Genomic DNA, 56587 nt, shown 5'->3' on the forward strand with positions numbered 1-56587 from the left:
TCTCGGTGACGCGCCTTTTCGCTCTCGCCCTGATGAAGATGACGAGCGGTGAACTGGACCAGGATGCGGCCGCCTTCGACATGGGGAAGGACGTCCAGCAGTACCTCTGGCGGATCGGTGGGAAGACCGCTGCGCTCATTGCGAATGCCACGGAGGGCGGCGCCGTCCTCGGCGGGCTCGATGAAAAGACGGTGGAAGCCCTTCGCACCTACGGCTACAGCCTGGGCATGGCCTTCCAGATTGTCGACGATATCCTCGACTACACGGGTGATGAAGAATTGATGGGCAAGCCTGTCGGCAGCGACCTTCTCGAGGGGACCGTGACCCTCCCCGGCCTGCTATTCCTGGAGCGATACCCCCGGAACAACCCGATCAAGCGGTTCTTCACCGCCCGGCGCGAACGCCACCTGCGACTGCAGGAAGCGATCGGAGCGATCCTTGCATCAGACGTCATCGAAGCTTCGATGGACATCGCCCGGGACTACATCCGACGGGCGAACGCCGCCCTCGATGTGCTTCCCGCCTCGGACGCGAAGGATTGCCTGGCGGACCTCGGCGAGTACGTCTTGAACCGGAGAAGCTAGCCGGACTTAGCTGCCGAGGTGATCGGGTGCGTGGGTAGGACTACCCTTTCGCACCACGCGCCCGGTATCCACCATCTCGGTCACGGCGCTGGGCGCGACAGGGTTCCGGTAGGCATCCACAAGGTCGCCTTTGGCGGCTGCGGCGCGCATGTCGCGGAGATCGGCCTTCTCGCCCTTGGAGCGGCGGCGCTTGGGCTCGGGCTTGTTGATCTCCGGGTGCTCGTTCGGGCGGGCGCTGGTGACGAGCTTCGTTACCTTCTGTCCGAGGTGGTAGAACTTGCCATCGTCCGGGATGCGGCGCGGGTAGCCGTCGCGATAAGTGAATGCCGCGAATGAGGTGGGCATGATGCGGGCGGCATCCTTGAAGCACTGCGGGCAAGGCACCGGCTCAGTCGCCTCGCGGATGGGCCGGAGCTCTTCGAAAATCCCGTTGCAGGGCTGGCAAAAGTACTCGTACAGGGGCATCTGGTTCGTCCCGTTCAGTTCGGTGGAGTGCCGGTTATTGTACATCTCCCGGAGATTCGTGGACGGGCGGCCGTAAAGGGACGGCTAACGCCTCGACGTAGCGCCCTGAATTCGTCTCGCGTTCGAGAACTGAGCGGATCGCCTCGCCGAGGACGCGCTGCAGCTCGGCTTCGAGTTCCGCCTCCAGGCGAAGGCCGGCGAACTGCCCCATGGTCGCATTGGCGGCGAACCGCATTGCCTTGATGGCACGGACGCTGATGAGCCGCCCGGAGCCGCCGCGACTCCTGCATCCACCACAAACCAGGCCACCGGAAGCAACCGAGAAGAGCGTGTCTTCCTCGGCGATCGGACCGTCGCAGATCGCGCAGTGAGAGAGCCGGATTTCGTAGCCGGTGTTGGCCAGTACCCGCAGTTCGAAGTAGCGCGCCACGGTGGGAGACGCTCCCGCGTCGAGCGCTTCGAGCAGGTCGACGAGCAGGTCGTACAGCTCGGACTGTGCGGCACGGTCGGCGGTGAAGCGGTCCACGAGTTCGCAGCAGTAGATCGCGAGCGTGAGGCGGTCGAGGTCGTCGCGGACAGCCAGGTAGGCGGCGATGGTTTCCGCCTGGGTGAAGACGTCGAGGTTGCGGCCGTGGGCGAGGTGCATCTGGCTGCGGGTCAGGGGTTCGAGGTGGCCGCGCATGCGGCTCTTGGGTTTGCGCACCGCGCGCGCTATCGCGTCGAACTTCCCCTCGGTGGGACTGAACACGGTGAAGATGGAATCAGCCTCGCCGAGGTTCCTCCGGCGGAGTATCACGCCTTCGGTGTTGTAGCTTCGCGGGCGGGTGCTCATGACCTAGAGCTCGCGCCTGCCTTCGAGGGCGCGCGCGAGCGTGACGTCGTCGGTATATTCGAGATCCGCACCGCTGGGGAGGCCGCGCGCCAGCCGGGTGACACGGACTCCGGCGGGGCTGAGCAAACGCTGGATGTACATGGCCGTGGCCTCGCCTTCGAGGCTGGGGTTCGTCGCCATGATGACTTCCTGGATCTCGCCGGCCTGGAGCCGGACAACCAGCTCCCGAACGTGGATGTCCTCGGGGCCAACGCCGTCGATCGGGTTGAGGATGCCATGGAGCACATGGTACTGGCCCTTGTACCCGCCGGAGCGCTCGATCGCGAGCACATCCAGCGGTTGTTCCACCACGCAGACTACGGCTTTGTCGCGGCGGTCATCGGAGCAGTATGCGCAGGGATCGGCTTCGGTGATGTTCAGACAGACGGAACAGAGGCGGATCCGGCGTTTCACATCCGTGACGGCCTCGGTCAGCGCTAGCGCTTCCTGTTCGCTCGTGCGGAGGATGTGGTAAGCGAGACGTTGCGCGGACTTCGGGCCGATGCCGGGGAGACGATGAAACGCCTCGATGAGCCGCTGGATGGGCTCGGGGGTGGATGGAGCCTCGGCCACGCCCGTGCCCTAGCCGAGACCCGGGATGCCGAGCCCGCCGGTTATCGCGCCAAATGACTTCGACTGCATCTCGGAAGCCTTCTCCGAAGCGTCCGTTATCGCCGCCATGATGAGGTCCTGGAGCATCTCCACGTCGTCCGGGTCGACGACATCGGGGGAGAGGGTGATGCCCGTGATCTTCTGTTCCCCGGACATGATGACGCGGACTGCGCCGCCACCCGCTGACCCTTCGATGTTGGTGGCTGCGAGTTCGGCCTGCGCCTTCGCGAGCATCTCCTGGGCCTGCGCGAGGGCGTTGGGGCTGGCGCCGCCACCCATGGAACTGCGCCCGGGCAGGCCGCCGCCGCTGCCGCCGCGCCGGAGGTACCGGTTGTTGCCGCTGCTCTTCGCCATTTACTGGTCCTTCCCAACTGGTGTGGCGCCTATCGCTCGCGCCGCTTCGGCGAGGTGGCCCTTCGGTGTTTCGCGCTTGGGCTGAGACGAGCCGTCGATCAGCGTCACCGTGAGGGTGACGGGATGACCAAGGATGGCCGCGGCTTGCTCTTCGACCATCGCCCGGCAGGCTGTATCGACCTTCTCCATTGGCATCTTGCGCTGGAAGCCGAGTTCGAGCACATCGCCATCCATCTGGATGACATCGCAGGTGTTGTTCAGCCACATCGCAAGCGTCGGATTGATCATCTTGCAGTGGTCGTACAGGTCGCGCAGGAAGCGCTCCTGGGGGCTGAAGGGGGTGTTCCCGGGGATTGTGGCCGGTTGCGGCGCCGCCGTCCGCGGTGGCCTGGTACCCGCGGGCACGGTTCCCGGCACCGCCGGCAGCGCCGCCGCTGCCGGGGCGAGCCCGCCACCGAGGATGGCCGTCGCACAGGCGACTTCGAGCGGGATCGGGCTGGCCGGATCGAGCCGGAAATCAGCGCGCGCCAGCTCAGCCATCGCTCCGGTCAGCTTGCGCACGCCGTTGGCGGCGATGGCTTCCTCAACGAGGCCCGCGTGAGGGTGTTCTGGCCTCGCCGCTTTCTTGAGGACATCCGGGAGGATGTCACGGATGAGATCGATCGTCGCGCGGGTGAACCGGGCGATATCCACGCCGTCGTCGGCCACCGAGCGAGCGATTTCGAGCGCGGCGCCGAGGTCGTCTTCGAGGATGGCACGGACGAGTCCGGCCGTCCGTGCGTCATGGACCTGGCCCATCGCCGCGAGCACGTCATCCACCGACGGCTGATTCCCGTAGCGGGCGGCCACCTGTTCCATCATGGTGATCGCGTCCCGGAGACCGCCGCGGGACTGCACGGCAATGGCGGCGAGGCCTTCCTTCGGGAACTCGAAGCCTTCTTCGCGCGCGATGTAGTCGAGGCGTGCGACGCTGGCCTCGTTGTTGATGCGGTGGAAGTCGTGCCGCTGGCAGCGCGAGATGATCGTCGCGGGCATCTTGTGCAACTCAGTCGTCGCGAGGATGAAGACGGCGTGCGGCGGTGGCTCTTCAAGCGTCTTCAGGAGGGCATTGAAGGCGCCATCCGTCAGCATGTGGACTTCATCGAGGAGATAGACCTTGCGCTTCAGGTCCGAAGGGGCGAACGCGATCTTCTCGCGCAGTTCGCGGATGTCCTCGATACCGCGGTTGCTGGCGGCGTCCATCTCGATGAGGTCGAGCGCGGAACCGTTGAGGATGGCCTTGCAGGCGGCGCACTGGTTGCAGGGCTCGCCTTCGGTCAGGTTCGCGCAGTTGAGGGCACGGGCGAGGATGCGCGCTGTTGTCGTCTTCCCGGTCCCTCGCGGCCCGCTAAAGAGATACGCGTGAGCCACCTGGCCGGTGGCAAGGGCGTTGCGCAGCGTCCGCACGATGTGATCCTGCCCGGCGACCTCATCGAAGCCGCGTGGGCGCCATTTCCCGTAAAGCACTCGCACCCCGGAACCAGAACGAATACCGCAAGTATAGAACAGATGTGCCGAGGGAGGCAGTGAATCAGTGCTGGTGGACCAGCTTCAGGTCGCCGAGGTAGTGCTCCTCGCGCGTGCGCATACGCGCCTCATCTTCGGCGTTGGTTACATGGTCGTAGCCGCAGAGGTGGAGAATCCCGTGAGTTAGCAGATGCGCCAGCTCGGACGCGAGCGGATGGCCGGCGGCTTCCGCCTGGCGCGTGGCCGTCGGAAGCGAAATCGCGATATCACCGAGTAGGTTCTCCTCGGAGAGTCCCTGGACGAAGTCGTCGGCTTCATCGGGAAACGAGAGCACATCGGTCGGCTCATCGATGCCCAGGAACTGGAGATTCATCGCCCTGATTTCCTCATCGTCGATGATCAGGATTGCCAGCGCCGTCCCGGGTTCAACGCTTTCGCCGGCCATCACGCGGGCGGCGAGGTGATGGAGCGCTTCGACATCCAGGCCGGCAGCGTCGATGGCGACTTCGATGGAAATCTCGTAAGGGAGCTCGTCGTACACGCCGGTCAGCTTACCGTGCGCAGGGCATCGACCGCCGACTCAGCCGCGGAGATCAGCGGTGTCGGGATGAGCCCGAAGACCAGCACTCCAAGCGTCGCCGCGCCGAGAGCGACCGCGATCGAAGGGGACGTGGAAATCGTCTTCTCGTCTTCGGCCTCGCCGAGGAACATCTGGCGCGCAACCGAAAGGTAGTAGAAGCCGGAGACGACGCTGTTGAGTACGCCGATCACGACGAGCCAGAGGAGGTCGGCACGGACGCCCGCGTTGAAGATGTAGATCTTCGCCCAGAACCCCGCTGTTGGTGGGATTCCCGTGAGCGACACCAGGCAGAAGGCGAGCCCGACGGTGAGGAGCGGCGAGCGCTTCCACATCCCGGCGTAATCGCGGATCTGGTCGCTGCCGATCTTCTGCGAAATGGCGATGATCGCGACAAACGCGCCGAGGTTCGTGAAGGCGTAGGAAGCGGTGAAAAGCAAGATGCCGCTGCCGCCGAGGTCGAAGCGCTCGCCCGGGACGGAAATCGCGGCAAGGCCGATGAGGAAGGTGCCGGCCTGGGCGACCGACGAATACCCGAGCATGCGCTTGATGTCGGTCTGCACCACCGCCATCAGGTTCCCGAGCGTCATCGAGACGGCGGCGATGATGGCGAAGATCATCGACCAGTCGTCGCTCAGGAAGTCGGCGCCGAGGCCTTCGAAGAAGATGCGCGTAACGACGGCGAAGGCCGCCGCTTTCGAGCCGACGGAGAGGAAGGCAGCCACCGGCGTGGGCGCCCCCTGGTAGACGTCGGGCACCCACATCTGGAAGGGGACTACGGCCATCTTGAAGCCGAAGCCTGCGATGAGGAGGACCATGGCGAGCACGAGCAGGGCACGGTACTGTTCGCCATTTGCCTGCAGGCTCGCCGATATCTCGCTCAGCATAGTCGTGCCGGTCACGCCGTAGAGCAGGGCCATGCCGTAGAGCAGCATCGCGGAAGCAATCGCACCGAGGAGGAGGTACTTCAACCCGGCCTCGCTCGATCGCTTGTCCTTGCCCCAGCCCGCCAGGATGTACTGGGGGATGGAGGACAGTTCGAGGGCGAGGAAGATCGTGATCAAGTCGCGCGCGGCGGAAAGGAACATGAGTCCTGCGCAGGTGGTGAGCAGCAGTGCGTAGTACTCGCCCTGGCCGCGGCCTTCGCGGTTCACCCAGTCGATCGACGCGAGGACGACCGTGGCGCCAATGCCGGCGAAGAGAAAGTAGAAAAAGACTGCGTACTCATCCAGCGAGAGCGTGCCGCCGAACACGTCCTTCTGCGGGAAGCTATCCCGGCTTACCCAGGAGAGTGTCCAGAGCGCGGAGAGCGTGAGGCCGAGCAGGGCGATGAACGGGAGGTGGCGGCGGTGCCCGGGCATGAGGCCGTCGACGAGCAGCACAATACCCGCGGTCGCGAGGACCGAGAACTGGGGACCTACGAGGTCGATTCCGTTCACGATTCCACCCTTAGCATGATCGAGTCAATCGCTGGCTCGAGCATATCCATCATGATCGCCGGGTAGACCCCCAGCAGGATAACGAGCGCAACGAGGCCGACAACGACGGTGTGTTCCCACCAGTGGTGGGCGTCGGTGACGCCGTCCCAGTCGTGTTTCACGGGACCGAAGACAACTCGCTGCAGCGTCCAGAGCACATATCCAGCGGAGAGTACGACGCCGAGGATCGATGCGAGCACCGCCCACTCGAACTTCTCGAATGCGCCGAGGAAGACCGTCACTTCGGCGATGAAGCCGGCCATAGCGGGCAGGCCAAGGCTCCCGAACCCGGCGAAAACCAGTCCGGTCGTAATCAGTGGCATCTGCCGGGCGAGACCGCCGAGGCGGGCGATTTCGCGGGTGTGCGTGCGTTCGTACATCAACCCGACCATCACGAACATGAGCCCCGTGATAAGGCCGTGGGCGAGCATCTGGTAGGCCGCGCCCGTAAGTCCGGTATCGCCGAGCGCACCGATGCCAAGGAGGACGAGCCCCATATGGCTAACGGAAGAGTAGGCGATGAGTCGCTTCACATCTGTCTGGCGGAGGGTGATGAACGCCCCGTAAAGCACGCTGAAGGCGCCAATAGCGGCGAACCAAACATCCCATTCGGCGGCCTGGTCGGGCAGCATCGTCACGCACATGCGGATGAGGCCGTATCCGCCCATCTTCAGCAGGACCCCCGCGAGCATGACTGAGACGGCCGTGGGAGCGTCGCCGTGGGCATCCGGCAGCCAGGTATGGAGGGGCACGATCGGGAGCTTCACGGCAAACCCGATGAAGAGGAAGAAGAAGACCCAGCCGAGGGGAATGAGCGGGTCGGCGATGCGGCCCTCCTCACTCAACAGGCGTATATCGAAGGTGTCACCAGCGAAGGCGAGGGTCAGGATGCCGACGAGCATGAAAGCCGAGCCGGCGATCGTGTAGAGGACGAACTTGGTAGCGGAATACTCTTTGCGGCCCGATCCCCAGACGGCGATGAGCAAGAACATCGGGAAGAGTTCGAGTTCCCAGAAGAGGAAGAACAGGAGGAAATCGAGCGAAACGAAGACGCCCACCACCGAACTGACCAGCAGCATGAGGCAGGCGAAGTAGGCGCGCGGCCGCTTCGTGATGCTGAACGAGACGAGGACCGAGGCGACGGAAAGACAGGTTGTCAGCAAGACCAGTGGCATGCTGAGCCCGTCTACGCCGAGCGCGTAGCGAAGTTCGAACTGGTCGATGGTGACCCACTTCTTGTCGACCACCATCTGGTAGCCCGAGGCGTTGAGGTCGAAGGCGAAGAACATCTGGACCGAAAGCGCGAGCATGGCGACCGTCGCGGTGAGGGCAAGCCACTTCGCGTTTTGTTCCATCGACCGGGGGAGCACCATGATGGCAGCGGCCGCCGCCGCGGGTAGGAAGACGAGGATAGTCAGTTCCATGGCGCCCTCCTACAGCGGGTTCGCCGCGTAAACCGCGACGACGATGACGAGGATTCCGGCCACGATACCAAGGCCGTAGCCCTGCACCTGCCCGGTTTGGATGACTCTTAGCCGCGAACTGGCCTCCCGGGCCAGGCGGCCGGACCCGTTGACGATCCCGTCGACCACGTACTTGTCGTTGGCCTGCAGGAGGCGGTTCCAGCCACCCTGCATGATGCGGGTCACGAAGAGGTCTTCGTAGAGCCGGTCGAGGTAGTACTTGTTTTCGAAGATGATTGCGAAGGGCGCGAAGGTCGCGCGGATCGACTCCGAGGTGACCCACTTCTTCATGTAGATGGCGTACGCGGCGCCGATGCCGGCAAGGGCGACGACGGACGAACTGATGGCGATGCCAATTTCGAAGGTGCTATGGCCTTCGTGGGGAAGCTCGGGGAGCGCAGCTTCGATGAAGTCCTTGAACATGTGGTCGTATGCGAGCCAGCCAGCGGCCACTGCCGGGATGGCGAGCAGCACCAGCGGTAGCGTCATCACCCACGGGGACTCGTGCGGGTGGCCCGGGTCGCCGTGGAAGTGGGAGTCCTCGTCGTGGTGGTCGACCGGCTCGCCGCCTTTGTACGTCCCGAAGAAGGTGAGGAAGATGGCCCGGAACATGTAGAACGCCGTCATGAAGGCGACGCAGAGGCCGATCACCCAGAGCGCCCGGTTCTCGCGCCAGGCATCCAGCAGGATTTCGTCCTTGGACCAGAAGCCTGCCAGCGGGAAGATGCCGGCGAGGCTGAGTGAGCCGATCAGGAACGTCCAGAAGGTGATGGGCATGAACTCCTTCAGGCCGCCCATCTTCCGCATGTCGAAAGTGTTCGTGCTGTGATTGACGGAACCGCTGCCGAGGAAGAGGAGTGCCTTGAAGAAGGCGTGCGTGAACAGGTGGAAGATGGCCGCGACATACCCGAGGAGGCCGAGAGCCATCATCATGTAGCCGAGCTGGCTGACGGTTGAATAGGCCATCACGCGTTTGAAGTCGGTCTGTACGAGAGCGATGGTCGCCGCGACGATGGCGGTGATGGCGCCGATCCAGGCGACGACGTCGCGGGCATCTCCGGAAGCCTCGAAGACGGGGAAGAAGCGGGCGACCAGGTAGACGCCCGCCGCGACCATGGTGGCCGCATGAATGAGAGCGGAGACGGGAGTCGGGCCTTCCATGGCATCGGGAAGCCAGACGTGCAACGGGAACTGTGCGGACTTGCCCGCGGCGCCGGCGAAGATGCCCAGGGCGAAGAGGGTGACGACCGTCGTTGTCGGGACGTTACCTTCGAGGTGACCGCCGGCCCAGTGCTGGATCTCGGCGATGTCGAAGGCTGCTTCGGGGACTTCCCGGAAGACCAGCAAGAGCGCCGCGAGCAAGCCGAGGTCGCCAATACGAGTGACGATGAACGCCTTCTTGGCGGCGGCGGCAGCGCTCGGCTTGTGGAACCAGAAGCCGATGAGCAGGTAGGAACAAAGGCCGACCAGCTCCCAGAAGATGAAGATCTGGAAGAGGTTGTCCGCGAGGACGAGCCCGAGCATGGAGAAGGTGAACAGGCACATGTGCGCGAAGTAGCGGCCTTCGCCGTGGTCGCCATCCATGTACCCCGTCGAATAAAGCTGGACGAGGAGTGAAACGGTGGTGACGACGACCAGCATGACCGCCGTCAGGCCATCGACGCGGACGCCGAGGTTCACTGTCAGTGACCCGGCGGTGAACCACTCATGGGTGTACTGGCGGATCCCACCATCGGCGTCCATGACATTGAAGAGGGTGTAGTAGCTGAGGAGACAGGCGGCACCGACCCCGGCGAGGGCGAGGTATCCCGCAATCGTCGGGAACTTGCGACCGTAGGCAGCAATGATTCCCCATGCGACCAGCGGAGCAATGAGGATTGCCCAGAGCAATGGCTCCCCGATGCTGGGCGTCCCTGCGGCGGCGTGGGCTTCTTCGGCGAGGAATGGCATCGGCTAGATCTTCCTCAGGATTTCGCGGGCGACGTGAGCCTTCCCGGTTGGTACGTAAAGGGTGCGCTCATCGCGCAGGGATGCCTTTTCGCCATAGCCGATAGGCGGGACGACGCGAACCGAGAGCCCCTCGGCGGCGAACAGCTCGCGCCAGGTCTCGGCCACGTAGGCGTTGCGCACGGTCATGAATTCAACCCACATCGAACGTCACGACCTCAACAGGTTCATCTGGTCGACATCGACCGTTTCGCGGTTCCGGTAAACCGAGACCGCCAGGGCAAGGGCTACCGAAGCTTCCGCAGCGGCAACCGTGATGATGAAGACGGCGAATGTCTGGCCGGTGATCGGCCGTTCGCTGATCGAGAAGCGCGAAAACGCGACGAGGGTCAGGTTCACGGCGTTCAGCATGAGCTCGACGCCCATGAGGACGCCGATTGCGTTGCGTTTGCTCAACGCGATCGCCAGGCCGATGGAGAACACCAGCGCGCTGACCGTCAGGAAGTGTTCGAGGCCGATGGTCATGCGAGTGCGTCCTCCGCTTCTTCCTCGGCCGAACGCGTCAGCATGATCGCGCCGACCAGGGCGGCGGTCAGCAAGACGCTGGCGATTTCGAAGGGCAGCACCCACGTTTCCAGGAGGGCGCGGCCCAGCGCGGCGGCCCCGAGGTCTGGCGCAACTTCGTTGGTCTGCCAGGCAGTGTCGTTCACGACGAAGAGGAAGACCGCTGCGATGCAGACGCCGAGCAGAATTGCCGGAGCGGCGAATTTCGTTTCGCCGTTGTCGCGGCCGGCACGGGGAGTGAGGAGCACCGCGAAGAGCACCAGCACGGCGATGGCGCCGACGTAAATGATGACCTGGGCCATCGCGATGAAGTCGGCGGAGAGCAGGACGAAGAAACCGGCGATGCCCACGAACGTGAGAATCAGGAACAGGACCGCGTGCAGCAGATTTCGCGAAACCATCACGCCGCCCGCCGCGACGAGGGTGATCGCCGAGAGCACGTAGAACGCAAAGACCACTCCGCCGCCTTCCATTACTGCTTGCCCTCACTGCCGATGGGGACGTAACCACCAGCGTTCTTGACCAGGCGGGGACGGGTGGGTGTCTCATCCGGGCGGTATCCCATGAAATGCGCCCAGGCGAACACGATCACGACGGCCAGCAGCACGTTCACCGCTGCGATCAGGTAGATAAGGCCCTTCGTGTAGTCCTGGTCGCTCCACCACATGCGCTCAGTGGTGACCACGAGGAGGTTGAAAATGGCAACTGGCAGGAGGAACTTCCAGGCAAACGCCATCAGCTGGTCCGCGCGGAGGCGCGGGAGCGTGCCACGGGTCCAGATGAAGAGGAAGTAGAAGAGGTGGGTCTTGCCGATGAAGATCATCCACGGCGGGACCCACTTCTCGAGTCCGAAGAACGTCCAGCCGCCGAGGAAGACCGTCGCCGCGAATGCGGAGGCGCCCAGTGCGTAACCGATGTCCATGCCGTAGAAGAGGCCCCACTTCATGCCCGAGTACTCCGTGAGGTACCCGGCCACGATCTCGGATTCGGCCTCGGCGATGTCGGTCGGTGTGCGGTTCAGTTCCGCGCTGACGCAGATGAAGTAGATGACGAAGGCGAGCGGGCTGACGAAGGCCACCCAGATCTTGAAGTCGTCTGCCCAGAGGACCATTCCCTGGAGGGAGAGCCCGTTGGAGCCCGGGTTACTGGTGATGACGACCGCGGCGAGGAGGGCCGTCACAAGAGGGACCTCGTAGCTGATTGCCATCGCGACGATGCGCATCGCACCAAAGAGGGAGTACTTGTTGTTGGCGCTCCAGCCGGCCATGAACATCGAGATAACCGGGAGCGACGTTATCGCCATGAAGTAGAGCAGGCTCACCGGCACGTCGGCAAAAACCATTCGCGGGCCAAAGGGGATGACGGCGAAGATGAGCACCGCCGGAGCGACGAAGAGGATCGGCGCGATGTACATCACCACGCGGTCCGATTTCGTCGGCGTAAGCGCTTCCTTTGTCAGGAGCTTGATAGCGTCGGCGATTGGCTGGAGGAGACCGAAGGGGCCGGCCCGGTTCGGGCCGTAGCGCGACTGCATCCGGCCGATGATCTTCCGTTCGCCGTATACGCCGACATAGAGCTGGGACGGGAGCACGAAGATGAGGAAGCTCGCGACGAAGCCGATGAGCGCCGCGAGCACGTAGACGACCCCGAAGGGAAGGATTTTGTCGGCGCCATCAAGGATGGCGTCGGTCAGGTTCGCGAGGTCGCGAAGGTCGTACCAGTTATCTGTAGCGAGGAAGATAGCGGCCATCAGCGGTCAATCTCCCCCACGACGATATCGATAGAGCCGAGGACGACGATGGCATCGGCGAGCGTGCCGCCAACCGTCATCTCCTTGAGTGCAGAGAGATTGATAAAGGATGGTGGGCGAATGTGGAAGCGGTAGGGCGAAGGCCCCTCATCGCTGACCAGGTAGTAGCCGAGTTCACCGCGCGGACTCTCGATGCGGGCGTAGGCCTCGCCTTTGGGCGGGCGAAGGGCCAGGGGGACCTGCGTCGAATGGGGGCCGGAGGGTAGTCCGTCGAGGGCCTGCTGGATGATCTTGAGGCTCTGGCGCATCTCTTCGAGGCGGACGATGAAGCGATCGAACGAGTCGCCCTGGTAGCCAATGGGAATATCGAAGTCGTACTGCTCGTACCCGCAGTAGGGGTCCGCCTTTCGCAGGTCCCAGGCGATGCCGCTGCCCCGGAGCATGGGCCCGGAGAGGCTGGAGTTGGTGGCCATCTCGGGAGAAAGGACGCCGATGCCGCGGGTGCGGCTGATGAAGATCTCGTTCCCCGAAAGGAGCGCTTCCATCTCTTCGAGGAAGGGCGGGAACTCCTGGAGGATCTTCCGGACCATGGGTTCGAACTCGGGCCGGAGGTCGAAGGCGACGCCGCCGATCCGCATGTAGTTGCAGGTGAGGCGGGCGCCGGAGGTGACTTCGAAGACGTCGAGGATCTTCTCGCGTTCCCGGAAACACCACATGACGGGTGTCTGCCAGGCGCCGGTGTCGTTGGCGAACGCGCCGACGGCCATGCAGTGGCTCGCGAGGCGCTGGAGTTCGGCCATGATCACGCGGATGGCGTCGCCACGGGCGGGAACGTGGATGCCGGCGAGCTTTTCGACGGCGAGCACGTAGCCCAGGTTGTTGGACATGCTGCTCAGATAATCGGTGCGGTCGGTGAACGGGATGTTCTGGGTGTAGGTGCGCTCCTCGGCGAGCTTCTCCATCGAGCGATGGAGGTAACCCATCACCATCTCCGCATCGAGGACTTTTTCGCCGTCCACGGTCGCCTTGATCCGGAACACACCGTGAGTAGATGGGTGCTGCGGCCCGATGTTGAGGATGAACGGCTCGGACTTGATGACTCCGGTCATTCGAGCACCCTCACCGGCGGTTCCTGGCGGCGGGCCATGCCGGCGAATTCGCCGAGACCGGGCTGGAGGCCACCGGGCATAGAGAGGAAATCTTTGCGCAGCGGCCAGCCGGGATAGCCTTCCCAGAGGAGGATGCGGGTGAGATTGGGGTGCCCCGCAAACTTGATGCCGAAGAGGTCGTACGTTTCGCTTTCCTGCATCCATGCCCCGTGGAAGACCGGCACGACACTGGGCACCTCGGGCTTCTCTCGGTCCCAAACTTCGACCTTGAAGAGCGCGATGTGGTTCTTCACGAACGACTGGATGTGGTAGACCACCTCAAGGTGGTCCCAGAAGTCGACCCCGCAGGTATTGGTGAGGTGAACCAGGTCTGCCTCGGGCGATGTCTTGAGCGCTTCCAGCGTGGCGACGAGGTGTTCAGCCTTGAGGTAGCAGGCTGTCCCGGTGGTCTTCGCAACAGAGCCGGGGACGGCGGCTTCGGCAAGGGCGGCGGCTTCGTCGCCGGTGAGTTGGCGGGTCACAGCTTCCACTCCAGCGCACGTTTTCGCCAGGCGTACACGCCGCCGATGACGAAAGTGCCGATAAAGAGGATGCCCTTGCCGTAGCCGGCCCAGCCCACCTGGTCGAACACGAGCGCCCATGGGAACAGGAAGACGAGTTCGACATCGAGAAGCACGAAGAGGAGAGCGATGTAGTAATACCGGAAGTTGAACTGGACGAGGCTCGGGCCCTCGGTACGGAGGCCGCACTCGTAGATATCGTCGCGGACCACGTCAGGCTTGCTGGTGGGGCGAATTCTTATGTACTGGAACGCCCACGACGTGACGAGCGCACCGAGCGGGAAGATCAGCGCGATGATGACGAGGATGCCGATGTGGCCGTATTCGTAAAGCACGCCGGGACCGTTTGTGAAATTCGTCCTAAAGGGACGGCGCTGACTATAGCACGGGGTTGTTGGCCGGACAAAAACTAACGGGGCGTACAACAAAACAGGCTCCCGCGGGGGGCGGGAGCCTGTCTGTTGGTTGAGGCCGTCTGCGGAAGACCCACTTGCGCCCCCAGGTGATCTCTTCCGCGGGCGGCCTCGTTACCGAGTATGTGGCCACGGCGGGTACCATTCGCCAACCGCGGGCAAGCCACCCGTAAAATGCCCGCAAATTCCTCGTGAATGTGAGCGACCAACGTGCCCCAACCCGTCATCGGCCTCATCGGCTGCGGTTTCATCGGCCGCTTCCATTCGCGCAACCTGCGCGGTTCGCTCCGTTCGGAGCTTGTCCCGGGAGAGTACGCCGCGGTCTGCGACCGGGAAGTCTCGCGCGCAGAGGCGTTCGCCGCGCTCACCGGGGCGAAGACGGTGACGAGCAACGCCGCCGCGGTCTTCGACCGCCCGGGCCTGAACTCCGTTTACATCTGCACGGAAACGGCCGAGCACCCCGCTCTCGTCCTCGAGGCGGCGCGGCGCGGCCTCAACGTCTTCTGTGAAAAACCGCTGGCGAAGTCGATCGACGAGGTCCGCGCGATGGTCGAGGCGGTCGAAAGCGCGGGCGTAGTCAACCAGGTTGGCCTGGTACTCCGTTACTCGCCGGTGTTCACCGTGCTAAAGGAGATGATGGAGGCGCCAGACCTCGGCCCGTTCCTCACAGCACACCTGCGCGATGACCAGTTCTTCCCGACCCGGGGGCACTATGCGAGCGCGTGGCGTGGTAGCTTCGAACGGGCCGGCGGCGGGACGCTCATCGAACATTCCATCCACGATGTCGACCTCTTTCGCTGGCTCTTCGGCGAGATCGAGGCGGTGCGCTGCCACACCCGCGTCACCTCCGGGCATGACCGTGTAGAGGATGTGGCGATGGCAACGTTCCAGCACGCCGGGGGGCACCAGACCTCGCTCACCTCTATCTGGCACCAGCTCGACGAGCGGCCTTCGACGCGACACCTCGAGGTGTTCTTCGAAGGCGGATACTTCGCTACCGACCACGACTTCATCGGATCCATCCGCTACCAGGGGCGCAGCGGAGACGTGAGAGTGCTGGACGCCGACGAGGTGTTCGACCGCTACTGCGCCATTGCGGGCCTGGCGGGTGAGGAAGCGAACCTCGCCCGGCTCGGGATGTACGAGGACCTGGCCTTCCTTCGCTGCGTCCACGAAGGCAGGCCCGCCTTCCCGGACTTCCGCACGGCGCTCCGAGCCCACGAGGTAGTCGACGCGTGCTATAGGAGCGCGCGGGGGGCCGGCGAGTTGAGTGTGGCAAACCTATAGCACGGGGCTATGGCTTGGGCCCGGGTTACTTTCCCCGCTGAATACCCGGGGGTAACATGCCGGTACTTACGCGCAGCGCGCGAACCGCGAAGGGACGCCCCCGCGCCCGAGGAGCAGACTCTTGCCGACCGATACCGTGAAGGACCTCTACACGATTGGGGAGGCCCCGCCGCTGGGACACGTCCCAGCGCGCATGTACGCCCAGGTCATCCGCCAGGCCCGTTTTGGCGAGCCAACCAGCTCATTCCAGCAGGAAGTCATCGAGACGCCCGAGATCGGGGCCGATGACGCGCTCGTGTATGTGATGGCCGCCGGTGTGAACTACAACAACGTCTGGGCAGGACTCGGCTCCCCGGTCGATGTCATCGGCGCACGACAGAAGCAGGGCGAACCCTGGGACCACCACATCGGCGGGTCGGACGCCTCGGGCATCGTCTGGCGGGTCGGCGACAACGTCACGAACGTGAAGGTCGGGGACGAGGTTGTCGTTCATTGCGGGTCGTGGGACATCCACGCACCGGAAGTCCTTTCAGGCGACGACCCTATGTTCAGTCCAAGCTTCAAGATCTGGGGCTACGAGACGACGTGGGGATCGTTCGCCCAGTTCACGAAGGTCCAGGCGCACCAGTGCCTGCCCAAGGCCCGGCACCTGAGCTGGGAAGCTGCGGCAGCGCCAACGCTGGTGGGCTCCACGGCCTACCGGATGCTCTTCGGCTGGGCGCCCCACAGTGTCCGCGAGAACGACGTGGTCCTCGTATGGGGCGGTGCGGGCGGCCTCGGATCGATGGCCATCCAGCTGGCGGCGAACGTGGGCGCGAAGCCCGTCGCTGTGATCTCCAACGACAACAAGATCGACTTCTGCAAGCGCCTCGGTGCGGTCGGTTGCATCAACCGCAAGGCGTTCGATCACTGGGGCCGGCTTCCGAACTGGGAAGACACAGAAGCGACCGGGAAGTTCACGGCCGGGGCGCGGGCCTTCGGCAAGGCCATCTGGGATGTGCTCGGAGAGCGCCGGAACCCCCGGATCGTCTTCGAGCACCCTGGCCAGGACACGGTGCCGACTTCACAGTTCGTCTGTGACACCGGCGGAATGATCGTCATCTGCGCGGGCACGACCGGATACAACGCCGATGTGGACTTGCGCTACCTGTGGATGCGGCAGAAGCGGCTCCAGGGCTCGCACTTCGCCAACGACACCCAGGCCAGCGCCTTCAACAACCTGGTCCTGGATGGCAAGATCGACCCCTGCCTTTCGCGCACATTCCGCTTCGACCAGACGGGGGACTGCCACCAGCTCATGTACGAGAACCGCCACCCGGACGGGAACATGGCGATCCTGGTGGGCGCGCCGCGAGAGGGCATGACGACCATCGAATAGGCGGTAGCCTGGCAGCACACCCAACGAGGCCGGCCCAGTAGGACCGGCCTCGAAGTTTTCGGGGAGGAACCTTCGGGAGTTCCCGCTACTTCCCGCCGGCGGGCGCGACATCTTCGACGCGTTCGGGCGCACCCGGGTGCATCGGCCTGCCGGGCATGAAGGGCGGGCGCTCGACGGGGGCCGCCCGGCCGAAGGTGTGAGCCGGGTTCAGGAGCGCGATAGCGACCATGATGCCCGCGACGATCACGCCCTGAGCGATGAACAGGTTCGTCGCTCCGACGCTGTCGGCGACTCTTCCGAGCGGGAAGGCCATGAGCGGCATCGCGCTGAAGCTGAGCATGTTGATACTCATCACGCGGCCGTAAAACTCCGGCCTCGCCGCATCCATGATCAACGTGCTGTTGAGTGTCTGGTAAGCAGTGAGCGCCAGGCCGAGGACGAGGACCGCTCCAATCGCACCCGGGTAGCCGAACGAGCGGGAACCCAGCGCGAGCAAGACAAGGCCGAGGCCGCCGGTAATGCCTGCGACCCACTGAAGGAGGGTCTTGCGGTCGTACGCAGTGAGGGTGGCCACGGCGAGCGAGCCGACGAGCGCGCCCACCCCGGAGACAGACTGGAGGAAACCGAATGCGGCATCGCCTTTGCCGAGGTCTTCGTGCACGAAGCCGGCCAGCAACATGACGTAGGGCATGGCGAAGAAGCTGATCGCGAGCATGGAGATGTTCAGCTGGCGCAGGCGCGAATCACGGGCGACATAGGCCAGCCCGTTGCCGATTTCGCGGAACATGTTCCCTCGTGCCACGGCTGAGGCCGCTCCCAGGCCGGTGGGGACGAACAGGAGCAATCCGCAAGAGACCACGTAGAGAGCGGCCTGCAGGAAGTACACCGACTCGAGGTTGATGGTCGCGACCATGACGCCGGCGACGGCCGGACCGAACAACCGCGTGGCGTTCATGGCGGCATTGGACATGGCCATCGCGCTCATGACGTGTTGAGGACCGACTACCTGGGCCATCAGCGGGCTGCGCGCGGGCATGCCGAGGGCCATCGCCGTCCCGCCCCCGAGCCCGAGGAGGAACAGCCATTCGATCGTGATCGTGTCGGTCACGAGCATCAGCGCATTGACGACGGCGAGGAGGGCGGTAACGAATTGCGAGACGAGGGTCAGGTTCCGCTTCTCGAACCGGTCGGCGAGGGAGCCACCCACCAGCGAGAAACAGAGCATCGGGAGCCCGAACGAGAGCGAAATGAGCCCGATAGAGCCATAGGAGTGGGTCAGCTGCCAGTCAAGCAGTGCCCGCGCAACCTGCTGCATCTGCATGCCGGTGAAGGAGAAGAGTGACGAGACCCACAGGTATCGGTAGTTCCGGTTGCCGAACACCGAGAGAGCGGCCCTGAACGACGGCTTCTGGCCGGGTGGACCCATAGGCGGGCCACCAGCAGGGCGCATCGCTCCTTGTTGCTGTGCCATGCAGGTCCTTCGCGGGCAGCCATGACCGAGCCGCCGCCAACATTGTTTAGGTCATCCTAAGCATTTTCGTCCCCTGACGCGAGTGTCCCCGTGAGCCTTCGCGGGCTTTGTTCGGGCGTAAGCGTGCGCCTTCGTTTCTATTGCGTAGCTGCGAGATACTGGCCCGCACACTCCTCCAGGAACACAGGAAGCTTCATGGCACGAGATTACTCCGCCGATATCGCCGACCCCCTCGCCCAGGAGATCGTCAACAACGTTGGCGTCTGGGTGGACCGCGAAGTCAAGCCCGTCGCGAGCGAGTTCGAACACGCCGATGAGTTCCCGGAACCCCTTCTCAAGGGTATGTCGAACATGGGCCTCTTCGGGATCAAGATCCCGGAGGCGTATGGCGGTCTCGACCTCTCGTTCGAATGCTATGCGGGTGTCTGCATGGAGCTGGCACGCGGCTGGATGAGCCTCGCCGGCATCATCAACACGCACGTCCTCGTCGGCTATGCGATTAGCGAGTACGGCACCGAGGCGCAGAAGCAGAAGTACCTGCCGAAGCTGGTCGAGCCGGAAATCCGGTGCGCCCTGACCATCACGGAACCGGACGCCGGTTCCGATGCCCAGGCAATCAAGACCACAGCGAAACGCGACGGCGACGATTACATCATCAACGGCCAGAAGATGTGGGTGACGAACGGCCACCGCGCCGGCGTCTACCTCGCGATGACCAAGACCGACGTCACCGCCAACCCGCGGCACAAGGGCATCACCGCCTTCCTCGTCGACGCGGGCACGCCGGGTTTCACGCCGGGCCGGCGTCTCGAAAAGCTCGGCTATAAGGGCGTTGAAACCACCGAGCTGACCTTCGACGACTGCCGCGTACCCGCCACGCAGGTGCTCGGCGGCGGCGAAGGCCGGGGCTTCCAGCACATCATGAGCGCGCTCGAAGTCGGCCGTATCAACGTCGCCGCGCGCGGCGTGGGCGTGGCGCAGGCCGCTTTCGACGACTCCATCCGCTACGCACAGATCCGGGAGGCCTTCGGCAAGCCGATCTTCGAGCACCAGGCCCAGCAGCTCCGCCTCGCCGAAATGCTCGTGAAGATCCGGGCGGCCCGGCTGCTGACGCTCGACGCCGCCCGAAAGAAGGACTCGGGGGCACGCAGCGACCTCGATGCCGGGATCGCCAAGCTCTACTCCACCGAGATTGCGAACGAGTGCGCGCTGGACGCACTGCGCATTCACGGCGGCGTGGGCTACAGCAAGGAGCTGCCGCTCGAGCGGTACTACCGCGACGCGCCGCTCATGATCATCGCCGAGGGCACGAGCGACATCCAGAAGATCGTCATCGCGCGGGCCATCGTGAAGGAATACCCGGTCTAGGCGTTCACGATCCGCGACTCTGGATTCACAACTCACGAGGAAGATGGGGACTGATATGGGCGACCTGAGAGTGCCGTTGGAGATCGCGGGGACAACGTTCTCCGACTACGAATTCGCGTGGACCTGGGAGACATCGCAGCTCCTCGCTCGGGCGACCGGGTGCTCGATCAGGGAAGCGCCGGACGTTTCCCGGATGATGAAAACTTCCGGCGCGGCCGGCCACCCCATGGTCCCGTTCAACGGAGCGCTCCTGGCCCGCAACCGCGACGAAGTGATGGACCAGCTCATCGGCGGATACGCGAACTGGCAGCAGGTGGGCCGCTGGGGATCGGGTTTGGCGAAGTTCTTCGGCGCGGTGCCGCAGGCGGGCCGCGGCCGGGTCTCCTCGCGAATCACCGAGGTCGGCGGGACATCGAAGGGCCATGCGCTTGTGCGTTTCAACTTCGAGGTGCACGACGTTTCGAGCGGCGCCCAACTGCTCGAGGGTTGGATGCTGATGTTCCTCCTCGGCTGCGCTCCCGAAGGCGCGGGGGCACTAACACCGCCGCGCATCGCCATTCCGGAGCGCGCGCCCGACCAGGTCGTGGCGCACGACACCGACGTGAACGTGACGTTCGACTGGGCCGTCCCTTCTGGCGACTGGAACACGACGCACTTTGTTCTACAGGAGGGCAACCCTGCGCCCCTGACGCACGGCCCGCGAAACATGGGACTGGTGATTTCGGATGCGAGCCGGGTCTTCGCAGGCGGCGATGTCGCCCGGCTCGCGGAGATCACGATCGGCAGCCTGCCGGCGCCCCACTACCCGCCGGAGCCGACCGAAACGCGGTTCTGGAAAGAAGGCGACCGCATCCTCGGCCGGCTCGTGGTGCCGGCAGCCGGGCGGATAGACGGCGGCGACGGCGACAAGGTCTGCATCGACCAAATCGAGTTGCGGTTCTAGTTCGGGCGTCGGGCTCGGCGATGCATCGCAAAGAGACCCGCGGCCGTAGCAAGCATTGCAGCGGCAACCACCGCGCCCTTGTCCCGGTAGCGGGGCCGTACACCAGACGGGCCCGCGGGGCCTGTACCCGTGTCCGGCGCGCCGGGCGGGCCTGCAAGGACTGCACAGGCTGCGAGCAGACCAGTACCGCCTGAACCCGGGCGGTAGACGGCGAGCGACGTGCCGTCGGCGTCGTAGATACTCTTCGGTCCGGCGGTGAGTGTGATGCTGCCGGTGTTAAAGAACTGCACGACAAGCGCGACCGAGTCCACGGTGAACGAGACGTTGGGGCGGATGACATCCTCGGGGCCGTAGTTCGCGGTCTGGGAGCAGTCGCCTCTGCGAAAGAGGACGATGTTGTAAGTCAGGGGTGCGAAGTCGAAGAGGCTGAGCCGCACACGGACAACTCCCGCCGTGTCCTGCGAGAGGGTGACGTAGTGGGTTCGCCCGTCGTTCCCAAAGAGAGGGACGACGACTTCGCGGACGACGTCGTAGTTGAACGACGGTTCGGCTGATGGCTCGGGGGCGGACGTGGGCGGAGCCACGGTGCACACCTCTGTAGAAAAAGCGCCGGCCAGTCCATCGAGGGCAGTCGCCACCCGGTAGCAACGCTGGAAGGCCAAGAGGTCGAGGAATGGGTAGGGCTCTTCCACAAACCATGTTCCGGTCACGGTGGCGAACCCCTCCCACTGCCGCGGCCCGGTTGCCCCGTACGCCGCCCGCGCCCGCTCCAGCACGTATGGGCCGGCGAAGCCAGGCACCGCATCCCAGGTGAGGGAAGAGGTCGCCTGGCGCTGCGCGGACGGGACAAAAGACCCGTCTGGGCTCGTCACCTGGACCGACTGTTCGAGGCGCAACCCGGTCGGCGCCGGCCAGGGCGCCGCGGCGGAAGGAACGGGAGTAGGAGTCGTCTGCGCCCTGGTGTTCGCCGGGTACGCGACGCCGATAGCGAGGCAGCAGGCGAACGCAATCGCTCCAAACCGTGCAACCCGACTGCCCTCGCGGGGCGATGGTAGGTTCATGCCAGTCCCTTTCGAGCGGATTCGATCGCCCGACAATTCACTTCCCAGCCCGGTCGCCCGCGAACTCCATCTCCAGCCGCTCGGCATCGAATGCGCGCTTGAGGCGGCGGCGGAGGTCCGCTTCGAGGGACCACTTCGCCGCGGAGTGAGAGTCTCCGGCGACTTTGAGCCCTACCTGTCCGCCTGGCAGTGCCTCCTGCTGGACGAGCCGCGGGTGGGCTGTGAGTTCGTTACCTCGTTCGGCCGCGAGCTCCAAACAGACACGGTTCACGATGGCGGCTGCCTGGTCGGCCTCGCGGAACGGCACTTCGAGTTCGATGACGAACCGGTTCAGGCCGGCCGTCCGGTTCGTCGCCACGGTGATTGCGCTGTTGGGGATGGTGTGGACGTTGCCTTCGCTGTCACGGAGCACGGTGCGGCGCGGGTTGATTTCGACGACCTCGCCGGTGATGTTCGCGACGGTGACCGTGTCGCCGACGGCGTACTGGTCTTCGATGAGGATGAACATGCCGTTCAGGACATCTTTCACGAGCGTCTGGGCGCCGAGGCCGAGAGCGATGCCGACGATGCCGACGCTCGCCACAAGCGCGGACACGTTCAGGCCGAATTCGCTCAGGATGAGGCCGGCGGCGACGAAGACGAGCAGGACGCGGAAGCCCCAGTTGAGGGTGGTGGCGAGGGTGCGCACGCGCCGCTCGATCGCGGCACGCTCTTCCAGGCGAATGCTGACGGCGCGGGCGAGCGCGCGACTGAGCACGCGGGAGACGAAGACGCGGAAGACGACTGCGAGGATGACGAGGAACCCAAGCGCGAAAAGCAGGCGGGCAACGTGGCCATCTTCCCAGATGCCCCAGTGCTCGATGCTCTGCGTGAGGGCGAGGAACGGGCTCACGCGGGCACCAGCTTTGCGTAGCTCTGCAGCAACCGCCGCGTCCCGGCTGTTTCAAAGGCAACCACATACTCGACGTCGCTGCCGTTCTTCTGGGCGCTGACGATGACGCCGGGGCCGAACTTCGGGTGGGCGACTCGGTCTCCGGCGGACCACATCGAGTCCTCGGCCGGCTCGACGTTCTCGAACATCGAAGGCGCAGCCGCGGCCTCGGCGTAGGAACGCCCGGTGCTCCCGTATGGTCGTTTGGTGTGGGCCGGTACGTCGTTCAGGAAGCGCGACGGCGGGTTCGCTGCCTGCTGGCCGAATGAGAACCGCCGGTAGGAACGCGAGAGGTAGAGGAGGTCCATCGCCCGCGTCATACCCACGTAGCAGAGGCGCCGCTCTTCCTCCATCTGGCGGGGGTCGTCGAACGAGCGGATGTGGGGAAGGACGCCCTCTTCGAGGCCGATGAGGAAGACGACCGGATACTCGAGGCCCTTGGCGGCGTGAAGCGTGATGAGGGTGACGGCGGGACGCCCTCGCGGAGCTCATCGACATCAGCGACGAGGGCAACGTCCTGGAGAAAGGCTGCGAGGTCACCCTGGTCGCCGCCCACGTCCTCGTACTCGGTCATCAACGAGCGGAGTTCGAGCACGTTCTCGATGCGGTCCTCGGCATCGTCGCCACCGTCATGGAGGTACTTCGCGTAGCCCGTGAGCGTGAGCACCTGGTCCAGCAATTCGGGAAGGGGGCGCCCAGCATCAGCCTGGAGGCGGTTGATGATGTGGACGAAGCCCGCGACCGCCGCGGCCGAGCGCCCGGTGATGGCCGCACCAAGCCCGCCGGCGACGCCTTCGCAGGCATCCCAGAGGGTCACTCCGTTCTCGCGCGCGAACTCATCCAGGCGGTCGACGGTCTTGTCGCCGATGCCCCGCCCGGGGACATTGATGACGCGCAGCAGGCTGGCTTCATCTCGTGGGTTCTGCGCGAGCCGGAAGTAGGCGATAAGGTCCTTGATCTCGCGGCGCTGGTAGAAGCGCACTCCGCCGATCAGGCGATAGGGAATGCGATGACGGACGAGCGCCTCTTCCACGGCACGTGACTGCGCGTTCGTCCGGTACATCACCGCGACGTCGCCATAGCTACGCCCGTCCGTCGCCAGGCGGCTAGTCTCTTTCGCGACGAACTCGCCCTCTTCCTCGTCGTTGTAGGCATCGTACGTCGTGATGAGGTCGCCGCCCTGGCGGTCGGTCCAGAGCTTGCGAGGGTGGCGCCCGGGGTTCTTACCGATGACGGCATCGGCTGCTTCGAGGATGGCGCCGGTCGAGCGGTAATTCTGTTCGAGGAGGTAGACGGCGCAGTTCGGAAAGTCGCGCTCGAAATACTGGACGTTGCGGACATCGGCGGCCCGCCAGGAATAGATGCTTTGGTCCGGGTCCCCGACGACGGTGATGTTGCCGTGGCCGGAGGCCAGCTTGCGCGCCAGCTGATACTGCACCGGGTTGGTGTCCTGGAACTCGTCGACGAGGACGTGCTGATAGCGGTTCGCGTATTTCTGCAACATCTCCGGCACTTCGAACAGGCGCACGGCGTAGAGCAGCAGGTCATCGAAGTCCACAGCGGAGGCGGCCTTCAGCGCACGTTCGTAGGCGGCGTAGGCGCGGGCGACTACTTCGTCGCCGTAGCCGCGAACCGTCGAAAGGAGGGCCTCGGGAACAAGCATCTCGCTCTTGGCGTTCGAAATAGCGGAGAGGACCGCTCGGGGCGTGAACCGGCGAGGGTCGACATGGAGTTCTTCGAGTACGCGTTTCACCAGCGCAACCTGGTCCGCATCATCGTAAATGACGAAATCCGGGGACAGGCCAATGGCGCTGCCGTCGATGCGCAGCCAGCGGGCGCACATGCTGTGAAATGTGCCCATGTGGAGGCTGGCGGCGTCCTCGCCCAGGAGCCTGGCCGTGCGTTCGCGCATCTCGCGGGCTGCCTTGTTGGTGAACGTCACGGCGAGGATGCGCCACGGAGCGATGCGGTGCTCGATGACGAGGTGGGCGATGCGATGCGTGATGACGCGCGTCTTGCCGCTGCCGGGTCCGGCGAGGATGAGGACGGCGCCGTCACCGTGCATTACCGCCTGCCGCTGGGGCTCGTTCAGACCCTCGAGCAGTTCGGCCTGGCTGGCAATCGTCTCCATCCAGGGGATTCTAGCATTCGCTCACTCGCCCTATCCATTTCGGTTTCGCCTCCAGTATTTGTCTGCGCTACAGTGGCTCTGCTGCGCGGCGGGAAGCGCGAGGGGAACAGTTGGACATGTTCTTGATTTCGTGGCCAGGCGGATCCTGGGAAGCGACCCTGAAGTACGGGATCGTGTTCACCGTCATCTTCCTCAGTGCCTTCTGGATCGCGACCGTGTTCTGGACCTACCGGGATATTCGCCAGCGAACCCGCGACCCGATCCTCCAGACGGCGGCCGTGCTGCTGGTATTGATCTTCAACTTCCCGGGACATTGGATCTACCTGATTGTCCGGCCCCGCCAGACGCTGAGCGAGCTCTACGAACGGTCACTCGAAGAAGAGACCCTCCTCCAGGAACTGGAAGACCAGAAGGCCTGCCCAACCTGCAAGCGCCGGGTGAAGGATGACTACCTGGTTTGCCCAAGCTGCCGGACCCAGCTCAAGGAAGCCTGCCGCCAGTGTTCGAAGCCGCTGAGCTATGCCTGGGTGACGTGCCCGTACTGCGGACTGGAAAAGCCCCCACGCGAAGGCATGGCGCCGCGCCCGGTGCGCCCGCCCGCGGCGGCGGCCCGCCCACAGCCCGTCGCACCACGCCCCCAGGCGCCGGCCCAGGAACAGCGGGCACAGCCGAGCCGGCCGATACAGCGCCCTCAACCGTTGAACAACCCCACACCAGTCCGCCCGGATCCCTTCGGCACCCGCGGCCGGGCCGCCGGCGCCACGGAAGATGGCCCGGTCATAGGAGAGTAGTCGGATGCCAGCACCGTTGTTGCCCGCCTACCTTCAGCGAATCGGATACGAGGGGCCGGTTGCTCCAACGGTCGAGACGCTCCGGGGCATGCACCGCGCGCACTTCTTGCAGGTCCCCTTCGAAAACCTGGACATCCAGCGGGGAGTCCCAATCGTCGTCGACCTGGACCACAACTACGACAAGATCGTGACTCGCGGGCGAGGGGGATTCTGCCTGGAACTGACGAGTCTGTTCGCATGGGCCTTGCGGGAAATCGGATTCAAAGTGGACATCCTCGGGGGCCGCGTGCTGGCGGCGTCCGGCCAATTGGGCGAGCCTTTGAGCCACATGGCGCTCGCCGTCTATCTCGACGAACCCTGGCTTGCCGACGTCGGTTTCGGGGGACGAGTAGCACAACCGCTGCGCCTGAGTGAACGAGGGCCTCAGACATCCGGCGCCTCCACATACACGGTGGCGAACGATGGCGATCACTGGTTGGTCACCTGCCTGGATCCGTGGCTGGCGCCGCAGGCTCCCCGCACGTATGTCCTGACGCTGCAGCCGCGGGAGCTAGGTGAATTTGCCGGCGTCTGTCATTGGCTCCAGACATCACCGGATTCGGCGTTCACCCGGGGAGACGTGGTTTCGCTCAGCACGGACCACGGACGGCTGAGCTACTCGCCCGGGCGCCTGACTATCGCATCAGGGGACACGAGGGAAGAGCGAGAGGTGGCCCCGGAAGGAGTCGGTCCCGCACTGTCCGAACACTTCGGCATCGTCCTGTAAACGAAAGACACTCCTCGCTCACACCTTCGCGAGCACCAAAGGGAGCAGGGCTTCTGCGACCAGGCGCTGAGAACGCTCGTCGGTGTGGACGCCGTCGGGTTGAAAGAACCCGAGCCGCGTCTCCCCACTGCCGAGCAGGTCTTCATGAAGGATCCAGTCGAAGTGCCGTTCAAGCGCGGCAGCCCTGAGCGTGCGTCCGACCTCTGCCTGGGTCTCGTAGAGCCGCGGGTTCAAATGCGCGAGCTGCCGTGTGTAGGACGCCCCGCCGAGGACGATAGTGTGGACGTTCTCTGCTCGGGCCAGGACGCTGAAGCAGTCGGTGTAGCTCTCGAGAAGGCCCGAGAGGGTGAGCGAAGGGCGAGTCCCGATGAGCCGGCGCCCTCCCCGGCGGACGACCGTGAGGGCGCGCTCCTGGTTCGACCCGTGCCTGGCCGGATGGCGAGAAACGAACCGCTCGAAGCGCTCCGCAGCCGAGGCCACGGGCTGTCCGAAGCGTTCGCGCAGCCGGTTGGAAACGAGCTGGACGACGACACCGTACGTTGAAAGTGCGATGACGACGAAGTCGGGACGCTCCTTTTCGAGCTGGCGTTCAACGAAGGAGGCAGCGGAGGGCCCGGCGAAGAGCAGGCGATGGACGACCTCCGTTTCGACTCCTGCCTCATGCACGAGGTCCTGGAGGGCCCACGGCCAGCCGTCTCTCTGATTTGCGAGCCGCGAACCGTCGGTGTCGCTGTGGCCAAAGACGAGGAGCTTGACCCGGCGCCTCGGCTGGCCGATCCCGCCGGCCAGCTCAGGCGAGCGCTTCGAAGAGTCCGCTGCCTTCGAGCAGTTCAGCCATTCGGTCGAGCTTGCGGTCTCCCTGGAAGCGGGTGTGATCGAACACGCCCTCCAGTGCGATCACCGTGTTTTCGGTGTCAGTGCGGCTCAGGAGCACCGGGATGCCCTTCGCCGACGCCGCATCGAAAAGGTATTCCGACGGCCGGCGGCCACCGGTAAGAATGAGCACATTGGGGTCTGCGCGGAGGGCGGCGAGATGCTGGTCCGTCTTGTCGAACCGTACGACGACGGCTTTCGACTCGAAGCGCCGGAGGTATGGCTGTCCCGCATCGGAGCCGATCGGGGCGATGACCAGGTGGTCGCTCGTCGCGCCGGTGTCGCCTTCCACCAGGACTTCGGCGTGGAGGGCGGCCTGCGCTTCGGCGACGCTGAAGCCTGCGAGCACGCGGTCTTCACCAAGTTCGAGGACGGATGGCGCGCCTTCAGTGACATGGACGCCGGTGACGCCATCGACTCCGGTGACCACAACGGCGGCGGCGCCTGCGGGAGCGGCGGGCTTCTTTTCTGCGGCGACAACGACCAGCTTCGCATCGCCGCCCGGGTAGGCGGCGAGCGGCCCCTCGACGACCAGCGTCTCGCCCGGCGCCACGGCGGGAATCGCAGCCACGGCTTCATCTGCGGAGCCGGGCGCGAAATCCAAGGAAGCGAACCAGGCGGCATCCGCGGGGGCATTGCCTCCCGCTTCTGCCAGGCGTACGAGACGCACAGGGGTGCCGGAATAGGCGAGCTTGCGGGCAATGGCCGCCGCGACGCCGGTCTTGCCTTCGCCGGGTTGTGCCGAACCTACGTAAATCACTGCCATCGACCCGTCCTCGGCGCCAGAGCGCCAGCGCAATTGTGACGAAAGGCACGGGTTGAGACAACGCAACGACCGGTTATTCGGCCTCCGCTAGGATGGAGCCATGCCTGCCACCCGCCGAATCACCGTCGAACGCAACCGTCTCCGATTCGCTGCCGCCCACATGGCCACCTTCGGGGGCGCCTGCGAACCGCTCCACGGCCACAACTACGATGTCATCATCGAACTCGAAGGCGAGCTCACGGAGGACTCCTGGGTGTGGGATTTCGGCGCCGTGAAGCGTGCGGCGCGGGCGCTGACCGACGACCTGGACCATCACTTCCTCCTCCAGCGCAACAGCAAGCACCTGGAAATGGTGGAGTCGGCGGAGTCCTGGACCGTCTCGTACCGGGGCAAGTCCTACACGTTTCCGAAATCCGACGTGTATCCCCTCCCGATCGAGAACACGACGAGCGAATGTATCAGCGAGTGGTTCGCCGGGAGGTTGCTGGCGGCACTGCGAGAACAGGGCGCCACGCACCTGCGGAAACTTTCGGTTGGGATCGAGGAAATGCCGGGGCAGACGGGCTGGTATACTGTCGAGATGTGAAGCCGCCTCCCTTTCGAGGCGGTTTTGCTGGCAGTGGAGGTAGGCGATGCAGCTCGACTGGGACAAAGCGATCAACGACATCCTGTCGGAGAAGATGACCTGCCAGGCGTGCGGCGCGATGGGCGAGCAGATGATCGTGGGCTACACCCGCGAAGCGGCCGCAGCCGAATTCGCCACGCGCTGCAAGGAATGCACCGACAAGTCGGACTGTGATGCGCGCAAGCTCGTGGTGGTCTGCGAACCGTGCGCGCGCCAATATCGCGTGAACGGCGAGCTGATGGACGAAGCGGGCATGATGAGCGTCCTTATCGACGAGTGCCGGCGGAACCTGGAAGACTCGATCGACTACCTCGCCACCTACTGGAAAGAAGAGATCGAAGTCGACTTCGATGACATGGCGAAGGGCCTCGACCAGGTCGATCCCGAGCTCTTCAAGGAGGAAGACTCCTGGCGGCTACGCCTGGAAGAGGAGTACCTCCAGCTCCACCGTTGGTTCCGCGAGAACCATGTGCCCATCCCCGACCCAGGCTGGCGCTCGACCTACACCGAAGAGGTCATCGGCCTGGGTTACACCACGCTCCTCGGCGATTGAGCGACACCTCGATTCCCTGAAACGGGGCACCTGTTATACTCAATCGGAGCGCGGAAGTAGCTCAGTGGCAGAGCGCCTCCTTGCCAAGGAGGAGGTCGCGAGTTCGACCCTCGTCTTCCGCTCCAAGACTATCGAAGCCCGCCAACCCGGCGGGCTTTTTGCTGGGCGAGTCTCAGAGCCAGCGCCGCAGCCAGTACTGCTCGAAGGCGATCTTCGCCGCATGCCAGGAACGCCCAGGGCGGTGCATCGCCACCTTCGGCACGGGAGATGCGAAGAAGTCGCCTCGAGCGAGCCCCGACTTGCCTCCACCGGTCTCCAGGAAGCAGGTGCCGTGCCCGTCGAAGGCTTCTTCCCGGAGGTCCCCGCGGATGCGGCGGGCGACGTTCTCGGCGACGACTTCGGCTTCGCCGTGGGCGAACACGCCGGCCTTCGGGAGGGCGAGGCCGTTTTCGAGCGGGATGACGGTGCTGTCGCCGATTGCGTAGACGTTGCTCGCCCGGGTGCGCAAGGTGGCCCGGTCGACCGGTATCCAGCCATTCGGACCAGCCAGGGAGCTCTTCGCGATAACATCCGGCGGGCGATGGGGAGGAATGACGACGGCGAGGTCGTGCGGGACCAGCTCCCCGCCGAAACGCAGTGCGGTTGGCTCGACCCCTTCGAGAGGCGTGCGCGGGTGGAAGGTGATACCCCGCGCGGCGAGCTCGGCCGCCACGCTGTAACCCGCCTGGGGCCCCGCCACCGGGAGCGGGAGCGGCTCGGGGGTGTACATGGCGATCTGCGAGACATCGCGGATGCCCCGCTGGCGCAGGTAACCATCTATGAGCATCGCCGTCTCGTATGGGGCAGCCGGGCACTTGTAGGGAAGCGACGCGATGGCGACGGTCACCCGCCCACCGGTGAAGCGGTGGAGTGCGTCGCGAAGGCGCTCCGCCGAGGGAAGGTCATAAGGATGATGCGTGTGTTCGGAGAGGCCGGGGATGCGCTCCGGATCGAGCACCGCCCCCAAAGCGACAACGAGATGGTCGTAGCCGACCACGCCGGACTCGGTCTGGACCTCGGATGCCGAGGTGTCGATACCGGTGACGGTTTCATGGACGAGTTCGACGCCGCGCCGTGAGAGCCCGGAGTAGTCCCGCGTGATCGTCTTCGGCTGGCGCTTGCCAACCATGAGCCAGAGAAGGGAGGGGGCGAAGGTGAAGGTGGTGGATCGTTCGATCAGGATCACCCGCGCCGCCGACCCAAGCTTCTGCTTGAGCCGGGTCGCGGCGACCTGGCCGCCAATGCCGCCGCCGAGCACGACAACGCGTTGAGGACTGTTCTCGGCCATTTCAATCTCCTTAGAAGACGAGCACCCGCTCGCTCTCGGTAATCCACGCTGCAAGGTCTGCCATGGTGGCCAGGATCGCCTCGGGAATAACTTCGCCCTGGCCGATCCCGCAACGGTTGATGCAGGTGGTGCAGATCTTGACCCGCCCGCCCCTCGGGAGAAGAGCGCGGAGCATGGCCTGCAGGTCGAACTCGGAGCCCTCGGGCATGGCGCCCTGGCGGACAACGTCGATGGCATCGTTCATGACAAAGATGCGAACCGGGGAGTTGCGATCGAGGAGCGTGGACGCCAGCCGCAACGCGTTCCAGGTCGTGTCGCCGTCGAACGGCGCGTGGCTGAGGACGATCAGGACCGTGGGCGGAGTCCCGGCCGGGGTACGGCCCACAATCCGGCGAGGCAGATTCTTCACTGAGCTGAGCATTCGGTTTTCCTTTCAGGCGGTCTGGAGTGGGAGGCCGGCAGCCCTCCACTCGGGAACTCCATCTTCGAGCCGCACAGCCGGGATTCCGCGAGACCGCAGCACTTCTACGGCGTCCACAGAAAGCAGGCAGTACGGCCCTCGACAGTAGGCCACTACTTGCTTTCCGGAAGGGATGGCCGCCAGCCGCGCTTCGAGCTGCTCGACCGGGATCGAGAGCGAGCCCGGGATGTGCGCGGCCTTGTATTCCGCTTCCGGACGGACGTCGACAACGACGACTTCGCCGGTCTGCATTTTCGCCAGGAGTTCATCCCTGCTGATGGGCAGGAGCGAGTCCCGGCCAGCCACCAGGTCGACCATGATGCGGTCGAGCTCGGAGAGTTGCTCCCGCGCGAGTTCGCGCAACGAGAACCAGAACCGGACGACCCGCTCTCCCGCGATGCGGTAGTAGACACGGGGCGGGTCCCGCCGCACCTCTGCGAGGCGGCACTCGGCCAGGATCCGGAGTTGACGGGAGGCGTTGGAGACACTGAGACCGGCTGCCTCTGCCAGGTGCTCCACGGTCTGTTCGCCCTGGCAAAGCCGGTCCATGAGCTTCAGGCGGCTCGGCGAAGAGAGGGCGTCGGCAATCCGCGCGAACTGGTGAAAGATGGCGTCGGCCGGTTCAACTTGCATAGTTGTGCAACTCTGCAACAACTAGCTTCGGGCGTCAAGAGGGGCAGAACCCAAGGACGTTATGTAGTGCGGCCCGGAAGCCCATCTGTCTGCTGCCCAGGGGGCTATTCGCTGGCGACCTCGAAGTCGCATCGCACCCAGCGATCGGCCGGGACCGGCTGCCAGTTCAGCATGTTGTACTTGATATGGCCGTAACCGCCGGAGAAGCCGAGCCACTTCACCATGCCCGGTTCTATCTCGTTGGCGCCGGACCAGTTCCTGTACTGCATGGGCTCCCAGCCGTTATAGGAGACGATCTGCCCCGGCTTCACGTTCGGCGCAACCTTCACCCTGGCATGAAACTCGCTCAGGTCGTTGAAGATCCGGACGAGGTCGTCGTCCTTCACGCCTCTCGCTTCGGCGTCATCGGGGTTGACCATGACGCTTGGCGAACCCCGGTGAGTCCCGAGGACGAGTCGATTGAAATGGTTCATCGAGTGGACGGACCAACGGTTGTGCCCAGACGACATCCCGAGCGGATAGTCACCGCCCATGGTTGGATTGGGCTTGTAGGTCGGTAGCTGCTCGTCGCCCTCGAGGAACCACTCGTGGTCGATATAGAACTGGGCACGACGGCAGTAGGTGGGGAACGGTTCGCCAAGCTCGATGTGCTTGGTAAACGGCGTGATCACGTTGTCCGGCTTCAGTTCGGTGGCCTGGCCGAGCATGTAGGGGCTCATACCCATGCTGGTGAAGCGCATGAACCCGGTCTCACGCAGCTTCGCGAGGGTGGCCCCTTCGGGAAGCGTTCCGGCGAGCGCGGAGTCCCGGATTTGTTCATCGGCAACCGTCTCTTCGTCCTTGTAGTAGCCGCCCATGGTGTACCCCGCCACGAGCCGATCGTAGCGCGTGATGGAGCCATCGGGCGCCGTGAAGGCTTCGAGTCCTCGTTCCTTCGCGCGTTCGGCGACGGCCCCCAGGATCGCAAGGAAGATGTCCCACTCGCTGCGGGCCTCGCCGGCCGGCTCCACGATCTTGTCGGCGAGGGTGAGGTTGGCGACGAATGGACCGGGAATCGAAAACGCGACTTTTTCGTAATGCTGGGCGGCCGGGAGGAAGTAGTCGGCGTTCTGCACAGTGGCGTTGAATTTGAAGTCGATCGCGATGACGGCCCGGAGCCGTGACCAGAGGCCGGCCATCGACTTCTTGCCGCCACGAGTCCTTCGAAACGTGTTGCCGCCACACTCGATGTATACCTGTGGCTCGGCATCCTTCCGCGGGTGATCGAGGCCGTCCCACCAGCCAGCTTCGATGGCGGCATTCATGTACTCATCGAAGGTGCGGGCCATGGAGCGGTCGCTCCAGTCGGGGTTGTTCCAACGCTCGCGGAAGTCCATCTGGTTGTACCACCAGAAAACGGGAGGAGTATTCGCCTCGGCGGGCACATCGTCCCCTGTCCTCTCATCCATCATGCCGAGGAGGCCGCGGCGCCCCTTGACCATCTCGTACATGGCCAACTCATCGTTGATCAGCGAGGAATCCATCTTCTTGACCATCGCGATCGCGTTGTCGCGGCCGGCGATGACCGCCTCGGAAGCTTCGGCTCCGGGGCCTCGCTTGTTCATGGCGATCTGGGCGCCGTCGTGGAGCCCCGACGCCCACGTCCTCAGGCCAGTGCCTTTCTTGCCCCAGTTTCCGCTGGCGGCCAGGACCAACGACATGGTTCGCTCAATCAAGTCCCCGTGGTACATCTTGCAGGCGTTCATACCAAGGAAGATGTTGGTGCGTTTGGCGGCGATCTTGCGGGCCACCAACCGGATGACGTCGGGATGCACCCCCGTGATGCTCTGCTGCTTTTCGGGCGTGTAGTGCTCATCGAGCTTGCGGCGGAGCACGGCGCAGACCGGTTCGACGGTGACGGTCCGTCCATCGTGGAGCCTGACATCGAACTCGCCTTCGAGGGCGACCCTGGCGCCGTCGAGCTTCAGAGTTTCGCGGTTCGCGAGGACCAGACCCTTTTCGGGATGCCAGTGATACAGCTGGTCTTCGCGGCCCAGGCCCTCGATGTCGGGCTGGCGCAGGAACTTCCTGTTGTCACGCCGGACCAGGAGGGGCATGTCGGTCTGTTCGCGCATGAAGTCCCAGTGGGCAATGTCTTCCGCGAACATCACCTGGACCAGCGAGAGCCCGAAGGCTGCATCGCTCGCCCCTTCGAGGTTGACCTGGTAGTCGGCGTGCGTGTGGGAAGGGTTCACATCGGGCGAGACGTTGATGATTTCCGCTCCGTTGTACCGCGCCTCGCTGAAGAAGTGGTAGAAGGGAATCCGGGTGTAGACAGGGTTGCTGTTCCAGATGACGAGGAGCTCGGAGTGGAACCAATCATCGGCAGAACCTTCGACGTGGCTCTTGCCGAACGTGGCGTAGACGCCGCTGTTGAAGTCGCCGATGACCGCGTTGAGGTCCATCGCCTGGCCGCCAATGAGCCCGAAGAAGCGGCCCGTCGGGCCGCCGACGACCGCTTCGGGGGTGCCTTCGCGGATGATCGACCGCGGGCCATGCTCTTCAATGGCATCGACCAAGATGTCGGAGATCTCCCTGAGCGCCTGGTCCCAGGAGATGCGGTCCCACTTGCCTTCGCCGCGCTTCCCGGCCCGCTTGAGGGGAAATTGGGCCCGGTCCGGCCCATGGAGCGACTGGCTCCAGGACGTCCCTTGCATGCAACCCATCGGGTTGAAGTCCGGCACAGCGGGGTCGATCACCGGCAAAGTACCGGAGGGTTCCTCCCTGACAATGACGCCGTCCTTCACGTAGACGCGCATCGGGCACCCACCGGGGTAACAATCGACGCAATGCGTACCCCAGTGGACGGAGTCCCAGGTCGTGTTCTCGCGGTACTTGTTCATCTCAGTCCTACCCCAGCTTGCGAATTCCGAATCGCACCGAACCCAGCGACCGTTCGGCAGCGGTCGCCATGGAAAGGGCGCAAGCGTACCGCAAGGCTACGCCCGCTGAGGATGACTGCCGTCATGTCCGCAGCTAACCGAGGAAGGCGCGACGGGAGGCAATTCCCCGCGGCGACGGGGTGTTTCCGTCGGGGCTTTCGAACGGCCCCCGCCTCTACGGGACCCAGCCGGGCAACTCCGATGCCTGCCGGATCCAGCTCGCCACGAGGTCCTCATCGAGCTGGTCTCCCTCGTGAATGTCGAGGTACCGCACGTCCTTGTCCTTCGACTCGCCGGGGGGCAGGGGTTGCAGCGAACCTCCGCGGAAGAACGCAACTTTGACGTACCGGGTGAAGCAATGGAAGTTGAGGAACCAGCCCTGGCCCTCGACGCCGTAGAAGGGCGAATTCCACTTCACTGCTTTGCGCACCTCCGGGACGGTGCGCACGATGAGCGCGTCAAGCCGGCTCCCGGTCTCGCGCTTCCAGCCGGGCATGGCCGCGATGTAGGCCTGCACGGGAGCGTCGCCATCGGCCTTCGCGATCTGTGGGTTGCCGCCCGCGAGGAGTTTCGGTCCAGCGGTGACAGAGGTTCCGTTTCTCCCAGCCGTTGGCCGCTTGCCATCGCCCGCCGCCGCCCCGGGTTTGGCAGCGCGGGAAGGTCTCGACTTGCGGGAACTGTTGAGGGCGACGGCCTTCCCAACGAGCGCCTTGAAGTCGGCTTCGTCGACTTCTTCTCCTTCGTGGATGTCGATGGCGCGGCGCACGTTGCCCTCGAGGCTCGAGTTGAACAGACCGGCCGGATCGTCCAGAGACGCTCCCCGGGCGAAAGTCAGCTTCACGACCTTCTTGTAGGTTTCACCGGTGCAGATGATGCCGTCGTATGACCAAACCGGAGTGCCTCTCCACTTCCACTCCTCGACGACGTCCGGGGCCGCATCCTTGATGAGCCTGCGCATCCTGGCCAGGGTTTCCCCTCGCCAATCGGCGAGTTCAGCGATTCGGCTTGAGATGAGCTCCGATGCCGCCTGGCCCTGGCTCGCGTCCGATTGGTCCATGCTCTGAATCCTTGAGACTTGAGATGTCGTCGCGCCGCCCAGCGGCTGGTGCGTCGCATGCAAAGAGTTTACCTGAGGGACCGGGGCCAGGTTGCCAGTTGGCAGTGCGGGGGCGCGCACGGCTCGGGCCCGAAGCGGACCCTGGCGCAGTCGGGCCCCTTCAGCCGGCTTTGGGCACGGCAATGCCGACCTCAGCGCGTCTCTCGGCGGTCCCGTGTCGATCAGGTGTTTCGCGAGGCGATCGAGATGTAAACTCTGCTTCCGTTCGACAGGTCGAACGCCAGGCTCCGGAGAGGGGCGCATTCCGCCGCCGAGTCAACACCATGAACGAGAACCCCGAGCCCTCCGTGCCCTTGCTCCAACGCGCTGCAACGCGGCGAGCCATGCTGGCCGGGACGGCAGCGGTTGCCGCAGGTGGCACGGCCGCTGCAGTGGTTGCCCTGGCCAGGAGAGGGGATGGCGGGGGCACGGGCAGGCCGGACATCTCCTCACCAACACCCGACGACGCGAAGCTTGCGGCCGAAGCACTCAAGCAGCCGATTGCAGATCCGATGGCCCGGGCAGCCCACCTCCTACGACGGGCCGGCTGGGGTGGAACACTGGGGGAGATCCAGGCGTTCGCCGAACTCTCGCGCGAGGAGGCCGCCGACCGCCTGCTCAACTTCGGGGCCTTGGACAACGCGGCACTGGACCGCCGCATTGCGGCCGCGAACTTCAACTTGTCCACACCGGGCCGCGGCGTCGACAACCAGCGACCACTCATCACCTTCGAAATGCAGCGCTGGTGGCTGACCCGCATGTCCTACACCACGCGACCGCTGGAAGAGCGGATGACGTACATCTGGCACGGGTTATTGACAACGCAAGTCAGCATCCTGGAGATGATGGGCGCGAAGACCATCATCCGGCAGAACGAGCTCTTCCGGTCCCACGCTCTGGGGCGCTACGACGACCTCCTCCAGGCCGTGGCGAAGGACCCGGCCATGATGATCTACCTCAACACGGTAGACAGCACCGCCGAGCACCCGAACGAGAACTTCGCCCGCGAGCTGATGGAGCTCTTCTCCATGGGCGAAGGCAACTACACCGAAACCGACGTGCGAGAGAGCGCGCGGGCGTTCACCGGGTGGCGGCTAACACCCCTCCAACGGAGGCCGATCCCCCAGGGTCTCAGCACCCCGGAGCGGAACGAGTTCGTGAGTCAGATGTGGGCGGCGTGGCAGCCCGAATGGCTCGTCGACCCGAAACTCCACGACAAGGGAGTGAAGACGTTTCTCGGGCGGACCGGGCCGTTCGGAGGCGAGGACATCATCTCCATTATCATGGAACAGCCCGCAACCGCGCGGTTCGTCACCCGCCGGCTGTTCAGCGAATTCGCCTACCGCGACCCCGACGAGGAGACGATAGGCCGGCTGGTCGACGTATGGGAAACCTCTGGCCATAGCGTCCGGGATGTCGTTCGAGCCATCCTCGTGAGCGACGAGTTCTACTCCATCCGCGCCTACCGCTCGCTTGTCCGCAGTCCAGTCGACTTCGCCGTCGGCGCCGTCCGCGCGCTGGAACTCGAGACGAACTGGCGGGGAATCGAGCGCGCCGCAGCGACCATGGACCAGACCCTCTTCGACCCGCCCAACGTCGCCGGGTGGCCGGGCGGCGAGACATGGCTGAGCTCCAGCACCTTCTTCGGCCGCCTGAACTTCCTCGACACGGTGCTCTTCCCGGCGGGCCGGGCTGCCCCCATTCCCGCCCTCCAGGGTGCTTCTTCTCCCGAGGTGCTTGTGGACGAGGCCCTGAAGCGGCTCGTGGACGACAACATCTCACCGGAATCGCGCGAGTCGCTCTACGCGCATGCGAGAACAGTGACGAATCCGCAGGAACGCGCGGCGGCGGTTGCCTACCTGGTGCTCGCCAGCCCGGAGTACCAGCTCATCTGACGCTTGCTGGCGAAGGCGTCCGCTCTCGCAGCACAGAAGCCCGCTGGCCCCTTCTTGCCCCGTTATGGCGACTCTGCGTTCGAATTGACGCGCAAAAGGGCGCGAGGTCGAGAGAGCTACCGCTCCCGGACTGCGTAGGTCAGGTGCGTCACCCTCGGGGAGGGCTCCGCGCCGACCAGTTCCAGGGCCACGCGGCTTGCATCCACGCCCTCGAACAGGCGGATGCCGGAGCCAAAAAGCACGGGCGAGAGCGCGATCGAGAACTCGTCGATAAGGCAGGCGTTCAGATATTCAAGGATCGTCTCTCCGCCACCGGCGATACGGACATCCCGGTCGCCGGCGGCCTCGCGGGCCCGGTTGAGCGCGGCCTCGATCCCGTCGTTGACGAAGTGAAAGGTCGTGCCGCCCGGCCGCTCCCAGGGGGCACGCTTCTCGTGCGTTACGACGAAAACCGGCGTATGGAACGGCGCCTCCTCCGGCCACGCATGCTCGCCGGCATCGAACATGCGCTTGCCCATCACACTCGCGCCGGTGCGCTTGAACGTCTCCCGCAGGATGTCGTTATCGCGCCCTTCTTCGCCTCCGTCGCCGAGCTTCAGGTTCTCTCGGAGGAACCGCAGCGGGAAAGCCCACTGCTGCAGTTCCATCCACTGCTGCCCCATCAAGTCCCCGAGGGACCCGGGCGCGATAAACCCGTCCAGCGACATTGTCACGCTGAAGAACACCTTTCCGGCCATCAGTCCTCGGCTCCCTTCCGGACGATCTCGGCGATGTAGGCAGCAAGGTTGCCCAGGGTCTGCTGGCCGCCCTCGATCGCGTGGTACTTCTCGACCGCCTCGTCTCGCAGCTCTTTGCTGGGGAACATCGTGCACATCTCGATCAGGGTCGCCGCCCCGACGCGCTCGAACGTGAGGACCGACTCGAAGGCGTTGGGGTCGTCGCGGGACTCACCGTGGAGCATCGCGATCCGTTGCGGCGGGAGGATATCGGTCCAGGTGATCCACTCCTGGTAGTCCGTCCCATCCGGGCCGTGCATCACGAAGTCCCACACTCCGCCGACGCGGAACTCGAACGCCCGCGTGGTCGTGCTGAACCCCTCCGGCCCCCACCAGCGCGACAGGTGCCGCACCTCGGTGAACGCCTCGAACACCAGTTCGCGTGGGGCGTCGATGATCCGCGAGATCACAACCTCGCGGTCGGCGTTCGCGGACTGCTCCGGCACCTCCTGTCCCGTCGCGCTCATCAGCTACACCTCCTGCCATGCTTGCTTGATGTCCTGCACGTATGCGTCCAGCCGGTCGAAGCTCTCGTTCCAGAACCGCTCGAAGCCGCCGGTCCACTCGTAGACCGGACGCAGGCCGCGGGCGTCAATACCGTACAGCCGCTGTTTGCCCGCCTTGCGGTCTCGCACCAGGCCGACCTCCCGGAGCACCCGCAGATGCTTGGAGGCCCCCGGCTGGGTCATCCCCAGCTCCTGGGCCAACTCGGTCACCGGCCGCTCACCCGCCCGCAGCAGCACCAGGATCTCCCGGCGCTGCGGCTCGGCGATCGCGTTGAAGACATCCGAGGTGGTCGATGCTCTTGCTATGCCGTCATCATATGCCTATATTGGCATGTGTCAAGCAGGGTCGGGCTCCTGGCCTCCCCGCACGCCGGGCATCGGCCGCGTCAGGCAGGGCAAGTTCCGCGACAGTCAGCCCGAAGACCAAGACATCGGGTTGATGCTGCCGAGGTTATCGCGCGGCGAGGTGCTCCACGACCTTCCGCAGCCCGGTCACGACCCGTTCATCACGGGGCCTCATGTCAGGCTCGAACCGCTTTCCCAGCAATTCCTGTATGCCGATGACGTATCGAGCAGCGATGACTATCCGCTGCTCGTCGGTATATCCTTTGTCTCCCTCGGAAAACCCGCGCGCGAATTCCTTGGAGTACGACTTCGGATTGAGTTCGTCAAGCTCTCCCAGGTTGAACCGCTCCATCTGGGCATCGTAGTCCGATGCCAGCCAGAACCTGGACGAGTCCATCGTCAGAATCTCGTCCTGGCTCACGATTTTCCCCGCTCTGTTGATGCCGTGTTCAAACTTCGTATCGACAAGGATGATGCCTTTGCTGCGAAGCACCTGCGCTGCCATCCCGAAGGCCACCAGCCCACTGTTGCGTATTGCCGTGTACTGCGCCGATGTAATGTCTCCTTGCCGGATCATCTCCTCAGCGGACGATGTCACGTCGTGATCTTCTGACTTCGTCGAAGGGGTGTCCATGACGTATGGCAGCGGACCATTTGCAACCAGACCTTCAGGGATAATGTGCCCTGCAAACGTCGTATCCCCGCGCTTCCATGCCTGATAGAGCGAGGTCGAAGTTGAACTCGTCGCCATGTATGCCCTGAATATGTTCTCGATGGGGATGAGCTGCAGGTTTTCGGCAGCGATGACGACGTCGTTATCCTCAAGACCAGGTACATCAAATTGCGACGTTCCGATTGCAGGTTCTACCAACCGTCTCATGTAGTTGTGGTTCGCCGCGAGAATCTGGTCCTTGAACGGGATGTGCCCCCTGTTGATATCGTGTGTCGAGATTCGCTGCGTCCTGACCATGATCCGCAGCGGTGTCCCGTCCCGCGTCACAAGCCGGGGGTTTTCCGCTTCGACAACAGTGCCGTCCTTCTTCGTGAATTCGACTCTCCCCCCGTGGATAGAGTCAGAGACTTTTCCCGGCCGCACCGTGAATCCCTTCAAAGCGGGAACGACGCCCGAATCCAGGAGTTCCTGAGTCGTGCTGACCCCTCCTTCGGTCGTCATGTAGCTGTAGACCAGGTCAAGTGCCTGGGCTTCAGTCAGAAGGTCGTTATCCATCGGTATCCTCATAAAGGTCGCCGAGCAGGGCTGCAACCTGGGGTTGCTCTCGACCAACGTCCCAAAGCCTCGTTCTGGATTCAGAAGGCTCGGTTGACTAGCTCGATTCGGCCTGGCAAGTCGCTTGCGCGGCGCTCGCGGCGAGTCCTGTTGTCGCCTCGTTTTGGGGCAATCAAGGGACTATATCAGGCTTCGGATGCTGGGACGGAGCGGGGCCGTGGTCTACTCCACGCCACAGACCGATCAGACGAAACGGCGGTCGACGCACGCGGACTCGTTTGTACCCGCTAGGGCAACTGAGACACCAAAAGCCACAGTATGTAGTGATCGACACCTACACCTCCCGCGGTATCGAGCGCCGGCGTCGTGACCCACAATGCGACCGAATCGTTGACCAAGACGTTCTGTGTGTACGTTTCACTCACCAAGATCTCGGCGCCCCCACTCGCTCGCTTAACGTAGGCACGGTGGGCGGCCTGGTCTACCCAGAGGAAATGTTGTTCGGTGATGCCGACATACGAGGCCGTGCCCAAGGGCACGACCTGCTTGAGAGGTGTGCCGGGATTACCAGCCCACACTCCGGAACTCCAGCTTGCGATGATCGCGCCCGCACCTGCCGCGATCCGGCCCGAGTACCCGCTGGAGAGCAATGTCTCGCCCGGGGCCCCCGTGACAGGCGTGAGCATGAGCATGGCATCGGAAGGCCGGCCAGCCGTCGGTGTTCGGACAACCCAGAGAACGTCAGCGTTGACCAACGCGACACTAGGAATGAGCTGCGTGGTGCCATCGACGGCCGCGATGCGGCGCTGTACTCCGTCTGCGAGACTCACCATCTGGATCTCGAAGGAGCGGCTTGCTTCGCTACTCACGAGGCGGGCGTACACGAGCGTCCCATTACGCACCGAAACGGGTATGCCGTACAGGGGACGCGCGGCCTCAAGGCCTTGGTCCTCATCGATGGTCCACAATCGCCCGGTTTGGCGATCCAGTGCCCAGAGTTTCCAGCGAGCTTCCCTGACACCGAACACCCCGAGTTCAGTCCAAACGACGAATCGTCCATCGTTCGCTGTTTCGCCGACCTGTTCGCCCGGATCCAGTTCTCTGAACTCCTCGATCTGACCGGTCTGCAGAGAGATGAACGCGAGTCTGGCTCTCTGCGTTCTTCGCTCGGCAGCACTCGCCGCGTCCGGAAAATACTGGACAAGCGCATGGTCGGGTCCCACGACATCAAGGGCGAACCAGAAGCCTGACGAGTCTCGCGGGAGCTTTATCGAGCGCGAGCTGGGGAGTTCTCCGGCGGGCGAAGAACTCGCGCCGGGCGTCAAGAGCCCCGGGCCGTGAGTTGGCGCAGTCGCGACGGCGTCGAGCGTCATCTGCGACCGTGGGCTGGTCGAGTCACGGCAAGCCATGGTGGTGCCCCAGGCGAGGAGCACCGCCATGTTCAGCGCGATGGGGACTAGCCTGCTCACCAGATGATCCCGTGCTCCGCCACCATACTCTGCATGGTTGCCGAGGAGAACCATAGTGTGGCCCCAGGGACGCAGGACTGCACCCGGCTGTTTCGTACGGATCGACGTAGTCCGTCGTATCCCCGTATGAACCGTAGCCGCTCAGTGCCACGTAGTGCCACGAATCGCCGAGGACCTGCGCGAAGCGTGGCTGCACGTGCTTCCGCCCGGGTCTGTGGTGGACGCATCCACGCGGGTCCGTTCGGGGCCGGGAGTGGATCGCCTCACGCAGCCTGATTACCCTGGGGCGGGAGCTGCGCCCCGCCAGATCACGGCCGCCACCTGGCGCACCATTTCCTCGGGCGTTTCTCCGCCGTGCACGCCAATCCGTTCGAAGATCGCAAGGCTGGCCATCGTCCCCACGAGCGCTAACGCGACTGCGGGTGAGGCGCCTTCGACTACGTCGCCACGCGCCTCCAGGCGCTTGAGCCATGCTTGCAGCCCCTCGACAAGCTGGTTCAGGGGAGACTCGGGGTAGCGAGCCACGAAACTCTCGTAGTTGAAGTCCGGATGTGACACCAGGGGGAGGAGGACTGGTGCGATTTCCCTGAAGTACGCCAGCACGCCTATCGCGATGTCCTCCATCCTCCGTGACGGCTCTTCCCAATCCGGCCGGGAAACCAGGATCTCGTGGAGGTTGGGCGGCGGCGGGAGCATAGCGGCGAAGAAGAGTTCGGCCTTCGTCTTGAACCGCTGAAACAGCACCGCCTCGGCCACCCCGGCAACCTGCGCGATGCCGCGAGTGGAGGCCGCGAAGCCCTCCGCGACGAACCGCTCGCGTGCGACCGCCAGCAGTTCGTCATCTTCGAGCCGTTTTCGACGTGCCATACGCGGCCGTCACTCCTCCGCCTGGGCGTTGTCGTTCCGGGAGAGAAACAGCGCCGTCGTGCGGACTGTGCCTTGCCGTTGAATGTCGAAGCCCGCGGCCGTCAACTCGTTTTGCCAGAAAGAACGAGGACGCATTCGCCCGACCAACGGCCCGAAGGCAATTCTCAGCCAGATATTCGGCACGATAACGAGAAGCAAGAATTGACCGCCGGGCTCCACCACTCGGTGAATTTCGCGCAGTGTCTTTCGGATCCCGTCGGGCTCGAGGTGGTCAATCGCGGCCGAGCTCATCGCGCCCTGGAACGAACCGGGTTCAAACGGCATCTCGCGCATGTCACCAGGGCGGATGGTGGCTCGATCCGCAATGCCCGCGAGCCGGAAGTTGCGTTCCGTATTCTCCGCGCCGTGACCATGGATGTAGTCCGCGCTGAAGTTGTCCAGCCCGGTGAAAGTCAGCCTCGGACGCGCGCGCCCGAGCGCGATAGTGAGCCGACCGGAACCGCAGCCAACGTCCAGCACCTTGCCCGAGCCATCGGCCAGAAAATCGGCCGCGGGGAAAGCTGCGATCTCGTTCATCCGCACGCCGAACCTCATCACCAGGAAGCCGGCGACGCCCCAGGCCGCCAGCACGGCCGGGACCAACCAGGCCCACCACGGGAAACCTAGCAGGATGAGCGCGACAGTCGTCGCGGCGAAGACGAATGCCGGCAGCAGGTGCCCGTACGTCCAAATCCAGTGGTAGCCCAGGTCAGGGCTGCCCGTCTCCGTTGTCGGGGTGGGGGTGGATGCGGAGATACCGTGCGCCATAGGTCACCTGCTGGAAAATAAGTGAGTGCTTGCTTAGTATTACGCTCAAGCCAGCGCCCTCGCAAGGCCAGGAACGGGAACGCGCCGGAACCGGTTCGCGACCCGAAGCCCGGTGACGTCGTTGGCGAATGGGAAAACAGTCTCCGGCGGGGGGTCTCGTTCATGCAGATTTCGGAAACTCCAGCAGCGAAGAACGCAAGGCGAGAGCTCTTGGAAGTCCACGCCTACGAGCGCGATGCGCACCTTGCCTGTGACCTGGACGCGATGATGTTGAATCAAGCAGATAGCTTCACGGCGGTTGGCAACGGAGGTTTCCGGGTCCTCACCGGGGCCGAGATGCGCCAGCTCTTCGTCGGAGCGTTCGATCGCGCGACGTACCACGAGTTCGACGACCTGGAAGCTCCTGAGGTTCACGTCTCCGACGACGGCACGCTGGCGTGGATGGCCGTACGAGTAAAGGTCTGGAAGTCACAGATTGATAAGGAGGGCGTGACGCAGGAACGCCGATTCGTTTCAAGCGCCATTTACACCTACGAGAATCGCGCCGGCCGTTGGCTGCGGACGGGCTCCAGCGGAAATAGCGTTGATCAGCCGCCGGAACAGGCTGCTCCAGCATCGGCTTAGGCGACGTTATGGCGACGCTAGATTCGTGGTTGCCGAGCAGGGATTCGAACCCCGACCAAAGGGCCCTCTTCTGGATTCAGAAGCCTCGGTTGCCCCGGTCAATTCGGCCCGGCAAGTCGCGTGCGCGACGCCAGTGACGAGTCCTGTTGTCGCCTCGTTTTGGGGCAACCAAAGGACTATATCAGGACCGGTCGAACGCCCCTCAGATCAAGCGGCGGCGGCCCTGGCCGGCAAGGGCGATCGATCCCGCAACGACGGTCAGTGCCCCTAGCCACTTGATTGGCAGGAACTCCTCGGTCGTTTCGAGGACGGGTCCGGTGCCCGTGGGCGGAGGCAGCGGTTCCGTCAACTTGCGTGCCAGAGCGACAACCACCGAGAACGCGTCTTCGTTGTCCGTGTAGCCGTACTGGAAGTCGATGCGCCAGATCGTGCTGCCGTCGGTGATCCAGGCCGTTCGCGGACCGATTCCGCCCGCGACAGCCGGGGTCGGCATGAGCGACAAGACAGCGAGACCGTCCACGTACGTTTGCTGAACATCCGTGACGGGGCTGTTGGCTGGTACAGCCATGAGAAATTCGCCAGTCTTTGACCATGAGTGCAGCACGAAGAGGCGGTCGCCCGGCCCTCGATAGCTGACCTGAGCTTCGTTTCGTTCCGCGCCCTGAGGCCCAATTCGTGCGTCCCCTTCGATCGCAGTGTAGCCGGCGAGAGCCGGTGCGCTGCGTGGCAGCAGGCGGCGCAGATCACCGAATGTCACGGACGGCAGGTCGCCAACGTCTGGGAAGGCGAAGCTCTGTTCGGTGGCCGGGGTAGGCCCGAAGCGGATGCGAAGCGGGTGGTCTGGGAGCGGCTGCCGCACCGCCGTCCAGGTCCCGTCAGTCGCCTTGGTAAAGTCAAAGAAGGAGCACTCGCTGCGGAAGAGGCCGATGCACACCCGCGCCGTGGAAGCGGCGACTGTCAAGACACGGGCGCACAACTGGCCCCGGTGATCGTCCGTCGGGCAGTTCTCGCCATACGTCAGCCCATATGGTGTTCCCTGCTGTTCGGCCTGGACCTTGATGGCCTGCTTCAGGTCGTCGGGGACTTGAGACCACGGAACGTCGGCGGGAGACTGAGCGGACGCCGTAGCGGCGCCTGCCGACGCAGCGACTAGCCAGAAGGTCATTGCCATCGAGATCACCAGTGCAAACCTGCGCCACATGTTCTTACCTCCAGAATTCCTCACCCTAGCCGGCGCAGAGTCCGCCGTGGCCGCCGAACTGCCCCTGCGCGGCATACGCGTAGTCGTCGGTCCAGTTGACGTGGATACCGCTGATCGCTGCGCGGTATTGGAGCGTGTCCGGGTCGAGCAGGCGGCCCCCACTGAACGTTCCGATCTGCAGCAAGCCGGCAGAAGTCAGGTCGAACCATGGGCCGAATGTCCCCGAAGCGGACGCCGGGTTGCGCAGCTCAGTGATCTTCCCGATGGTGCGGTCAAACAGCCGCAGCACGCCCACGGGCTGATTCGCGGCCTCGTCGTAGATGCAATAGGCATCGGTCCAGGCGATCCAGCGCGAAGAGGCACGGAACGGCCAGTTGTCGGGCGAGGCGAGCGCCGTCGCGACGTACGTCGCCTGCCCCGTTGCGATGTCGACTTCGAACAGGTTGGTCCGCAGATCCTGCAGTCCGCCGGCCGGTGGAGTAGCGACCACGAGTGTGCGGGCGTCGGCGAGCACGGCCGCGTAGGCGGTGAAGTGATAAAGCACGAAGTCGGTCGCCGTCTCGCGGAGTTCGAACGTCTTCTCTTCGTTTCCGCCGAAACGCAGCGAGCCCGTCGGCCCTTCCACGACTTCGATATAGTACGGTGTCGTGCGGTTGGGTTGCCGCGCCGGGACGCCGAGCACCGACGTGGTTGCTCCCGTGCGCAGGTCGAGGATGAGCGAGTCGTTGCCCCCCGGTGCGACCACCACCACCTTGTCGTTGTCGAGGAAGAATGTGAGTCGCGCCGGTCCAAGGTCGCGGCGGCTGCCGTCCCGCACGTCGATGAGCGTCGCGCGGCCGTTGTTGCCGAACTGGCTCTCGCCAGGCGGATAGGCGATCCAAACGCCGCGACGGCTATCCGGCGCCCACTCGACGTTGCTCCCTGGCCCCAGGTCGATAGTCGTCTTCTTCGCAATGTCGTAGATGACCGCCGAGCTACGGTTCCATTCGGGATAGTCGAAGGTGGTGGGCGGGACGTCGCGTGTGACGTCGGACCGGATCTCGCGCGGCTCTGTGAGGAGGCCGCGGATCTCGCGGAGAGGCGGCGGCGTCGCGTTCGAAGGTGGAGGGGTAGGCGTTGGTTCGGGAGCCAGAGTGGGCGTTGTCGACGCCGTCTCGGTGGAGGAAGGAACTGTGGGGCTGGGTTCGCCGGTCGAGTCGTCGTCCGAGCAACTCACCAAAGTCAGGGCAACCGCTAGGGCGGCGCAAATTGCTGCGGAACGCTTGGAAGGCATTTGGGACCCCGCTTTGCCCTCCGACGGGGACCGACGGATCGTTCCTCGGGAAGGGCCATCAAAGGCTATCACTCTAGGCAACCGCGCTGGCCGGTCGCATGGGCCGTATCCGTGTGGCCGAAGGGCCCCAGCATCTCCGAGGCAGGGCAATCCGTTGGCCGACCAAAGGCCTGATATTCCCGTGGCCGCGTGCCGCAAGAATGGCTTGTCGGCCTGAATCAACGGAGGCAAGCCCAATGAGCTCAAAACGGAGCAGACCCTTGTACGTGAACGAGTCCTGTTGTCGGCTTTTCGCGACGTTATGGCGACTCTAGATTCATGGTTGCCGAGCAGGGATTCGAACCCCGACCAAAGGCTCCAAAGACCCGTGTGCTACCGTTACACCACTCGGCAGTGGTAGACGAGGATAGGCGTTAGAGGATAGGCGATAGGCGTTAGTCGCCGACCAACCTCGTTGAAACCACCTCGACGCTCAGCGTAGGTTCACAGCCACCAATCGTCGAGGAGCGCTCCCTTGGATTCAATCCGCAATCATCGCGATCTCATCGCCTGGCAGAAGGCCATGGACCTTGCCGTCGAGGTTTACCGACTGGCTGAGAAACTCCCAATGCGGGAGGCGTACGGAATCTATAGCCAGACCACTCGCGCAGCCGCGTCCGTGCCGGCCAACATCGCCGAGGGCCACGGAAGGCAGGGAGCGAAGGAGTTCGCCAACTTTCTCTCCATTTCGCGCGGCTCACTCGCAGAAGTAGACACCTTCCTCGAACTCTCACGGCGCCTGAATTACCTGGCGGAGGCGGACCTTGAACGAGCAAACGGACTCGCGGACGAAGTGGGGCGCCTCGCCACGGCACTTCGACAGAGCCTGCTGCGCCGCCCCTAACGCCCATCGCCTATCCTCTGTCGTCCAAAACTGGTGCCGAAGGTGGGACTCGAACCCACACGGGTTTTAGCCCAGCGGTGTTTGAGACCGCCGCGTCTGCCATTCCGCCACTTCGGCCAGGACCACCATCATAAGGCCTCCCCGGCGCACGGGCTTCCTCTTTCGCTTACGCCGCCGGGACGACGCCCGTCCGGTAGACGGCCGGCAGCCTGGTGCCGACGACCCGGGAGGCGAGGACGATGACGGTAAAAGCGGCGCCTGGCACGAGGAAGAGGATCGGCGCCCCCAGCGCATCGGCCATCGACCCGAACCCAAGGTTGGCGAACGCCATGATGCCTCCCGCGGCCATCAGGTAGAGGCTCATCACCCGGCCCCGGACTTCGTCCGGGATGACTTCTTGCAGCAGGACGGCCGTCAGGGCCATGAACATCGCCTGCGAGGAGCCCATGAGGATCGAGCTCACGACGGCCGGCGCCATCGACATGCTCATCGACATCATGATCGGCGAAAGACCGCTCGCGAGGCCGGTCCACAGGAGCAGCCCGCCACGTCTGCTTCCGGTGGAGACCGCGAGCAGGAACGTGCCGACAAGGGCGCCGGCGCCGACACCAAAAGTCATCATCGTGAACCCGCCGGAGGGCCGGTGGAGTTCCGTTTCGGCGAATCCGGGCAGCATCGCATCGAACGACATCGTCAGGGAACAGTGGGCCACGACGAGGAGGAAAATGAGTGCGACCGGGCGGCTCCCGCGGACATAGGCGATGCCGTCGCCGAGGTTCCGGAGGACGTCGCCAAGGTGGCTGATGCCGCCGCGCGAGGATGTCTGGACGCGCGACATCGATGTGAACGCCAGGAGGGCGAAGAGTGCGGCAATGCCGTACGCGCCTTCGACCCCGATCGTGGCAAGCAACGGGCCCGAAAGCAGCGGCCCCACGGCGCGCGATCCCTGTTGGGTCATGGTGGTGAGGGAGACCGCATTCGCGAGGTCTTCCGGGGGGACCACGTTCGCCAGGAGCGCCTGGTCCGAAGGGATCTCGATAGCGCGGACGACGCCCTGGACAAAGGCGACCGTGACGACCATCCAGACCTCGATGACATCGGTGGCCGCGAGCGCGAGGAGCGAACACGTGGTCGCAAAGGCGCCGACTCGGGTTACGCGCACGAGCACCCGGCGTTCGAAGCGGTCCGCGATCACCCCGCCAAATGGCGCGAGGAGAAAGGGCGACATCGAGGCGAAGGTAGACACGCCGACCCAGAACGAGGAGTCGCTCAGGCGGTAGACGATCCATGCGTTGCCGAGGAGGAGCGTCCAGAGGGAGATGCTGGAGCACGTCGTACCGCCCCAGAGCGCACGGAAGTCACGGTGGCGGGTGGCGGGCAACCGCCGGAAGAAGCGGTCGGCCATCGCCGCACTCTACACGCGGAGTGGCTTAGCGGGGGCGGTGGAAGCGGCTGCCACTCGTATCCGGTTCCGGGCCTGAGAGGTCAGTCCTTCGGTTGTGGCGTCATCCGGAGGTACGGCTTGACCGTCCGGTGGCGACCAGGGAAGAGCTTCGGCCCCGCCTCCTCGGCCGAAACTACCGTGAAGGCATGAACCACGTGGGGTTCTTCGCCCTGGCGCGTTCGCAATCCACCGGCGTGGCGGCCTTCCTCCAGGCGGTGGAGCTGGCCGGGACGGGAACCCGTTCCTCTTCGGTGACCTACGCGGGCGAGACCGTTTCGGCCTGTCAGGGTTGCGGCGCGGGCTTCATGCCTCACTGCTTGACCGTCTTGGCGCAGGGCCATTGCCGTGACAGACGCCGGAACGGGGCGAAGACGAGGCAGGCGCCGAGGCATTGGGACTGACCAACGTCACCGTCCTCGAAGGTTTCGCCGAGGACCTGCCGGTGGCGCCGGGCGTGGCCGATGTCGTTATCAGCAACGGGGTGATCAATCTTTGCCCCGATAAGCAGGCGATCTTCCGGGAGATGTACCGCGTCAGCCCAGGCGGCAGGTGGCGACACCTGGTCCAAGGTGGGTTCCCACGAGGCGAAAGACGACATGAACTCTGGAGCCGCGCCGGTCGCTCTGCTGGAAGCAGAGTGGAGGCAGCCGCACTCACCGGCTTCGTCACGTCGTGATGTCGAACAGGAATCGACGTCTTCGCCGGGAGCAAGCACGAACAGAGGGCGGACTCCGATACCCGCCAAGCCACCTTTTCGCACTGAAGGGCTGAGCCTGCGGCGTCGCCTTCCGGGCGGGCCGGGTCAGTCCTTGGGCAGTGAAATCCGGGTGCCGTCCGGTGGCTCGCCCTGCCTCCAATCGACAGGTGTTGCGACCTCTTGTAGGCGGTGAGCGGCCATCCAGGGCGCGCAGAGGCCTCAGCCAGAAGAATGGGTGCCCCTCATTTCGCTCGCCTGAGTGAGCAGGTATCCCGGGGCACCTCTGCAACCGCGGACCCACTTCTGAGAGTCAGCCGGCGATCGCCTACAATCCCCGCGATGAACTTCGAACCCACCGAAGCCCAGCAGCAGATTCGCGCCCAGGCCAGGGCCCTTGCCGGCCGCTTCGACGATGCCTACTGGCGGCGTTGCGATAGCCAGCACGAATTTCCGTGGGAGTTCTACCAGGCGTTCGCGGCGGCCGGGTGGCTCGGCATCGCCATCCCCGAAGCCTACGGGGGCGCCGGCCTCGGGATCGATGAAGCCTCGATCCTGCTGGAGGAGGTGTCGGCGTCGGGCGCGGCGATGAACGGCGCGACCGCCCTCCACCTGACGATCTTCGGACTGAACCCGGTGGTGAAGCACGGCACCGAAGACCTGAAGCAGCGCATACTCCCCGCCGCGGCCCGGGGCGAACTGCATGTGGCCTTCGGCGTAACCGAACCGACGGCCGGGAGCGATACCCCGAGCATCACCACTTTCGCTCGCCGCGACGGCGACCAGTTCATCGTTTCTGGCCAGAAGGTCTGGACATCGAAGGCGAAGGAGTCTTCGAAAGTCCTCCTCCTCGCGCGCACGGCCAAGCCGGAGGAGTCCACGCGGCGCACCGACGGCATGACGTTGTTCCTGGCGAACCTCGACCCTGCGCACGTCACCATCCGGGAAATCGACAAGCTCGGGCGGCACGCAGTGGATTCGAACGAGGTCTTCTACGACGAACTGCCGGTCGATGCCCGCGATGTGGTGGGGGAAGTCGGGCGGGGGTTCTACCACCTCCTCGACGGGTTGAACCCGGAACGCATCCTCGTCGCCTCCGAGGCGCTGGGGATCGGCCGCGTTGCGCTCGCGAGGGCGACGCAGTACGCAAAGGACCGCGTTGTATTCGGGCGGCCCATCGGGCAGAACCAGGCCATCCAGTTCCCGCTCGCGGATAGCTATGCAAAGCTGAAGACGGTCGAGCTGCTCATCCGCAAGGCGGCATGGCTGTACGACACCGGCCAGCCATGTGGGGCTGAGGCCAACATGGCGAAGTACCTCGCCAGCGAATGGGGGTTCGAAGCCGCGGACCGGGCACTCCAGGTCCACGGCGGCTTCGGCTACGCGAAAGAGTTCGATGTCGAGCGGTACTGGCGTGAAGTGCGGGTGATGAAGATCGCCCCGGTGACCAACGAGATGGTGCTGAACTTCATCGGCCAGCACGAGTTGGGGCTGCCGCGGTCGTACTGACGGACCGCCGCCGAGGGGTGACGCAGGATGCAGTTCGAGACGAAGTACCGGGCGGCGATAGCGGAGGGATCGATCGACCTGACCTTCCGCCGTTGGAAGCGCCCCCAGGTTGTCGCGGGAAACACCTACCGGACGGCGGCGGGACGGGTGGTGGTGGACGGCGTAGACGTAGTCGACCCCCGGTCGATCACTGATGAGGAGGCGCGGCGGGCGGGCTATGCTTCGGCGGCCGCGCTTGTGGCCGGCCTCCGCGGCGGGACGTCGCTGCCGGTGTATCGCGTCGCGTTTCGCCCGGCGACCGGCGCGGACCCCCGAGACGAACTGGCGGCGGACACCAGTCTCACCGGGGCGCAAATGGCGGACATCGAAGTCCGGCTGGCGCGGCTCGACCGGGCGAGTCCTTCGGGGCCGTGGACGCGGTCCACCCTCAACCTGATCGCCGCGAACCCGGCTGTCCGCGCGGGCGACCTCGCACCGCAGCTCGGGCAGGAGGTCCTCGCCTTCAAGCTCAACGTCCGCAAACTCAAGAACCTGGGACTGACCCTGAGCCTGGAGAGTGGATACCGGCTCTCATCGCGCGGTGGGGCATGGCTGGGGAGGGACGTACCCTGAGTCGCCTCGGCCTCCAGCCGGCAAAGATGTGATACTGGTGAACTACCGGTATGCCGGCTCCAGGCGGTCGCCCTTTTGACTGAAGCGCCTTCCACGCGGAAGAACCCGTTCACGGTGTTGGCCCACCGGCAGTACCGGCTGCTCTTCATCGGCACGACGATGTCGATGCTGGCATTCGGGATGATGCAGGTCGTCCAGGGGGTGGTGGCGTTCGACCTGACGGGGAAGAACGGCGCCGTCGGCTTCGTCGGCCTTGGCCAGGGCATCGCCATGCTGTTCTTGAGCCCCGTGGGCGGGACGCTTTCTGACCGCGTTTCAAAGAAGAGGATGCTGACCTTCGCCCAGTTCGTGATCGGGTTCATGTTCGGGGTGATTGCGGTGCTTATCGCCACGGAACTGATCACGATCCTGCTCCTGGCGGGAGCGAGCCTGATCCTCGGCTGCATGTATTCGCTGATGGGCCCGACGCGCCAGGCGTGGGTAGGCGACCTCCTGACTGGTGACGACCTCGCAAGCGGCGTGGGGCTGCAACAGTTGATGATGAACGTCACCCGGATCGTTGGGCCGCTGGTCGCGGGCGTCCTGGTGGCCGCGGAGCCGATCAACACCTCGGGGACGTACTTCGCGATGGCCGGACTGTTCGCGCTCGTGGTGATGACGCTTTCGCTGATGCAGCCGACACCGCCGCGACCGCGGGCGCACGCGACTTCGGTGAAGGCCGACTTGCTCGAAGGCTTCCGCTACATCCGGGACACGCCCGACGTGCGGATGCTGGCGGTCATCTTCATGGGAGTCGTACTCAGCGGCTTCTCGTACCAGACGCTGATGCCGGGGTACCTGGTGAACGCCTTGGGGCACCCGGCCACGCACCTCGGCCTGCTCTTCAGCACGACAGCGGTGGGCGGGATAGCCGTGAACCTCGCGCTGGCATCGCGGCCGCCCGGAAACTCCATCGCAGTGATGCTGTTCTGCGGGAGCGGGCTGGCCGTTTCGCTCGCCATGCTCGCACTCGCACCGAGTTTCGCAGTCGCGCTGGCGGTTTGCGCCGTACTCGGGGCGTCATCGAGCGGCTTCCAGATGTTAAACAACGTGAACCTGATGGAACGCTCGGAAAGCGCCTACCTGGGGCGGGTGATGGCGGTGACGATGATGGCGTTCGGCGTGAACTCCATCGTCTCCTACCCCATCGGCGTCATTGCAGACGGCATCGGCGAACGGGGGACGCTCGGCGGATTGGCCTGCGCATGCATGACGGTCGTCTTGCTCGGGGTCTTCGCCGTGCGTTCGCAAACCTCACGAAGGCCGTCGCCGGCCGCGCCGGCAGCCGAGGCGGTCACAACACCCGGCCGGTAGCCTGGAGCCGGCCACACCCAAAACGCGCGGATCATCTAAGATGCGCGCGCACATTCTTGTTCTGGAGGAACATTTCATGGCAGTTCGACTCGATGGCCAGGTAGCCCTGGTCACTGGCGCAGGCCGAGGCCTCGGCCGCGCGTACGCAATCGACCTCGCGAAGCACGGCGCGAAAATCATCGTCAACGACTTCGGCGGCAGCGTTTCCGGCGAAGGATCCAACGACGAGACGCCGGCCCAGCAGGTAGTGAACGAAATCAAGGCCCTCGGCGGCGATGCCGTCGCCAACCCGGGCGACGTCGGCAGCTACGAAGACTGCTTCAACATGGTGAAGCAGGCGATGGATACCTACGGGCGCCTCGACGCGGTTGTCGCGAACGCCGGCATCCTGCGGGACCTCGCCCTGCACAACATGGCCGAAAACGACTGGGACCTGGTCATCCGCGTCCACCTGAAGCAGTGCTATAACCTGATTCACCATGCCTGGCCGGTGTTCCGCCAGCAGGCTTATGGCCGGGTCGTGATGGCGACTTCTTCCTCGGGTCTCGTCGGCAACTTCGGCCAGGGCAACTACGGCGCGGCCAAGGCCGGCATGTACGGCCTGATGAACGTCGCCAAGATCGAGGGCGAGAAGTACAACATCAAGGTCAACCTCATCTCTCCCGGCGCCCAGACGCGCATGACGGAGAACCTGATGGGCCGCGACCCGAACGACGCCGAACGCGCCCAGGTGATGGCGCCGGACCACGTCGCCCCCGCGGTGACTTACCTGTCCTCTCCCCAGTGCAAGGAGAGCGGCATCTGCATCAACGCCTCGGGCGGGCGCTACAGCCGCTCGGCGATCGTCCTCACCAAGGGCGTGAACTACGACCCGCATCAGTTCAAGGATGCGGATTGGTTCGAAGCCAACTACGACAAGATCACGGACCTCACCGGTTCGTGGGCGCCCTGGAACATGCGCGAAACCCGCGAAGACCACGCTGCCGCCGTCGCGGCCGCGAAGAAGGCCTAATCGCCTCCGTCCCCGCTAGAACTACGAAGGCCGGTGCTGACGCACCGGCCTTCGCTTTGTTCGCACACGGGGGCGATGATTCCGGCCTCGCCTCGTCTTAACCCGGCGCCCATCGGTCGCTCCAGCCGTCGTCGGGTTGCCCTTCGGCAAAGGGCCACGGCTCGCCGAAGCGTTCGTTGTAGACCACGGTCTTCACGGGCTTCCGGTTCAGTCTCCCCTGGTTGTCGGTTGGGTATCCGAGTGGAATGAGGCAGTAGAGCTGGTTGTTCTCGGGGATCCCGAGCATACCGTTGAGCTGCTCGCGCATCGGCAGGTTGAAAATGGAACTCCCCAGCCCCATTGCGCGGGCGGCCAGCTGGAAGTTCTGGACGGCCGGGAAGGTGCTTCCCCCGGGCGTTGAGTGGCGCGCCTTCATACCAAGCACGGCAACGATGACGGGCACGGTCTCCAGGTGCATCGCAAGGTCGCGGACGCTGAGGAGCGAGAGGCGCTGGTTGCGGGGAAGCGCCTGGATGTCCTCATCGCTGCCGTAGCGCGCCGAATAGCGGCTCCAGCCTTCCATCGCCCATTCCCGCAACTGCCGCTTGACCTGGGCGTCGCGGATGATGATGAAGCGCCAATCCTGGGCATTCTGGCCGGAGGAGGCGCGGATCGCCGCATCGAAGAGCTGGAAGAGGACCGCATCGGGCACGCCATCTGGCTTGAAGCGCCGGAGAGCACGGGTGGTGTAGATGGTTTGGAAGAGGCCGGGGTCGCTGGACATGTTCCTGATTGAACCGCAGCCGTGCCCCCATGCCAAGGCCCAAACGGGCTCAGGCGTGACACCTGCTTGACGGCGCGGCCTCCAGCGACGAGAAAACGGAGACAGCGAATCCGCAGCGACCGGGGGAGGGACGTGCGGTTCGCCGAAGGCCCGCTGTTGCGTCTTCCCATCGGCGCAGTGAAACTTGGAAGCGATCCCCGATAGCTCAATGGTAGAGCACGCGGCTGTTAACCGCGGTGTTCGTGGTTCGAGTCCACGTCGGGGAGCCACCGCCGACGATGGTCGATGTCCATCTGGAGCTTCTCGATGAGCGTCCCGAGCTGCTCCTTCTCCTCGCTGAGCTTCTTCAGTTCACCGCGGAGGTCCGGCCCGAGATCGTCCTGAGACTTGATGATCTCGATGATCCGGCGGATGCCAGTTGTTAACCGCGCGACCTCCTCGCGATGGCGTTTCTGCTGTTCTTCGAGGTCCTTGATGGGTATCACGGCTTCGCGATTGGCGGCCTGGACGCAGCTCTCGAGCATGGCGCGATCGGCCCCGAGGTCGATGAGGACGCTCTTGATGAGCGTCTCAAACTCCCGCGCCGGCAGGCTCCGCACCGGGCAGGGCGAAGCGCTGCCGTCCTGCGTGACCGAGGTGCAGGCGTAGTACAGATACGGCTGCCCGTCCTTGCCCTTCTTCCCGGCCGGGTAAGGAGTCATCGTCGTACCGCAGACGCCGCACTTCGCGATCCCCTTGAGCAGGTGCACGTGCTCGTCCCGATTGCGGGTGCCGTCATCCTCACGGGCCTGCCCCACGTACTGGTTTGCGCGGTCCCACGTCTCCGGGGCCACGATCGGAGAGTGCGTCCCCGGGAAGAGCTTGCCGCCATAGCGGATAACCCCTTTGTACAAAGGGTTCCGAATGATCGCTTTGACGGTGTCCTCGTCGAACCGGTTGCCGCCGATCTCCTTGGTCGCGCCATCACGCGCCACGACCTGGCGCTTCTTCGTTCGGTAGCCGCGGCTGTTCGCTTCGTTTGCGACCAGGCTGGGCGACTTCGTTTCGATGAACCGCTCGAAGGCGAATTGCACGATCTCGGCTTCGCGCTCGTTCGCCGTCAGCGCCTTGGATTCGGCGCAATAGTCGAAGCCGATCGGCACCATCCCTCCGTTCCACAATCCCCTCTCAGCCCGTCCGGCCATCTTGCTGAGCGTGCGTTCGCGAGTCAGCTCCCGCTCATACTGGGCGAAGCTCAGCAGAATGTTGAGCATCAGCATGCCTGCGGAAGTGGACGTATCGAACTGCTGGGTTGCAGACGCGAACGTCACCTTGTGTTCCTGCAGGAGCTCCCAGAAGTCATAGAAGTCCTTCAGTGAGCGGGAAACCCGATCGATCTTGTAGGTAACGACTGCGTCGACTTTCCCATCCGTGAAGTCGTGGATCAGTCTCTGCAACGCGGGCCGGTGCATATCCTTCCCGGAGAACCCGCCATCCTCGTAGACCTCGGTCACCTTCCAGCCATCCTCGCGGTGGAGGTCCACATACGACGCGCAGAGTTCGCGTTGCCGGTCGAGTGAGCTGTAGTCACTCCTGGCCTGTTCGTCCGTGGAAACACGGGTGTAGATAGCGCAGCGCATCGGCGAGACCTCCCGGCCGCGATTGGCGTGTGCGGCCTCACGCTTAGAATCCATAGCTCACGCGCCCGGCGCA

The 56587-nt window shown here is 64.5% G+C and carries 57 protein-coding genes, 4 tRNA genes and 2 pseudogenes (1 of these 63 running past the window's edge); 21 read left to right on the forward strand and 42 right to left on the reverse strand.

The genetic code is table 11. The features are described from left to right. On the forward strand, positions 1-584 hold the 3' portion of the coding sequence (locus IPG14_RS09980) for a polyprenyl synthetase family protein (RefSeq protein ID WP_343391693.1). The gene continues 394 nt to the left of window position 1, outside the view; the window shows 584 of its 978 coding nt (coding positions 395-978); the start codon falls outside the window, past its left edge; its stop codon occupies positions 582-584. Positions 585-590: 6 nt separating this feature from the next. Here the strand turns inward: IPG14_RS09980 and IPG14_RS09985 are convergent, their stop codons facing one another. The 16 genes from IPG14_RS09985 to IPG14_RS10060 all read right to left on the reverse strand — a co-directional run bounded on the left by IPG14_RS09985 (position 591) and on the right by IPG14_RS10060 (position 14175). Further along, complete coding sequence (locus IPG14_RS09985; RefSeq protein WP_343383930.1) at positions 591-1094, reverse strand: zinc ribbon domain-containing protein; 504 nt, start codon at positions 1092-1094, stop codon at positions 591-593. Then, entirely contained in the window at positions 1084-1881 is a 798-nt protein-coding gene (gene recO / locus IPG14_RS09990) for a DNA repair protein RecO (protein WP_343383929.1), read from the reverse strand. Before recO ends, IPG14_RS09985 begins: the two co-directional genes overlap by 11 nt. A 3-nt stretch (positions 1882-1884) precedes the next feature. Next, positions 1885-2493 carry a recombination mediator RecR gene (recR, locus tag IPG14_RS09995; RefSeq protein WP_343388460.1) on the reverse strand — a complete coding sequence of 203 codons (609 nt, stop codon included), beginning with the start codon at positions 2491-2493 and terminating at the stop codon, positions 1885-1887. Positions 2494-2502: 9 nt separating this feature from the next. Further along, positions 2503-2811, reverse strand: coding sequence for a YbaB/EbfC family nucleoid-associated protein (locus IPG14_RS10000; RefSeq protein WP_343385212.1), 309 nt, complete (start codon positions 2809-2811; stop codon positions 2503-2505). Positions 2812-2886: 75 nt separating this feature from the next. Beyond that, positions 2887-4392, reverse strand: coding sequence for a DNA polymerase III subunit gamma/tau (dnaX, locus tag IPG14_RS10005; protein ID WP_343391694.1), 1506 nt, complete (start codon positions 4390-4392; stop codon positions 2887-2889). Between the two features lie 64 nt (positions 4393-4456). Next, positions 4457-4933, reverse strand: coding sequence for an rRNA maturation RNase YbeY (gene ybeY / locus IPG14_RS10010; RefSeq protein ID WP_343391695.1), 477 nt, complete (start codon positions 4931-4933; stop codon positions 4457-4459). A gap of 5 nt (positions 4934-4938) precedes the next feature. Further along, complete coding sequence (locus IPG14_RS10015) at positions 4939-6408, reverse strand: NADH-quinone oxidoreductase subunit N (RefSeq protein WP_343391696.1); 1470 nt, start codon at positions 6406-6408, stop codon at positions 4939-4941. Next, complete coding sequence (locus tag IPG14_RS10020; RefSeq protein WP_343391697.1) at positions 6405-7871, reverse strand: NADH-quinone oxidoreductase subunit M; 1467 nt, start codon at positions 7869-7871, stop codon at positions 6405-6407. Before IPG14_RS10020 ends, IPG14_RS10015 begins: the two co-directional genes overlap by 4 nt. Positions 7872-7880: 9 nt before the next feature. Continuing rightward, on the reverse strand, positions 7881-9860 hold the full coding sequence (nuoL, locus tag IPG14_RS10025; RefSeq protein WP_343391698.1) for an NADH-quinone oxidoreductase subunit L: 1980 nt from the start codon (positions 9858-9860) through the stop codon (positions 7881-7883). Between the two features lie 3 nt (positions 9861-9863). After that, entirely contained in the window at positions 9864-10046 is a 183-nt protein-coding gene (locus IPG14_RS10030) for a hypothetical protein (RefSeq protein WP_343391699.1), read from the reverse strand. Between the two features lie 21 nt (positions 10047-10067). Then, positions 10068-10382, reverse strand: coding sequence for an NADH-quinone oxidoreductase subunit NuoK (gene nuoK, locus IPG14_RS10035; protein ID WP_343388454.1), 315 nt, complete (start codon positions 10380-10382; stop codon positions 10068-10070). After that, positions 10379-10879 carry an NADH-quinone oxidoreductase subunit J gene (locus IPG14_RS10040; protein WP_343388453.1) on the reverse strand — a complete coding sequence of 167 codons (501 nt, stop codon included), beginning with the start codon at positions 10877-10879 and terminating at the stop codon, positions 10379-10381. Before IPG14_RS10040 ends, nuoK begins: the two co-directional genes overlap by 4 nt. 14 nt (positions 10880-10893) lie before the next feature. Next, entirely contained in the window at positions 10894-12171 is a 1278-nt protein-coding gene (gene nuoH, locus IPG14_RS10045; RefSeq protein ID WP_343388452.1) for an NADH-quinone oxidoreductase subunit NuoH, read from the reverse strand. Next, complete coding sequence (locus tag IPG14_RS10050) at positions 12171-13280, reverse strand: NADH-quinone oxidoreductase subunit D (protein WP_343383918.1); 1110 nt, start codon at positions 13278-13280, stop codon at positions 12171-12173. The genes nuoH and IPG14_RS10050 overlap by 1 nt, the downstream gene beginning before the upstream one ends. After that, a complete protein-coding gene (locus IPG14_RS10055) occupies positions 13277-13801 on the reverse strand; it encodes an NADH-quinone oxidoreductase subunit C (RefSeq protein WP_343391700.1) in 525 nt (174 codons plus the stop codon). Before IPG14_RS10055 ends, IPG14_RS10050 begins: the two co-directional genes overlap by 4 nt. Beyond that, positions 13798-14175, reverse strand: a complete 378-nt coding sequence (locus tag IPG14_RS10060; RefSeq protein ID WP_343383916.1) for an NADH-quinone oxidoreductase subunit A — start codon at positions 14173-14175, stop codon at positions 13798-13800. Before IPG14_RS10060 ends, IPG14_RS10055 begins: the two co-directional genes overlap by 4 nt. Positions 14176-14463: 288 nt before the next feature. On the opposite strand from IPG14_RS10060, the gene IPG14_RS10065 reads away from it, so the two are divergent. Both IPG14_RS10065 and ccrA read left to right on the forward strand, forming a co-directional pair. Next, the gene (locus IPG14_RS10065) at positions 14464-15540 is read left to right on the forward strand and encodes a Gfo/Idh/MocA family oxidoreductase (protein ID WP_343391701.1); all 1077 of its coding nucleotides are present in this window, start codon (positions 14464-14466) and stop codon (positions 15538-15540) included. 136 nt (positions 15541-15676) lie between these two features. After that, positions 15677-16918: a crotonyl-CoA carboxylase/reductase gene (ccrA, locus tag IPG14_RS10070; protein WP_343391741.1), complete on the forward strand. Its 1242-nt coding sequence runs from the start codon at positions 15677-15679 to the stop codon at positions 16916-16918. Between the two features lie 85 nt (positions 16919-17003). On the opposite strand, the gene IPG14_RS10075 is transcribed toward ccrA, so the two are convergent. After that, positions 17004-18389, reverse strand: a complete 1386-nt coding sequence (locus IPG14_RS10075) for an MFS transporter (protein ID WP_343391702.1) — start codon at positions 18387-18389, stop codon at positions 17004-17006. Positions 18390-18584: 195 nt separating this feature from the next. On the opposite strand from IPG14_RS10075, the gene IPG14_RS10080 reads away from it, so the two are divergent. Both IPG14_RS10080 and IPG14_RS10085 read left to right on the forward strand, forming a co-directional pair. Then, positions 18585-19757 carry an acyl-CoA dehydrogenase family protein gene (locus tag IPG14_RS10080; RefSeq protein ID WP_343391703.1) on the forward strand — a complete coding sequence of 391 codons (1173 nt, stop codon included), beginning with the start codon at positions 18585-18587 and terminating at the stop codon, positions 19755-19757. A 55-nt stretch (positions 19758-19812) separates the two neighbouring features. Continuing rightward, on the forward strand, positions 19813-20700 hold the full coding sequence (locus tag IPG14_RS10085; protein WP_343391704.1) for a hypothetical protein: 888 nt from the start codon (positions 19813-19815) through the stop codon (positions 20698-20700). Here IPG14_RS10085 and IPG14_RS10090 read toward each other — a convergent pair. The 5 genes and pseudogenes from IPG14_RS10090 to IPG14_RS10110 form a co-directional block, all read right to left on the reverse strand. Beyond that, entirely contained in the window at positions 20697-21761 is a 1065-nt protein-coding gene (locus tag IPG14_RS10090; RefSeq protein ID WP_343391705.1) for a hypothetical protein, read from the reverse strand. The two genes, IPG14_RS10085 and IPG14_RS10090, sit on opposite strands and share 4 nt — an antisense overlap. Before the next feature lie 37 nt (positions 21762-21798). Next, positions 21799-22653 carry a mechanosensitive ion channel family protein gene (locus tag IPG14_RS10095; RefSeq protein ID WP_343391706.1) on the reverse strand — a complete coding sequence of 285 codons (855 nt, stop codon included), beginning with the start codon at positions 22651-22653 and terminating at the stop codon, positions 21799-21801. Then, a complete protein-coding gene (locus IPG14_RS10100) occupies positions 22650-23012 on the reverse strand; it encodes a hypothetical protein (RefSeq protein ID WP_343391707.1) in 363 nt (120 codons plus the stop codon). Before IPG14_RS10100 ends, IPG14_RS10095 begins: the two co-directional genes overlap by 4 nt. A 24-nt stretch (positions 23013-23036) precedes the next feature. Further along, positions 23037-23150, reverse strand: a pseudogene (locus IPG14_RS10105) (3'-5' exonuclease); the annotation flags it as partial. A gap of 404 nt (positions 23151-23554) precedes the next feature. Beyond that, positions 23555-24823 (reverse strand): annotated as a pseudogene (locus IPG14_RS10110) (UvrD-helicase domain-containing protein); the annotation flags it as partial. Positions 24824-24939: 116 nt separating this feature from the next. On the opposite strand from IPG14_RS10110, the gene IPG14_RS10115 reads away from it, so the two are divergent. Both IPG14_RS10115 and IPG14_RS10120 read left to right on the forward strand, forming a co-directional pair. Then, positions 24940-25614 (forward strand): zinc ribbon domain-containing protein, encoded by a 675-nt coding sequence (locus tag IPG14_RS10115; RefSeq protein WP_343383908.1) that lies wholly within the window; start codon positions 24940-24942, stop codon positions 25612-25614. A 4-nt stretch (positions 25615-25618) separates the two neighbouring features. After that, a complete protein-coding gene (locus IPG14_RS10120) occupies positions 25619-26380 on the forward strand; it encodes an arylamine N-acetyltransferase (protein WP_343391708.1) in 762 nt (253 codons plus the stop codon). Positions 26381-26398: 18 nt separating this feature from the next. On the opposite strand, the gene IPG14_RS10125 is transcribed toward IPG14_RS10120, so the two are convergent. Beyond that, positions 26399-27046: a hypothetical protein gene (locus IPG14_RS10125; protein WP_343391709.1), complete on the reverse strand. Its 648-nt coding sequence runs from the start codon at positions 27044-27046 to the stop codon at positions 26399-26401. 124 nt (positions 27047-27170) lie between these two features. Continuing rightward, complete coding sequence (locus IPG14_RS10130) at positions 27171-28019, reverse strand: DRTGG domain-containing protein (RefSeq protein WP_343391710.1); 849 nt, start codon at positions 28017-28019, stop codon at positions 27171-27173. 100 nt (positions 28020-28119) lie between these two features. On the opposite strand from IPG14_RS10130, the gene IPG14_RS10135 reads away from it, so the two are divergent. The 3 genes from IPG14_RS10135 to IPG14_RS10145 all read left to right on the forward strand — a co-directional run bounded on the left by IPG14_RS10135 (position 28120) and on the right by IPG14_RS10145 (position 29322). Next, a complete protein-coding gene (locus IPG14_RS10135) occupies positions 28120-28605 on the forward strand; it encodes a 6-pyruvoyl tetrahydropterin synthase family protein (protein WP_343383904.1) in 486 nt (161 codons plus the stop codon). Between the two features lie 46 nt (positions 28606-28651). Next, positions 28652-29197: a hypothetical protein gene (locus tag IPG14_RS10140; RefSeq protein WP_343383903.1), complete on the forward strand. Its 546-nt coding sequence runs from the start codon at positions 28652-28654 to the stop codon at positions 29195-29197. Positions 29198-29247: 50 nt separating this feature from the next. Then, positions 29248-29322, forward strand: a tRNA-Gly gene (locus IPG14_RS10145). A 47-nt stretch (positions 29323-29369) separates the two neighbouring features. Here IPG14_RS10145 and IPG14_RS10150 read toward each other — a convergent pair. The 5 genes from IPG14_RS10150 to IPG14_RS10170 all read right to left on the reverse strand — a co-directional run bounded on the left by IPG14_RS10150 (position 29370) and on the right by IPG14_RS10170 (position 35595). After that, on the reverse strand, positions 29370-30524 hold the full coding sequence (locus IPG14_RS10150) for an FAD/NAD(P)-binding oxidoreductase (RefSeq protein WP_343391711.1): 1155 nt from the start codon (positions 30522-30524) through the stop codon (positions 29370-29372). Positions 30525-30534: 10 nt separating this feature from the next. Continuing rightward, positions 30535-30945: a DsrE family protein gene (locus IPG14_RS10155; RefSeq protein ID WP_343383901.1), complete on the reverse strand. Its 411-nt coding sequence runs from the start codon at positions 30943-30945 to the stop codon at positions 30535-30537. Between the two features lie 12 nt (positions 30946-30957). Next, the gene (locus tag IPG14_RS10160) at positions 30958-31617 is read right to left on the reverse strand and encodes a metalloregulator ArsR/SmtB family transcription factor (RefSeq protein WP_343391712.1); all 660 of its coding nucleotides are present in this window, start codon (positions 31615-31617) and stop codon (positions 30958-30960) included. A gap of 104 nt (positions 31618-31721) precedes the next feature. Then, the gene (locus IPG14_RS10165; RefSeq protein ID WP_343391713.1) at positions 31722-34499 is read right to left on the reverse strand and encodes a molybdopterin-dependent oxidoreductase; all 2778 of its coding nucleotides are present in this window, start codon (positions 34497-34499) and stop codon (positions 31722-31724) included. A 214-nt stretch (positions 34500-34713) separates the two neighbouring features. Next, on the reverse strand, positions 34714-35595 hold the full coding sequence (locus tag IPG14_RS10170; protein WP_343391714.1) for a DUF1801 domain-containing protein: 882 nt from the start codon (positions 35593-35595) through the stop codon (positions 34714-34716). Positions 35596-35918: 323 nt separating this feature from the next. Here IPG14_RS10170 and IPG14_RS10175 point away from each other — a divergent pair, with 323 nt between their 5' ends. Then, positions 35919-37529 carry a DUF1800 domain-containing protein gene (locus tag IPG14_RS10175; RefSeq protein WP_343391715.1) on the forward strand — a complete coding sequence of 537 codons (1611 nt, stop codon included), beginning with the start codon at positions 35919-35921 and terminating at the stop codon, positions 37527-37529. 116 nt (positions 37530-37645) lie between these two features. On the opposite strand, the gene IPG14_RS10180 is transcribed toward IPG14_RS10175, so the two are convergent. From IPG14_RS10180 to IPG14_RS10210, 7 genes are all read right to left on the reverse strand, one after another. After that, positions 37646-38266 carry a dihydrofolate reductase family protein gene (locus tag IPG14_RS10180; RefSeq protein WP_343391716.1) on the reverse strand — a complete coding sequence of 207 codons (621 nt, stop codon included), beginning with the start codon at positions 38264-38266 and terminating at the stop codon, positions 37646-37648. Continuing rightward, positions 38266-38772 carry an SRPBCC family protein gene (locus IPG14_RS10185; protein ID WP_343391717.1) on the reverse strand — a complete coding sequence of 169 codons (507 nt, stop codon included), beginning with the start codon at positions 38770-38772 and terminating at the stop codon, positions 38266-38268. The genes IPG14_RS10180 and IPG14_RS10185 overlap by 1 nt, the downstream gene beginning before the upstream one ends. Before the next feature lie 3 nt (positions 38773-38775). After that, positions 38776-39117, reverse strand: coding sequence for a metalloregulator ArsR/SmtB family transcription factor (locus IPG14_RS10190; protein ID WP_343385209.1), 342 nt, complete (start codon positions 39115-39117; stop codon positions 38776-38778). A gap of 145 nt (positions 39118-39262) precedes the next feature. Next, the gene (locus IPG14_RS10195) at positions 39263-40441 is read right to left on the reverse strand and encodes a phosphoribosylaminoimidazolesuccinocarboxamide synthase (RefSeq protein ID WP_343391718.1); all 1179 of its coding nucleotides are present in this window, start codon (positions 40439-40441) and stop codon (positions 39263-39265) included. Positions 40442-40671: 230 nt separating this feature from the next. After that, complete coding sequence (locus IPG14_RS10200; RefSeq protein ID WP_343391719.1) at positions 40672-41853, reverse strand: hypothetical protein; 1182 nt, start codon at positions 41851-41853, stop codon at positions 40672-40674. A 276-nt stretch (positions 41854-42129) separates the two neighbouring features. Then, positions 42130-42720: a TetR/AcrR family transcriptional regulator gene (locus IPG14_RS10205; RefSeq protein WP_343391720.1), complete on the reverse strand. Its 591-nt coding sequence runs from the start codon at positions 42718-42720 to the stop codon at positions 42130-42132. Between the two features lie 9 nt (positions 42721-42729). After that, positions 42730-43362, reverse strand: a complete 633-nt coding sequence (locus tag IPG14_RS10210; protein ID WP_343391721.1) for a class I SAM-dependent methyltransferase — start codon at positions 43360-43362, stop codon at positions 42730-42732. 327 nt (positions 43363-43689) lie between these two features. On the opposite strand from IPG14_RS10210, the gene IPG14_RS10215 reads away from it, so the two are divergent. Continuing rightward, entirely contained in the window at positions 43690-44151 is a 462-nt protein-coding gene (locus tag IPG14_RS10215; RefSeq protein WP_343391722.1) for a hypothetical protein, read from the forward strand. A 202-nt stretch (positions 44152-44353) separates the two neighbouring features. On the opposite strand, the gene IPG14_RS10220 is transcribed toward IPG14_RS10215, so the two are convergent. The 3 genes from IPG14_RS10220 to IPG14_RS10230 all read right to left on the reverse strand — a co-directional run bounded on the left by IPG14_RS10220 (position 44354) and on the right by IPG14_RS10230 (position 47018). After that, positions 44354-45352 carry a hypothetical protein gene (locus IPG14_RS10220; protein WP_343391723.1) on the reverse strand — a complete coding sequence of 333 codons (999 nt, stop codon included), beginning with the start codon at positions 45350-45352 and terminating at the stop codon, positions 44354-44356. 25 nt (positions 45353-45377) lie between these two features. Further along, the gene (locus tag IPG14_RS10225) at positions 45378-46568 is read right to left on the reverse strand and encodes a hypothetical protein (RefSeq protein WP_343391724.1); all 1191 of its coding nucleotides are present in this window, start codon (positions 46566-46568) and stop codon (positions 45378-45380) included. A gap of 376 nt (positions 46569-46944) precedes the next feature. Then, positions 46945-47018 (reverse strand) — tRNA-Gln (locus tag IPG14_RS10230). 121 nt (positions 47019-47139) lie between these two features. Between IPG14_RS10230 and IPG14_RS10235 the strand changes: the two genes are divergently transcribed. Further along, positions 47140-47508, forward strand: a complete 369-nt coding sequence (locus IPG14_RS10235) for a four helix bundle protein (protein ID WP_343391725.1) — start codon at positions 47140-47142, stop codon at positions 47506-47508. Positions 47509-47539: 31 nt separating this feature from the next. Here the strand turns inward: IPG14_RS10235 and IPG14_RS10240 are convergent. Both IPG14_RS10240 and IPG14_RS10245 read right to left on the reverse strand, forming a co-directional pair. Further along, positions 47540-47625, reverse strand: a tRNA-Leu gene (locus tag IPG14_RS10240). Positions 47626-47674: 49 nt separating this feature from the next. Beyond that, positions 47675-48913: an MFS transporter gene (locus IPG14_RS10245; protein ID WP_343391726.1), complete on the reverse strand. Its 1239-nt coding sequence runs from the start codon at positions 48911-48913 to the stop codon at positions 47675-47677. A gap of 430 nt (positions 48914-49343) precedes the next feature. On the opposite strand from IPG14_RS10245, the gene IPG14_RS10250 reads away from it, so the two are divergent. The 5 genes from IPG14_RS10250 (at position 49344) to IPG14_RS10270 (ending at position 54132) form a co-directional block, all read left to right on the forward strand. Beyond that, a complete protein-coding gene (locus tag IPG14_RS10250) occupies positions 49344-49628 on the forward strand; it encodes a methyltransferase domain-containing protein (RefSeq protein WP_343391727.1) in 285 nt (94 codons plus the stop codon). A 360-nt stretch (positions 49629-49988) separates the two neighbouring features. Further along, positions 49989-51155 carry an acyl-CoA dehydrogenase family protein gene (locus tag IPG14_RS10255; RefSeq protein WP_343391728.1) on the forward strand — a complete coding sequence of 389 codons (1167 nt, stop codon included), beginning with the start codon at positions 49989-49991 and terminating at the stop codon, positions 51153-51155. Positions 51156-51182: 27 nt separating this feature from the next. Further along, the gene (locus IPG14_RS10260; RefSeq protein ID WP_343391729.1) at positions 51183-51767 is read left to right on the forward strand and encodes a hypothetical protein; all 585 of its coding nucleotides are present in this window, start codon (positions 51183-51185) and stop codon (positions 51765-51767) included. A 75-nt stretch (positions 51768-51842) separates the two neighbouring features. After that, on the forward strand, positions 51843-53120 hold the full coding sequence (locus IPG14_RS10265) for an MFS transporter (protein WP_343391730.1): 1278 nt from the start codon (positions 51843-51845) through the stop codon (positions 53118-53120). Positions 53121-53196: 76 nt separating this feature from the next. Next, positions 53197-54132 (forward strand): SDR family NAD(P)-dependent oxidoreductase, encoded by a 936-nt coding sequence (locus IPG14_RS10270; RefSeq protein ID WP_343388420.1) that lies wholly within the window; start codon positions 53197-53199, stop codon positions 54130-54132. A gap of 97 nt (positions 54133-54229) precedes the next feature. Here the strand turns inward: IPG14_RS10270 and IPG14_RS10275 are convergent, their stop codons facing one another. Beyond that, a complete protein-coding gene (locus tag IPG14_RS10275) occupies positions 54230-54895 on the reverse strand; it encodes a nitroreductase family protein (RefSeq protein ID WP_343391731.1) in 666 nt (221 codons plus the stop codon). 194 nt (positions 54896-55089) lie between these two features. Here IPG14_RS10275 and IPG14_RS10280 point away from each other — a divergent pair. The 3 genes from IPG14_RS10280 (at position 55090) to IPG14_RS10290 (ending at position 56253) form a co-directional block, all read left to right on the forward strand. Then, a tRNA-Asn gene (locus IPG14_RS10280) sits at positions 55090-55164 on the forward strand. A 9-nt stretch (positions 55165-55173) separates the two neighbouring features. Next, a complete protein-coding gene (locus IPG14_RS10285; RefSeq protein ID WP_343391732.1) occupies positions 55174-55320 on the forward strand; it encodes a hypothetical protein in 147 nt (48 codons plus the stop codon). 417 nt (positions 55321-55737) lie between these two features. Continuing rightward, a complete protein-coding gene (locus tag IPG14_RS10290) occupies positions 55738-56253 on the forward strand; it encodes a hypothetical protein (RefSeq protein ID WP_343391733.1) in 516 nt (171 codons plus the stop codon). The last annotated feature ends 334 nt before the right edge of the window (positions 56254-56587 follow it).

The organism is Candidatus Amarobacter glycogenicus (assembly GCF_016704105.1).
GTDB lineage: Bacteria > Chloroflexota > Dehalococcoidia > Tepidiformales > Tepidiformaceae > Amarobacter > Amarobacter glycogenicus.

Coding starts and splice junctions, on each gene's coding strand:
- IPG14_RS10260 (WP_343391729.1), top strand. CDS start 51,183: ATGCAGTTCGAGACGAAGTACCGGGCGGCGATAGCGGAGGGATCGATC.
- IPG14_RS10135 (WP_343383904.1), top strand. CDS start 28,120: ATGCCTGCCACCCGCCGAATCACCGTCGAACGCAACCGTCTCCGATTC.
- IPG14_RS10220 (WP_343391723.1), bottom strand. CDS start 45,352: ATGTGGCGCAGGTTTGCACTGGTGATCTCGATGGCAATGACCTTCTGG.
- IPG14_RS10050 (WP_343383918.1), bottom strand. CDS start 13,280: ATGACCGGAGTCATCAAGTCCGAGCCGTTCATCCTCAACATCGGGCCG.
- IPG14_RS10270 (WP_343388420.1), top strand. CDS start 53,197: ATGGCAGTTCGACTCGATGGCCAGGTAGCCCTGGTCACTGGCGCAGGC.
- IPG14_RS10150 (WP_343391711.1), bottom strand. CDS start 30,524: ATGGCCGAGAACAGTCCTCAACGCGTTGTCGTGCTCGGCGGCGGCATT.
- IPG14_RS10165 (WP_343391713.1), bottom strand. CDS start 34,499: ATGAACAAGTACCGCGAGAACACGACCTGGGACTCCGTCCACTGGGGT.
- IPG14_RS10090 (WP_343391705.1), bottom strand. CDS start 21,761: ATGAACCTACCATCGCCCCGCGAGGGCAGTCGGGTTGCACGGTTTGGA.
- nuoL (WP_343391698.1), bottom strand. CDS start 9,860: ATGCCATTCCTCGCCGAAGAAGCCCACGCCGCCGCAGGGACGCCCAGC.
- recO (WP_343383929.1), bottom strand. CDS start 1,881: ATGAGCACCCGCCCGCGAAGCTACAACACCGAAGGCGTGATACTCCGC.
- IPG14_RS10185 (WP_343391717.1), bottom strand. CDS start 38,772: ATGAGCGCGACGGGACAGGAGGTGCCGGAGCAGTCCGCGAACGCCGAC.
- IPG14_RS10160 (WP_343391712.1), bottom strand. CDS start 31,617: ATGCAAGTTGAACCGGCCGACGCCATCTTTCACCAGTTCGCGCGGATT.
- IPG14_RS10170 (WP_343391714.1), bottom strand. CDS start 35,595: ATGGACCAATCGGACGCGAGCCAGGGCCAGGCGGCATCGGAGCTCATC.
- IPG14_RS10215 (WP_343391722.1), top strand. CDS start 43,690: ATGCAGATTTCGGAAACTCCAGCAGCGAAGAACGCAAGGCGAGAGCTC.
- IPG14_RS10030 (WP_343391699.1), bottom strand. CDS start 10,046: ATGACCGTGCGCAACGCCTACGTGGCCGAGACCTGGCGCGAGCTGTTC.
- IPG14_RS10255 (WP_343391728.1), top strand. CDS start 49,989: ATGAACTTCGAACCCACCGAAGCCCAGCAGCAGATTCGCGCCCAGGCC.
- nuoK (WP_343388454.1), bottom strand. CDS start 10,382: ATGACCATCGGCCTCGAACACTTCCTGACGGTCAGCGCGCTGGTGTTC.
- IPG14_RS10180 (WP_343391716.1), bottom strand. CDS start 38,266: ATGGCCGGAAAGGTGTTCTTCAGCGTGACAATGTCGCTGGACGGGTTT.
- IPG14_RS10020 (WP_343391697.1), bottom strand. CDS start 7,871: ATGGAACTGACTATCCTCGTCTTCCTACCCGCGGCGGCGGCCGCTGCC.
- IPG14_RS10120 (WP_343391708.1), top strand. CDS start 25,619: ATGCCAGCACCGTTGTTGCCCGCCTACCTTCAGCGAATCGGATACGAG.
- IPG14_RS10155 (WP_343383901.1), bottom strand. CDS start 30,945: ATGCTCAGCTCAGTGAAGAATCTGCCTCGCCGGATTGTGGGCCGTACC.
- IPG14_RS10275 (WP_343391731.1), bottom strand. CDS start 54,895: ATGTCCAGCGACCCCGGCCTCTTCCAAACCATCTACACCACCCGTGCT.
- nuoH (WP_343388452.1), bottom strand. CDS start 12,171: ATGGCCGCTATCTTCCTCGCTACAGATAACTGGTACGACCTTCGCGAC.
- IPG14_RS10130 (WP_343391710.1), bottom strand. CDS start 28,019: ATGGCAGTGATTTACGTAGGTTCGGCACAACCCGGCGAAGGCAAGACC.
- IPG14_RS10285 (WP_343391732.1), top strand. CDS start 55,174: ATGGTCGATGTCCATCTGGAGCTTCTCGATGAGCGTCCCGAGCTGCTC.
- IPG14_RS10205 (WP_343391720.1), bottom strand. CDS start 42,720: ATGGCACGTCGAAAACGGCTCGAAGATGACGAACTGCTGGCGGTCGCA.
- IPG14_RS10175 (WP_343391715.1), top strand. CDS start 35,919: ATGAACGAGAACCCCGAGCCCTCCGTGCCCTTGCTCCAACGCGCTGCA.
- IPG14_RS10075 (WP_343391702.1), bottom strand. CDS start 18,389: ATGGCACAGCAACAAGGAGCGATGCGCCCTGCTGGTGGCCCGCCTATG.
- IPG14_RS10100 (WP_343391707.1), bottom strand. CDS start 23,012: ATGACGCGGGCGATGGACCTCCTCTACCTCTCGCGTTCCTACCGGCGG.
- IPG14_RS10000 (WP_343385212.1), bottom strand. CDS start 2,811: ATGGGTGGCGGCGCCAGCCCCAACGCCCTCGCGCAGGCCCAGGAGATG.
- IPG14_RS10140 (WP_343383903.1), top strand. CDS start 28,652: ATGCAGCTCGACTGGGACAAAGCGATCAACGACATCCTGTCGGAGAAG.
- IPG14_RS09985 (WP_343383930.1), bottom strand. CDS start 1,094: ATGTACAATAACCGGCACTCCACCGAACTGAACGGGACGAACCAGATG.
- IPG14_RS10085 (WP_343391704.1), top strand. CDS start 19,813: ATGGGCGACCTGAGAGTGCCGTTGGAGATCGCGGGGACAACGTTCTCC.
- IPG14_RS10115 (WP_343383908.1), top strand. CDS start 24,940: ATGTTCTTGATTTCGTGGCCAGGCGGATCCTGGGAAGCGACCCTGAAG.
- IPG14_RS10245 (WP_343391726.1), bottom strand. CDS start 48,913: ATGGCCGACCGCTTCTTCCGGCGGTTGCCCGCCACCCGCCACCGTGAC.
- IPG14_RS10080 (WP_343391703.1), top strand. CDS start 18,585: ATGGCACGAGATTACTCCGCCGATATCGCCGACCCCCTCGCCCAGGAG.